This is a genomic window from Pseudomonas sp. G2-4, assembly GCF_030064125.1.
GTDB lineage: Bacteria > Pseudomonadota > Gammaproteobacteria > Pseudomonadales > Pseudomonadaceae > Aquipseudomonas.
In genome coordinates, this window is record NZ_CP125957.1 from 1,540,761 (window position 1) to 1,595,962 (window position 55,202).

Consider the following 55,202-nt stretch of genomic DNA (forward strand, 5'->3'; position numbering starts at 1 on the left):
AGTGACAGCGCCACCCCGGCCAGGCCTTGGCGGGCCATTGGGTAACCGTCGAGCGTGGTCATCACGGTGGAGGCTTCGCCCGGGATGTTGAGCAGGATCGAGCTGATCCGTCCACCGTACTCGCAACCCAGGTACACCGCCGCCAGCAGAATCAGCGCCGATTCCGGCGGCAGGCCCAGGGCGAACGCAATCGGGATCAACAGCGCCACGCCGTTGATCGGGCCGAGGCCAGGCAGCAGGCCGACGACGGTGCCGATCAGGGTGCCGGTCAGTGCGGTGACGAGGTTGTAGGGGGTCAGTGCAACGCCAAAACCCTGGCCGAGATAATTCAGGGTATCCATATCAATTCTCCAGGACGTCGAGCAGGCCCAGGGGCAGCGGCACGTCCATCAGCTTGTCGAACAACAGATAAAGACCAATGGCCATCAGGCTGATGATCACGGTGCTCGGCACCCAGCGCCCGCCATACAGACGCGCCATCGGCACGCCGATCAGGATGCTGGCGACAATGAAGCCCAGGGGTTCGAAGGTCCCGGCGAATACCAGCAGCAGCGCCACACAGATGCCGATCTTCTGCAGGGTTTCACGGTCCAGGTGCGGGTCCTCGTCGCTGTGCACGATCGGAGTCGGACGGAACACCATGTACAGCAGCGCCAGGCCCATCAGCCCCAGCATCAGCAAGGGAAAGGCGCGTGGGCCGACCGGTTCGTAGGAAAAGGCTGCCTGATACGGCCAGGCCATCAGCGCGAGGCCGATGCAGACCAGCAGCAGCAGCGCAGCAAAAATACGTTGGATAGTGAGCATGACTAACTCCTGGGCGACGCCGGCGTATGCCAGCGCCGCCGCGAGAACAGAGACGGTTACTGGATCAGGCCGAACTCTTTGGCCAACACCTTGTAATCAGCCACTTGCTTCTTCACATAGGTGTCCAATTCCGGGCCGGTCATGGCAAACGGGAACAGCTCGCGCTGGTCACGCAGCTTGGCGAACTCTTCGGAAGCCAGCAGCTTGTCGAACGCGTCTTTCCACCAGGCGTAGTCTTCGTCGCTCACTTTTGGCCCGAGGTAGAAGCCGCGAACCACCGGCCAGACGATGTCGTAGCCTTGCTCTTTGGCAGTTGGAATGTCTTTCATCTCCGGCTCGTCGAGGCGTTTCTCGGCAAACACGGCCAGCAGGCGCATGTCGCCGCTCTGGATGTGGGGCATGGAGTCGGAAATGTCGGTACTGCCGACCTGGATGTGGCCGCCGAGCAGCGCGGTGGCGATTTCACCACCACCTTCGAGGGCTACGTAGCGCAGGTCGCGCGGGTTGATGCCGGCGGCTTTGGCGATCAGGGCGGTCTGCATCCAGTCCTGGCTGCCGACGGTGCCGCCGGAACCGATGACCACCGAACCCGGGTCTTTCTTCAGGGCCTGTACCAGATCGTCGAGGTTCTTGTAGGGTGAATCGCTTTTTACGGCGATGGCGCCATAGCTGGTGCCGACGGCGGCCAGCCAGCGCACGGCGCTTTCATCGAAACGACCGAACTTGCCCTGGGCCAGGTTCAGCAACGAGCCGCTGGACCAGGCTACCAATGTGCCGCCGTCTGCTGGACGCTGAGCGACGACTGCGTTGTAGGCCACTGCGCCGACGCCGCCCGGCATGTAGGTGACGCGCATTGGTTTGCTCAGCAGCTTTTGATTGACTAGTGCGCTTTGTACCAGTTTGCAGGTCAAGTCAAAGCCGCCGCCAGGGGAGGCTGGGGCGATACATTCCGGGCGCTTCGGTTCAGCGAGCAGCTGTCCGGCGAACATCAGGCATCCGACGGCCAGGGCTACTTTACGCAGTGATAGGTTCATCATCGTCTCCACAGGAGTTGTTGTTGTGTGTGGTGCAAATTCGGTGTCGATGGGTTCCCGACCTGATCGTCGCCCATGGCGGGCGCAGGGTGTGGCGGGACGTCCCGGGATTGAAGGCAAGCGAAGGCGCTGGACCGAGGAGCGGCGGCATCGGCCACGGCGGTCTGATTGAGGCGGGAGGGGCGAGCAGGCGTTGGGGCCTGGAGCTGTAGGAACAGCATGGTGAATACTCCGCTTTTATTGTTCTTATTTGGCGAAAACGCTTCGAGGCGTTTTTCGTTCGCAATACAAGTCGCGATTGGCCAGTCGAAACTGTCCGTGTTGAGACTCTAACGGCCCAACCTTTCGCTAACCTTTCAGCAGGCTTTCATGATTCTTTTGCCTCCACAGCGGCGGACTCGGCTGTAAACTCCGCGCCAAAGAATGGCGCCGACCATCCCTGAATCGAGGAAAAATCCATGCGTGTTCTGCTCGTTGAAGACCATCTGCAGCTCGCTGAAAGTGTAGCCCAGGCACTCAAGAGCACCGGTTTGACCGTGGATGTGCTGCACGACGGGGTGGCGGCCGACCTGGCCTTGAGCAGCGAGGAATACGCCGTGGCGATCCTCGATGTGGGGCTGCCGCGCATGGATGGCTTCGAGGTGCTGGCGCGCCTGCGCTCGCGAGGCAAGACCCTGCCGGTGCTGATGCTGACCGCTCGCAGTGACGTCAAGGACCGGGTCCATGGCCTGAACCTGGGCGCCGACGATTACCTGGCCAAGCCCTTCGAGCTCACTGAGCTTGAAGCGCGCGTCAAGGCGTTGCTGCGTCGTAGCGTGTTGGGCGGTGAACGCCAGCAGCGCTGTGGCGGGCTGGTCTATGACCTGGACACTCGCCGCTTCACCCTCGACGACGAGCTGCTGACCCTGACGTCACGTGAGCAGGCCGTGCTGGAAGCGTTGATTGCCCGGCCCGGTCGGGTGATGAGCAAGGAGCAAGTGGCGGCCCAGGTATTCGGCCTGGACGAAGAGGCCAGCCCTGACGCCATCGAAATCTACATCCACCGCCTGCGCAAGAAGCTCGACGGCCATGCCGTGGCAATCGTGACATTCCGGGGCCTGGGTTACCTGCTGGAAAACCGCGATGCATAAGCCCGACAGCCTGCGGTGGCGGCTGCTGCGCAACCTCGCACTGCTGCTGGTGGTACTGATGCTCGCCAGCGGCCTGAGTGCCTACTGGAACGGCCGTGAGGCCGCCGATACCGCCTACGATCGCACCCTCCTGGCCTCGGCACGGACCATCGCCGCCGGTCTTTCGCAGCGTGATGGCAGCCTCAGCGCGGATGTGCCTTACGTGGCGCTGGATACCTTCGCCTACGACAGCGCCGGGCGCATTTATTACCAGGTCAATGACATCAATAAGAAGCTGATTTCCGGTTACGAAAACCTGCCCGGGCCGCCCCCCGGCACGTTGCGCACGGACGATTACCCGGCTCTGGCCCGCTTTTACAACGCTCGCTATCAGGGTCAGAACGTGCGGGTGGTCAGCCTGCTCAAGGCAGTGAGCGAGCCGGAAATGAACGGCATGGCGGAAATTCGCGTGGCGGAAACCGAAGAGGCGCGGGTCAGCATGGCCCGCAGCTTGGCGGCCGACACCTTGTTACGCCTGGGCATGCTGGCCATTGGGGCGCTGTTGTTGGTGTGGTTTGCGGTCAGTGCCGCGCTGCGCCCGCTGGAGCGCTTGCGCACGGCGGTGGAAGAGCGTCAGCCGGACGATCTGCGGCCATTGCCGCTGGTGGAAGTCCAGCATGAGCTTTGGCCCCTGGTGCGGGCCCTCAACCATTTCACTGAGCGTCTGCGTGGGCAGTTCGAACGCCAGGCGCAATTCATTGCCGATGCTGCCCATGAACTGCGCACGCCCCTGGCCGCACTCAAGGCGCGCCTTGAGCTGGGCCTGCGCGCCAGTGAGCCGGCGACCTGGCGTGAAACCCTGGAAACCGCGGCGCAGGGAACCGACCGGCTGACCCACCTGGCGAATCAGTTGCTGTCCCTGGCGCGCGTGGAGAACGGCGCCCGGGCCATTGCCGAGGGCGGTGCCCAGTTGCTTGATCTGAGCCAATTGGCCCGTGAATTAGGGATGGCCATGGCCCCGCTGGCCCATGCCCGAGGCGTAGCGTTGGCCCTGGAAGCCGACGAACCCGTGTGGCTGCGGGGCGAGCCGACGTTGTTGAACGAGCTGTTGAGCAATCTGGTGGACAACGCCCTGGCCCATACGCCGCAGGGCGGGAATGTGATCCTGCGGGTCACGGCGCCGGCGGTGCTGGAGGTAGAGGACGATGGCCCCGGCATTCCGCTGCATGAGCGGGACCGAGTGTTTGAGCGCTTCTATCGACGCAACCAGCAAGTGGCCGGTTCAGGCTTGGGATTGGCGATTGTCGGGGAAATCTGCCGGGCCCACTTGGCGCAGATTACCCTGCATGACGGGCAGGAAGGTGGATTGAAGGTGCGGGTGAGTTTTATCCCAGGTTCAGATTAATTATCGAACACATTGTGGCGAGGGAGCTTGCTCCCGCTCGACTGCGCAGCAGGCGCAAGGCTTATGGGACCGCTTCGCGGTCCAGCGGGAGCAAGCGCCCTCGCCACAGGGAAATAGGTTTACGCTTGGGCTTAATAAAACATCGACCGCGCTTCTTCGATATCCGCACACCGGGCCTTGTTGTCCGGGTCGATCCCCAGCTTCTTGAACGCCGGAACCGCAAACACATCAACCTCGCTGAGGGGATGGTCGGTGTCCTTGTAGCAATACAGCGCAGCAATCTGCACCAGGTCGACATAATCGATTTGCTTCGAATCCCGGGTGAAATCCAGATACAACCCTGGCAGCTTCACCAGCCTCTCCGGAAACTCCCAGACGCTGAGCAACTTGTCCCCCAGTACCGGGTGAATCGTTTCGATGACATGGTTAAGGCTGACCGGATCCGACAGCAATTCGTTGTTGTCCTGCGCATAGGTCAGGATCGGCAGTACGCCAATCTGATGCACCAGTCCGCCCAACGCCGCCTGATCAGGCTTGAGCTGCGTATAACCGCGACACAACGCATAGCTGACGCCGGCAATCTCCAGGCTTTTGAGCCAGACTTCGCGCATTTTCTGCTCCACCACCTCGGAGCGGGCATGGAATATCTGCTCCATGACCAGGCCGATGGCCAGGTTGCTGCTGTAGTTGACCCCCAGCCGGGTGATGGCCGTGTGCAGGTCCGTGACCTCTTGCGTAGCGCGCAGCAGCGGGCTGTTGACCACTTTTATCAGGCGTGCGGAGAGAGCCGTGTCACGGCCGATCACTTTGCTCAGGTTGCTCACGCTGATTTCCGGGTCTTCGGCGGCCCGGCGAATCTGCAGGGCCACTTCCGGTAATGTTGGCAGAACCAAGTCATCGTTATCGATGGCCTGTACCAAATCCCGTTGGACCTTATCCGCCAAATCGCTCATTTCGGTTCTCTAGGGTGTTGCGACAAATGCTGCTATCAGCGCTGGATCTCGCGGTCACGGTCCAGCTCGTAAGGCAGGTCCAACAACTGCAGGGCCGGGCCGTCCAAAACACCGAGGTGAAGATTACCGCCGTCTGCTGCTTCGGCCTGTAACACCGCCAGCAGTTCAATGTTTCGTTCAGCGCGAGCGGCAATCACCACTTCACCGATGGAACTGCCGTGAGTCGGGGAAAACAGCGCGGTGCCGGGTTCCGGCAGTTCGCTGGCGTCCAGTCGCAGGCGATACAGGCGTCGTTTGAGCTTGCCCAGGTACTGCATGCGGGCGACGATTTCCTGGCCGGTGTAGCAACCTTTTTTGAAACTCACACCGCCTACGGCTTGCAGGTTGAGCATCTGCGGGATGAACAGTTCGCGGGTGGCCGGCATGACCTGGCCTATCCCGGCGCGGACCTGGCCCAGCAGCCATTGGTTCAGGTCAGCCTCGGTCAATTCTGCGCTCAGCTTGGATTTCAGCGTATCGGCCTGCCCGGCGGGGGCCCACAGTTCGGCCCGGTCGGGAGAGACGCGGATGGCGATCAGGGATTCATGGCGAGCGACACTGTCGGTGTCGACCGGCAGTTCGAGGCCCAGGTCGGTCATCGCTTTGTCGGCGTTTTCCAGGCCGAAACGAACCCAGGCCGCACTTTCATCGGTGAGCTTGGATTTGGAGAACACGGCATATTTTTTTAGATCCGCCAGTTGCGGTTCGAGCAATGGGGTGGCCATGGCCATCAACACACCATCGCCTTCGAGCAGGATGCGGAAACTCGATTGCATCCGGCCTTTCTGGGTGCAGCGGGCACCGAGGCTGGCCCGGCTGTCGTTCAAGTAGTTGAGGTTGCAGGTCAATTGACCCTGCAGGAATTTGCTGGCATCCACGCCGCGGACCGCGAGAACGCCTTCGTGGGACAGGGTGCAGAAAAAAGCGGAATCAGCCATGGGTCATCGCAGGATAAATAGTCTGGTGGACATCATAAGGGGGCGCCCTTGAAATGGGTAGTTCACAAAGGATCGGTGGTGCCCGACCAAAGCTGTCTGTTCCGCGGCGGCGGGGCCTGTATACTTGCGCTCTATTTGAGGAGCGCTCCATGGTCGAAGATGTTGAACTGAATCGCCTCTACTGGCACAGCCGCCGCGGCATGCTTGAGCTGGACGTGTTGCTGGTGCCGTTCGTGAAAGAGGTTTATCCCCATCTTAATGAAGTGGACCGTGCGTGCTATGTCCGTCTGCTCGAGTGCGAGGATCAGGACATGTTTGGCTGGTTCATGGAGCGCAGCGAATCCGAAGATCCAGAGCTGCAACGCATGGTTCGGATGATTCTGGACCGTGTCCAGCCCAAGTAGTCGCTTCGAATGCCGCTGGCAGGCCTGCGGGCAATTGCTGGCGGCCTATCTCCTGGCCCAGGTGTTCGCCTTGGCTTCGTTGTTCCTGTTGTCTGTCCCGTTCTGGTTCACGGCGCTTGGCGTTGCGCTGTGCCTGGCCCATGGCGCCTGGACGATACCGCGAGATATCTTGCTGACCCATCGCCGGGCCTTTTGCGGCTTGCGTCGTGATGCCGGCGGTTGGCAGCTCTGGAGCAGAGCCGATGGCTGGCGGGCGGTGCAGTTGCGCCCTGATAGCCTGGCACTGCCGTTGATCGTCGTGCTGCGTTTTCGCCTGCAAGGGGAGCGGCGGATCCGGTCGCTGTGCGTGCCCCGCAACGCGCTGGCGCCGGATGAGCATCGGCGCCTGCGGGTGCGACTCAAGTTCAGTCGGCGTAGGTGGGCGGCACCAGGATAGTGTCCAGTGCCTCGGGCAGCAGGTTCGGATAGTCGAGGGTGTAATGCAGCCCTCGGCTTTCCTTGCGTTCCATGGCCGAGCGAATCATCAGTTCGGCCACCTGGGCCAGGTTGCGCAGCTCGATCAAGTCGCGGCTGACTTTGTAGTTGCTGTAGAACTCATCGATTTCATCCAGCAACAAGCGCACCCGATGCTGGGCCCTTTGCAGGCGCTTGTTGGTGCGCACGATGCCGACGTAGTCCCACATGAAACGCCGCAGTTCGTCCCAGTTGTGCGCAATGATCACATCCTCATCCGAGTCGGTGACCTGGCTGGCGTCCCAGGATGGCAAGGCGGCGGGAACGGCGATCTGTGGCAACTGTTGAAGAATGTCTGCTGCGGCCGAGCGCGCATAGACGAAACATTCCAGTAGCGAGTTGCTGGCCATGCGGTTGGCGCCATGTAAACCGGTGAAACTGGTTTCGCCAATGGCATACAGGCCTGGCACGTCGGTGCGACCCTGCTGGTCGACCATCACGCCTCCGCAGGTGTAGTGCGCCGCCGGTACCACCGGGATCGGTTGCTTGGTGATGTCGATGGAGAACTCCAGGCAACGCTCGTATACCGTCGGGAAATGGCTCTTGATGAATGCTTCGGGCTTGTGGCTGATGTCCAGGTAAACGCAGTCGATACCCAGGCGCTTCATTTCATGGTCGATCGCCCGGGCGACGATGTCCCGTGGCGCCAGTTCGGCGCGGGGATCGAAGCGCTGCATGAAGCGTTCTCCGTTGGGGAGTTTCAGGTGAGCCCCCTCGCCACGCAGGGCCTCGGTCACCAGAAAACTCTTGGCCAGCGGGTGGTAAAGGCAGGTGGGGTGGAACTGATTGAACTCCAGGTTCGCCACCCGGCAGCCTGAGCGCCAAGCCATGGCAATGCCGTCACCGCAGGCACCATCGGGGTTGCTGGTGTACAGGTAGACTTTTGCTGCGCCACCAGAGGCCAGGATCACGAAACGTGCGCCGTAGGTGTCGACTTCGCCGGTGCCGCGATTGAGCACGTAGGCGCCCAGGCAACGATCACCGTCCAGGCCCAGGCGTTTTTCGGTGATCAGGTCCACCGCGACGCGCTGTTCCAGCAGTTCGATGTTCGGCCGTTGCCGGGCCTTGGCCAGCAGGGTCTTGAAGATCGCAGCGCCGGTGGCATCGGCGGCGTGAATAATGCGCCGGTGGCTGTGGCCGCCTTCGCGAGTCAAATGAAACTCGAAACCGCCGTCCTCGGTGCCGGATTGCTCATCGCGGGTGAACGGCACGCCTTGGTCGATCAGCCACTGGATGGCTTCTTTGCTGTGTTCGACGGTGAAGCGCACCGCTTGCGGATTGCACAAGCCACCGCCGGCGTTGAGGGTGTCTTCGACGTGGGATTCAATGGTGTCGGTGTCATCCAGCACGGCTGCGACGCCGCCTTGGGCCCAGAATGTCGAGCCATTGGCCAGGTCGCCTTTGCTCAGCACTGCAATGCGCAGATGCTCCGGCAGGGTCAGTGCAAGGCTCAAGCCGGCGGCGCCGCTGCCGATTACGAGAACATCGTGTTGAAACTGTTGGCTCATTTGGAAGGTTTCCGCTCAAGGCGACCCGGGTTGGGGTTGGCGCAGGACATCCGCTTTAACGGGTCAGGCAGCCACGCAGCCCACTAGTATATAGAGGGGGGGATCGGCACAATAGCCGGGCATACATGGCAATGTGAAACCAGCGTGACAGAAAAGCGACACGCTTCGTCGGATCACGGTTTCGCCAAAACGGTGATAAGGCGGCCGTTTCGAGGACAGAACGCTGTTTATCTCGTCATGGTTGCCCAGGATTGAATGCACAACGCTATAAATAGTGGGAACTTTTGCCAATCGCCTACGTTCAATAGACGGTTGTCTGCAAAAGGGAGCAGCGTCGGGTGGATGCAAGATTTCGATTGGAGTCTCTGCGACAGGCCCGGCGACAGATTATTCGCGCAGCCGGGGCATCTCGTGCTGCGTTTTTCGTGCGTGCCGAGATCAGAGCGCGCCGGAAACTTGCTTGGAAGGGGGAGAACTTTTGCGAAAAGCCCGAGTCTATGTTTGCAAGCCCGGTCAATTAGTAATGCAAGCCTCCTTCGAGCTTATCGAGGAGTGTTCATGCTAACCCAGGAAGAGGATCAGCAGCTGGTCGAGCGCGTCCAACGCGGCGACAAGCGAGCTTTCGATCTGCTAGTGCTGAAATACCAGCACAAAATTCTCGGGTTGATCGTGCGTTTTGTGCACGACACCCATGAAGCCCAGGATGTCGCTCAGGAAGCCTTTATCAAGGCTTACCGTGCACTTGGTAATTTTCGCGGGGACAGCGCGTTTTACACGTGGCTTTACCGCATCGCCATTAACACGGCGAAGAACTATCTGGTTTCACGCGGCCGCCGGCCGCCGGATAGCGATGTGAGTTCCGAAGATGCAGAGTTCTATGACGGCGATCATGGCCTCAAGGATCTCGAATCACCGGAACGAGCGTTGCTGCGGGATGAGATCGAAGGCACCGTCCATCGAACTATCCAGCAATTGCCCGAAGATTTGCGTACGGCTTTAACTTTACGTGAATTCGACGGTCTGAGTTACGAGGACATTGCCAGCGTCATGCAATGTCCAGTGGGCACCGTGCGCTCCCGGATTTTCCGCGCTCGGGAGGCCATTGATAAAGCCCTGCAACCGTTGTTGCAGGAAAACTGAGACAGCGGCGACAGCCAAGAGAGGAACGCCATGAGTCGTGAAGCCCTGCAGGAATCGCTGTCCGCAGTGATGGATAACGAAGCGGACGAATTGGAATTGCGTCGGGTACTCAATGCCTTCGACGATGTTGAAACCCGTGAGACCTGGGCTCGTTACCAGATCGCCCGGGCTGTCATGCACAAGGACTTGCTGCTTCCGCGTCTGGACATCGCTGCGGCCGTTTCTGCTGCATTGGCTGACGAAACCGTACCGGCAAAAGCTTCCCGAGGACCATGGCGTAGCCTGGGTCGCCTGGCAGTTGCCGCTTCGGTTACCGTAGCCGTTTTGGCCGGTGTACGTCTGTACAACCAGGATGAGATTGCTGGTGTGCAGATGGCACAGCAGTCCACTCAGCCAGGCCTGGCCGCTCCACAGGTCAAGGGCCCAGCGGTACTGGCTGGTTACAGCGAAGGTTCGGAAGCTGCAGGTCCCATGGTCAACGGTGTTCTGCAAGGCCAGCCCGGCTGGCATGATCAGCGTCTGCCCAACTACCTGCGCCAGCATGCCCAACAGGCTGCCTTGAAGGGTACTGAAAGCGCACTGCCTTACGCCCGTGCAGCCAGCCTGGAAAACCGGTAAGGAGGACTATTGCGCGCCATACCTCTATTCACGCTTCTGCTTGGGGGCTGGTGTGCTGTTCCAGCCTATGCCGGTGAGGCTCAAGACTGGTTGAATCGTCTGAGTCAAGCCGAGCAACAGCAAAGCTTCCAGGGCACTTTCGTCTACGAGCGCAACGGTAGCTTTTCTACCCATAACATCTGGCATCGTGTCCAGGATGGCAAAGTCCGCGAGCGGTTACTCCAGCTCGACGGCTCGGCACAGGAAGTCCTACGCATTGATGGACATACTCAATGCGTCAGCGGCTCCTTGATTGCAGGGCTGGGCAATACGCCCGATGGCAGCGCACGTACACTCGATCCGCAAAAACTCAAGAACTGGTACGACCTTGCCGTCATTGGAAAGTCGCGCGTGGCTGGGCGTCAAGCGGTCATCGTGGCTGTGACGCCCAAGGATCAACATCGCTATGGTTTTGAGCTGCATCTGGACAAGGAGACTGGCTTGCCGCTCAAGTCGTTGTTGCTCAACGACAAGGGTCAATTGCTCGAGCGTTTCCAGTTCACTCGTTTGAGCATTGCCCAGCCCTCAGATGGCGAACTGCAACCCAGTGCCGACTGTAAGGCTGTCACGCAGGAGCAAGATAAAGCCGCCTCAGTGAAAGCCGCCTGGCACTCCGACTGGCTTCCGCCTGGTTTTGAATTGACCAGCAGTACAGCCCGCAAGGATCCGGACACTAAGATCCAGGTCAATAGCTTGATGTACGACGACGGCCTGGCTCGCTTCTCGGTGTTCCTGGAGCCATTGAACGGCGCTAACGCCACCGATACCCGTACGCAACTCGGCCCAACGGCGGCCGTCTCTCGTCGACTTACGACGCCTCAGGGCGAAATGATGGTCACGGTAGTCGGCGAGATTCCGATCGGGACAGCGGAGCGGATCGCGCTCTCCATGCGATCCGACGTCACGGCGACTCAATAGCATGGCGCTTGGGTGGTTCGATTGCGCAAGAGGCTGATAACGCCAGGGCTTGATCGAGATGCCGAAACTTTCTGTCAGCATTTTCATTTGCAAAACTTCTTGTTTTTTTCTATAGGTCAGAGCCGCTCGGCTCTGGCCTTGTCTGTTTCCGGAACAAAAATACCGGCGTATCTCGCCTTGGTGTTTCTTGCTCCATATCGCTTAACCCTGCTCGTCGTAACGGGAGCCGTATGTCGATACCACGCTTGAAAACCTATCTTTCCATTTTTGCCACCGTGCTGGTGCTTGGTCAGGCCGTTCCTGCGGTGGCGGTCGAATTGCCAGATTTCACCCAGTTGGTCGAACAGGCTTCGCCCGCGGTGGTGAATATCAGTACCACCCAGAAGCTGCCGGATCGCCGGATGTCGGACCAACAGATGCCTGATCTGGAAGGATTGCCGCCGGCGCTGCGCGAATTCTTCGAGCGCGGCATGCCGCAGCCGCGTTCGCCGGGTGGCGGTGGCCGTCAGCGCGAAGCACAATCCTTGGGTTCGGGTTTCATTATCTCGCCCGACGGCTACATCCTGACCAATAACCATGTGATCGCCGATGCCGACGAAATCCTGGTGCGTCTGGCTGATCGCAGCGAGCTCAAGGCCAAGCTGGTCGGCACCGACCCACGTTCCGATGTGGCGCTGCTGAAAATCGAGGGCAAGGATCTGCCGGTACTCAAGTTGGGTAAATCCCAAGACTTGAAAGCCGGCCAATGGGTCGTGGCCATCGGTTCGCCGTTCGGCTTCGACCACACCGTGACCCAAGGCATTGTCAGCGCCATCGGTCGTAGCCTGCCAAACGAAAACTACGTGCCCTTCATCCAGACCGACGTGCCGATCAACCCGGGTAACTCCGGTGGTCCGCTGTTCAACCTCGCCGGTGAAGTGGTGGGCATCAACTCCCAGATCTACACCCGTTCGGGCGGTTTCATGGGCGTGTCCTTTGCCATTCCGATCGACGTCGCCATGGACGTCTCCAACCAGCTGAAAAGCGAAGGCAAGGTCAGCCGTGGCTGGCTGGGCGTGGTCATCCAGGAAGTGAACAAGGACTTGGCCGAATCGTTCGGGTTGGAGAAGCCGGCCGGCGCGCTGGTGGCGCAGATCCAGGAAGGTGGTCCGGCTGCCAAGGGGGGCCTGCAAGTGGGTGACGTGATTCTGAGCATGAATGGTCAACCCATCGTCATGTCGGCAGACCTGCCGCACTTGGTGGGTGCCCTCAAGGCGGGTGCCAAGGCCAACCTGGAAGTGATTCGCGAAGGCAAGCGCAAGAACGTCGAGTTGACCGTCGGCGCCATTCCTGAAGAAGGCAAGGAGTTGGATTCGCAGGCTAAGTCTGGCGTCGAGCGCAGCAGCAACCGCCTGGGCGTGGCGGTGGCCGAGCTTACCGAAGAGCAGAAGCGGACCCTGGAACTGCAAGGCGGCGTAGTGATCAAGGAAGTGCAGGAGGGTCCTGCTGCGCTGATCGGCCTGCAGCCGGGCGACATCATCACGCACCTGAACAACCAGGCAATCGGCTCCGCCAAGGAGTTCACCGACATTGCCAAGGCGCTGCCGAAGAATCGCTCGGTGTCGATGCGGGTTCTGCGTCAGGGGCGTGCAAGCTTTATTACCTTCAAGCTGGCCGAATGACCGGTTAGCGGCTCAATAAAAAACCGCCTCGAAAGAGGCGGTTTTTTTGTGCGCGATGAATACTCAGCCCATCATGTCCTTGACCAGGCGCTCCTGCTCCATGAGTTCACGTTGCCGGGCGTCGATGCGTGACGACAGCGGGAAGTTGGTGCCAGCGCGCCGTTTGGCGAAGTCCAGTTGCTGGATGGCCTGGCGGTAGTCACCCACCAGAGCGAAGTACTCGGCCCGCGCTTGGTGCAAACCGATGATATTTCCCGACAGCCCACGAGTCTCAGCCACCATGTACCAGATATCCGGATCGTACGGGCGGGTCTTGAGCAAGTTCTCCAAGGCCTTCTCGGCATCGGCGGGGCGGTTCTGCTTGAGCAACAGGTCGACGTGCACTTGGTTGAGCGGATAGTTGCCGGGGTATTGGCTCAGCATCCGGTCGACGCGGGATTGAGCGTCGGCCAGCTTGTTGCTGGTGATGTCCAGATCCACCTGGGCCAGGTTGTAGATGATCTCGTTGGGCGATTTGGCCAGCAACGGCTTGAGGTTCTCCCGGGCTTCATTCAACTGGCCACCCTTGATCTGCGCAATCGCCAGGCCGTAGCGGGCTACGTCGTTCTTCGGGTTCTCATCCAGTTGTGCCCGGAAGCGCTTGGCGCCCAGGCCTGGGGTTTCTTCATAGGTCAACTGGACCCGTGCGCGAATCAGTTGGTAACGCACACTGTCCTCGATGCCCCCCGGCTTGGCCTGTTCAGCGCGGTTACGGGTGTCGGCGATCCGGGACTCGGTCACCGGGTGAGTCAACAGGAATTCGGGTGGCTTGGCGTCAAAGCGATACTGGCGCATCAGGCGTTCAAACATGGTCGGCATGGACCGCGGATCGTAGCCAGCCTTTTCCAGGTTCTGGATGCCGATGCGGTCGGCTTCCTGTTCGTTCTGGCGGGAGAAGCGCCGCTGTTCCTGGATGGCTGCGGCCTGGGTCCCGGCGATGGCCGCGATCCCGGCGTCACCGCCACCGGCCGCGGCAATCACGATACCGGCCAGCAGCGCCGCCATCATGGGAACCTGCATGCGCTGCTGGGCTTCGACGCCGCGGGCAAAGTGGCGTTGCGACAAATGCGCCAGTTCGTGGGCCATGACCGAGGCGTATTCACCTTCGGTCTGCGCATTGAGGAACAGGCCGCCGTTGACCCCGACGATCCCGCCGGGTGCGGCAAAAGCGTTGAGCTGCGGACTGTTGATCAGGATGAACTCCAGCCGTCGGTCATTGACCTGGCTGGTCTCCACCAGTTTGTAGACGCTGGACTCGACGTAGTCCTTGAGCTGTGGATCGTTGAGCTGTGAAACCTGGCTGCGCAGCAGGGCCAGCCAGGCGCGACCCAACTGGTGTTCCTGTTCCGGCGAGACGATGGCAGAACTGGCGTCGCCAAGTGACGGCAGGTCGTCGGCGAAGCCCGGTGAGGCAAGCAGGCAGGCGAGCGTCAGCAGGGTGGGGCGCAGAAATGTCATGCACGAAGCCTTAGTTGACAAAGACCCTACTGTAGCCGGACACCGGGCCCGGGACCAGATATTCTAGGTCGCTCAATCACCTGCCGCGGAGTGAACCGATGACCGATGCTGTAGCCCACGATGCCGAATTGGACGCCAGCGGCCTGAATTGCCCGTTGCCGTTGCTCAAGGCCAAGTTGGAACTCAATCGCCTGGCCAGCGGCGCCGTGCTCAAGGTGACCGCGACGGATGCGGGCTCCCAGCGGGATTTCCGCACCTTCGCTCGGTTGGCCGGTCATACGCTGCTGCGTGAGGAAGACGAAAACGGCGTCTACCGTTACTGGTTGAAGAAAGCCTGAACAATCGACAGCGTCTCTTAAGGATTTTTAATGTTCAAGGTGTTACGCGACTGGATTCAGCGCTACTTCTCCGACGAGGAGGCAGTGGTGCTGGCCGTGCTGCTGTTCCTGGCCTTCACGGCGGTCCTCACCCTGGGTGGCATGTTGGCGCCGGTGCTGGCGGGGATGGTGCTGGCGTACCTGATGCAAGGGTTGGTCACGACGCTTGAGCGCCTGCGGTTACCGGGTGCCGTTGCGGTGGGTTTGGTGTTCGCCCTGTTCATGGGCTTGTTGTTGGTGTTCATCGTGGTGATCGTGCCGCTGCTCTGGCACCAGTTGGTGACGTTGTTCAACGAGCTGCCGGGGATGCTTGCCAAGTGGCAGTCGGTGCTGTTGCTGCTGCCCGAGCGCTATCCGCACCTGGTGTCCGACGAGCAGGTGTTACAGGCCATCGAAGTGGTGCGCGGCCAGATCGGCAAGTTCGGCCAGCGGGCGCTGACGTTTTCGCTGTCCAGTTTGCCTCTCCTGGTGAACATCATGATCTACCTGGTGCTGGTGCCGATCCTGGTGTTTTTCTTTCTCAAGGATCGGGAAATGATCGGCCGTTGGGTCCGTGGCTACCTTCCCCGTGAGCGGGCGTTGATTACCCGGGTGGCCCAGGAAATGAATCGCCAGATTGCCAATTACATTCGCGGAAAAGTCATCGAGATTTTCATCTGCGGCGGCGTGACCTATGTCGGCTTCGTGGCCCTGGGGCTCAATTACGCTGCACTGCTGGCGCTGTTGGTGGGGATTTCGGTGGTGGTGCCCTACGTCGGCACGGTGGTGGTAACCGTTCCCGTGGCGCTGATTGCGCTGTTCCAGTGGGGCTGGGGCGATCAGTTCATTTATCTGATGGCGGTCTACGGGATCATCCAGACGCTGGACGGCAACGTGTTGGTGCCGCTGCTGTTCTCCGAGGCGGTGAACCTGCATCCGGTGGCGATTATCTGCGCGGTGTTGTTGTTCGGTGGGCTGTGGGGATTTTGGGGCGTGTTCTTTGCGATTCCCCTGGCGACGCTGTTCAAGGCGGTGCTGGATGCGTGGCCGAGCAAGGAACCGATAGTGGCGCCGTTGCTGTAGCTGACTCATCGGTTGGGGCTGATGGCCTCATCGCGAGCAAGCTCGCTCCCACAGGGGTTGATTAACACCACCAATCCAGTGTGGGAGCGAGCTTGCTCGCGATAGCGCCAGTACAGGCAGCGAAAGTTTCAGCCCTTGTTAAGCGCCTGAGCCGCCGCCAACACCGCATCCACATGCCCTGGAACCTTCACGCCACGCCATTCCTGGCGCAGCACACCGTCCTTGTCGATCAGAAAGGTGCTGCGATCAACGCCTAGGTATTCCTTGCCATAAAGCTTTTTCAGCTTGATCACGTCGAACAGCTGGCAGACGGCTTCGTCCTTGTCACTGATCAGCTCGAACGGAAACTCCTGTTTGCACTTGAAGTTCTCGTGGGACTTGAGGCTGTCGCGGGAGACGCCAAACACTTCGGTGTTGGCGGCCTTGAACTGCGCATACTGGTCACGAAAACCCTGGCCTTCGGTGGTGCAGCCAGGGGTGCTGTCCTTGGGGTAGAAATAAATCACCACCTGCTGGCCTTTTAGGGCCGCGAGGCTGACGGTCTGTCCGCTGGTGGCGGACGCCTGGAAATCGGTAACCGGCTGGTCGACGGCAACGGCCATGAACGTTTCCTTACATTGGGTTTTGTGGGCGCCACGGTTCGATCAGGGCGTCCAGGTTCATCGCATCGGCGAAGTCCAGGAACTGATCGCGCAGCCAACTGATCTGGGTGCCGGCCGGCAGGGTCACGGTGAACGTGGCGTTGAGCATGGTGCCGCCGGTCTGCGGAGCCTGGTAGGTATCGCATGTCAGGTTTTCCAGCTCGACCTGGTGGTCCATGAAAAACTGGCACAGTTCGTTGATGATGTCCGGCCGATAAGCCGAGCTCACATAGGCCACGTAGGGCAGGGCCTGGGGACGGTTCTCCAGGGCGGCGCTGCGTACCACGTTGACGGTGAAGGCATGCTTCTTGGCCAGCACGGGCAGGCTGCCTTCCAGGCGTGCCAGGGCGTCCCAGCTACCGGAGATTTCGAGCACGAGCGCACTGCATTCGCCATGACGGGTCAGGCGTGAGGTCACGACGGCGCAGCGATTTTCATGGCTGGCGCGGCACAGGACGTTAGTCAGCTCCATGGGGTTGGCGCCAAGGGCACTGATAACAAGGAATTGTTCGCGGACTGTGGGGGTGGACATGCAGCATTCCTAAAGCGATGAGCGGTCGGTACTTCATGCAGCTCGACACGGCGTCAGGCCTGGGTAAACGAGCGGTTCAAGCCCTGTGCCTGGGGTTGCGCTGCATTCCGGAACGGCGGGAATGCACCAGGACAAACGCAGGATCGGGGCTTGTGGCGACGAAAACGGAGGCTGGGAACCGGCGAATGAGCTTATCGGTACCGATCAAAGCCTGAAGGGTAGCGAAAACCATCGCCAAGGGGAATGGTAGTTCGCTTGTACAAGCATCTTGGCGCCAGTACCATTACCGCTCTCTTTTTCCGGCAGGAGCGGTTTCATGATTGCGGGCAGTATGGTGGCACTGGTCACACCCATGGATGCACAAGGGCGTCTTGACTGGGTCAGCCTCAGCAAACTCGTGGACTTCCACCTTAACAACGGCACCCACGCCATTGTCGCCGTCGGTACCACCGGCGAGTCGGCAACCCTCGATGTCAACGAGCACATCGAAGTCATCCGGGCCGTGGTCAAGCAGGTCGCCGGCAAGATTCCCGTTATCGCCGGTACCGGCGCCAACTCGACCCGCGAAGCCGTCGAGCTGACCCGCAACGCCAAGGAAGCCGGCGCCGACGCCTGCCTGCTGGTCGTTCCGTACTACAACAAGCCGACCCAGGAAGGCCTGTACCAGCACTTCAAGCATATTGCCGAAGCGGTCGACATCCCGCAGATCCTCTATAACGTGCCCGGCCGCACCTCCTGCGACATGCAGGCCGAGACCGTGATTCGCCTTTCCACTATCCCGAACATCATCGGCATCAAGGAAGCCACCGGCGACATGACCCGCGCCAAAGCCATCCTCGATGGTGTGAGCAAGGACTTCATCGTTCTTTCCGGCGATGATCCGACCGCGGTCGAGCTGATCCTGATGGGTGGCAAGGGTAATATTTCCGTCACTGCCAACGTCGCTCCGCGCGAAATGGCCGACCTGTGCGAGGTGGCGCTCAAGGGCGATGCCGATACCGCACGGGCACTTAACGAAAAACTGATGCCGCTGCACAAAGACCTGTTCCTCGAAGCCAACCCGATTCCGGTGAAGTGGGCTTTGGTCGAAATGGGTCTGATGCATCCAGGCATCCGTCTGCCGCTCACCTGGCTCAGCGAAGCCTGTCACGAACCGCTGCGGCAGGCCATGCGCCAGTCCGGCGTCCTGGTTTAATTGAGGAAGTACAACGCATGAAGCGAATGGCCGGACTTTCCGCACTTGCCTTGATTATCTCCAGCACCAGCGGCTGCGGATGGGTCTGGGGCCCGGAAGGTTACTTCCGCGACCGTGGTAGCGATTACCTGGAAGCGCAACAGACTGCACCGATGCAACTGCCACCCGATGTCAGCGTCGCCAAACGCCTGGATCCGCTGCTGCCGATCCCGCGCAACGTGGCCGACGACAGCGTCAAGGGCGAATACATCGTTCCACGTCCGCAGCCGCTGTCGGCCATGGCCGATGCCAGCGACTACACCCTGCAGAAGAGTGGCGACTCAAGCTGGGTCATGGCCCAGCATCCGCCGGCCGAAGTCTGGCCCGTGGCAATCCAGTTCTTCCAGGACAACGGTTTCCGCCTGGACGAACAGCGCCCGCAGACCGGCGAATTCACCACCACTTGGCAACGTTCCGATGAACTGTCCGCTGCCATGGCCAAGCGCCTGAGCGCCGCGGGCATCGCCGCCGATAGCGAAAGCCGTGTGCGGGTGCGTATCGAGCCAGGTGTGCAGCGCAATACCAGTGAAGTCTACGTGGTCAGCGCCGAGCGTCCTGCCGGCAGCACGGCCGACGTGGCGTTCACCAACCGTTCGGTCAATACCGGGCTCGACGCTGCGCTGGTGGACGACATGCTCGCCAGCATGAGCCGTAACGCGGAGCAGGGTGGTTCGGTCTCGATGCTGGCGTCCAAGGAGTTCGATGCACCGAGCCGCGTCAGCTTGAGCGAAGACGGCAGCGGCAATCCGGTGCTCAACGTCGGCTCCGACCTGGACCGTGCCTGGTCGAGTGTTGGCCGTGCGCTGGAGCAGGGCGAATGGCGGGTTGAAGACATCAACCGTAGCCTGGGCCTGTACTACATCAACCTCGCCGAAAAGGCCGAGAAGAAAGACGAGAAGCCTGGCTTCTTCAGTGGCCTGTTCGGCAGCAAGCCGGACAAGGAAGAGGTTGAAGCCCGTGCCGAGCGTTATCAGGTTCGCCTGAGCAAGGTGGGCGACAACGTCCAGGTGACCGTCGAGAAGAACATCAATACCGTGGCGCCGGCCGATGTGGCGCGCAAAGTGTTGGGCGTGATTCAGGATAACCTGGGCTGATCCGATGCGTTTTGCTGTTCTCGGCAGCGGTAGCCAGGGGAACGGCACGCTGATAGCCAGCGCCGACACGTACGTGCTGGTCGATTGTGGTTTCTCCCTGCGGGAAACCGAGAAGCGCCTGTTGCGCCTGGGTGTGCACCCGGCGCAGTTGAGCGCGATACTGGTGACCCACGAACATGCCGATCACGTGCATGGCGTGGGTTTGCTGTCTCGGCGCTACAATTTGCCGGTCTACCTGAGCCGCGGAACGTTGGGTGGCCTGCGCAAGCCTATCGAGCCTGCCGGTTTCGTGGCCGGGGGCGAACAACTGCGCATTGGCGCCCTGGATATCAGCGTGGTCAGCGTGGCGCACGATGCGCGGGAGCCGACGCAGTATGTGTTCAGCGACGGCGAACGGCGCTTTGGACTGCTTACAGACCTGGGTTCGTATTGTGACAGGGTAATGGACAGCTACCGGGACCTCGATGCGTTGATGATCGAGTCCAACCACTGCCGCGACATGCTGGCGCGCGGGTACTATCCGTACTTTCTCAAGCAGCGGGTAGGCGGAGAGCACGGACATTTGAATAACCACCAGGCGGCGTTCCTGGTGGCCGAGTTGGGCTGGCAAGGCCTGCAACACCTGGTCCTGGCCCATCTGAGCAGCAAGAACAACCTGCCGCAGCTGGCCCGGCAATGTTTTGTCGACACCCTCGGGTGCGACCCGGACTGGCTGCAATTGGCCGATCAAGATTCAGGGCTCGACTGGCGACATATCGCCTAGCCCACTACTTAGCAAGCGGAGCCCATCATGGAAAAACGTGAAGAACTCTACCGCGGCAAAGCCAAATCGGTTTACAAGACCGACGACGCTGACCGCTTGATCCTGTTGTTTCGCAACGACACCTCGGCGTTCGACGGCAAGCGCATCGAACAGCTGGACCGCAAGGGCATGGTGAACAACAAGTTCAACGCCTTCATCATGCAGAAACTCGAAGCCGCCGGCGTGCCGACCCAGTTCGACAAGCTGCTGGGCGACAACGAATGCCTGGTCAAGAAGCTGGACATGATCCCGGTCGAATGCGTCGTGCGTAACTACGCCGCCGGCAGCCTGGTCAAGCGCCTGGGCGTGGAAGAGGGCATGAAGCTCAACCCCTACACCTTCGAGCTGTTCCTGAAGGACGACGCCAAGGGCGACCCGTTCATCAACGAATCCCACGTCGTGGCCTTCGGTTGGGGTACCGCTGAGCAACTGGCCCGCATGAAGGAGTTGTCCCTCAAGGTCAACGAAGTGCTGACCAAGCTGTTCGACGACGCTGGCCTGCTGTTGGTGGACTTCAAGCTTGAATTCGGCGTGTTCAGCGATGGCTCCATCGTCCTGGGTGACGAATTCAGCCCGGACGGCTGCCGCCTCTGGGACAAGGACACCAAGAAGAAAATGGACAAGGACCGCTTCCGCCAAGGCCTCGGTGATGTCATCGAAGCTTACGAAGAAGTCGCCAAGCGTCTGGGTGTGCCGCTGTAATCGACGCAAGCATCTGATAGCACGGAAAAAATTTCGCCCGGGGGTTCGCTTCCGGCGAATGTGCTGGTATGATGCGCGCCACTGGAGAGATGCCGGAGTGGCCGAACGGGACGGATTCGAAATCCGTTGTACTGGCGACAGTACCTAGGGTTCAAATCCCTATCTCTCCGCCATAATTGAATACGACTAAGCCCCTGAAATGTTTGAACATTTCAGGGGCTTTTTCGTTTCTGGCACTGCGCAGTTGATCGATGAAGACTCTCGCCCTTGGCTGGCGATGTACTGCTCAGCATCGAGTCGCAAGTCAATAGCGGCATCGGCCCGCACCCGCCCTCGACACTGATCATCAAGACCTACTTCGAAATAGGAAGCTTGCCAGTGGTTACAAATTTCTCGAACGCTTTCTGACTGTCACGTGCGGCTTGCCGAACATCATGAAATGTCAGTTCATTGTGAACGAGCTTTTTCTGGGGTTTGTCGACTTTTTTTGTGATGGCCATCGGGGCCTCCGTGGCGTTCGTATTCAGCTTCGATGCCATAGACTCGACGCCAATCTATGACGAAGTGGGCCTGGTTGGAGGCCCTTGGCAGGGCTAGGCAGGCTCGGCATCCAGTCGTCTGGCCAAGACATCGAGTAAGTCACAGCCATCCCTTAACGGAATGCAGCACAGTTGTGCGAAATCCTGAAGGACCACTGAGTCGGTGGGAATCTCTCCGCGCATCGCGAGGTTTTCTAAAAACTGGGTAACAGCGCGAATTCTATAGCCTGCTGTATCAAGCAGTATGTGCAGCGGGGCGGTGGTATCGACGAAGAGGGGTTGGTCGTCGGCATTACTGGTAAGAGCCATATATTTATTCATTTCAATGATGTCCAGTTGATTGAGGTGTTCCTCAAATTTGCGGAAACTTCTGAACATTTGTTTTCGAGTCGCCAAACCCGCGTCGCCCTTATGAACGACGCCTGAACTATAGGGCTCCCCTCAGAGTTTCAGCAACGGGCTGATGTGTAGGAGGATTCTTTGAATTATGTAGGTGGGGAATGTCGGAAATTACTCCTAAGCAGCGAGCGCTTTCCCTTAGCGTTTTTAACCCGTTATCTGCTTCCAGCAAGGGCTTTGTCCACCTAAGAAAGCCGCTCAAATGAGCCTCCTCACAAGCTCATTTCGTTGTGACAACCAGACTAATGGTCTATAGCTCAAGGCATGCCTGCCGATAGGTAAGCTAACCCCCCATAGAAGGAGTGCCCCCCATGATGCGGTTCTTTGCCGATTTAGGCTTCCGCTGGAAAATCACCCTTCCCATCGCTTTCCTTGCCGTGTTGCTTGTGCTGATGGGGTGGTCGGGCATGCGTGGCATTGATCAGGTGACGCAGTCCAGCACACAGCTGACTAAGCGTTACTTGCCGGCCATCAGCCTGCTGCTCAATGCCGATCGCGATCTCTACCAGGCTTTTGTTGCCGAGCGCAGCCTGCTTGATGGTCATGCGGACGAGCATCTGAAGGCGTTGAGCGCCAGTCATGAGGAGAATACGAAGCAGGCTTATGATCGCGTGCAGCAATATGCCGTGATGCAGCCGGGGGCTGAGGCACTGGCGTTGGTCAGTCAGTTCAACGACGCTTTTGCCAAGTGGAAGCAGGTTTCGCGGCGGGTCATGGAGCTGTCCGTGGGGAATATGGAGGCAGCCAGCACGCTGAGTTTTGGTGACAGCGAACGTCTGTTCGAGACCATGCGCGATTCCATCGACAAGCTTGGCGAGTTGGAAGACCAGGCGTCGCACCGGGAGGGGGACGCGGCGATCGACAACGGCAAGGAAGTGGGGATGCATCAAGGGGCCATTCTGTTGATCGGGCTGCTTGGCTGTATCTTGGTCGTCGTTGCCCTGCCGCTGGTCGTACTGAGTCCTATGCGCCGCTTACTCAGTCGCGTCGAGCAGATTGCCGAAGGCGGTGGTGATTTGAAGGGGCGCCTTGAGGTGCGTTCGGCTGACGAGTTGGGCCAGCTTGGCAGTGCCTTCAACCGCTTTCTCGACAAACTGCAGCCGCTGATTGCCGAGGTGGGTCGGGTGACCGGGGAGGTCGATGCCGCGGCACGTAACATGGCCAACATGGCGGCGACCAACGACAAACTGATCAGCAGCGAGCATGCGGCGCTGGATCAGGTCAGTACGGCCGCAACCCAGATGAGCGCCGCCGTGCATGAAGTGGCGAGTAGCGCACAGAACGCCTCGGACGCCGCGCAGCAAGCCACCAGCCAGTCCCGTGATGGTGCTGAGGTGGTCAGCAGCACCATCGATTCAATCCGCCAACTGGCCCAGGAGGTGGAAAGCGCTTCGGGCACCATCGAGGCATTGGCCCAGGAGACCTCCAGCATCGGCGCCGTCCTCGAGGTGATTCGTGGCATTGCCGAGCAGACCAATCTGCTGGCACTGAACGCAGCCATCGAGGCCGCGCGGGCGGGCGAGCAAGGGCGCGGTTTTGCCGTGGTGGCCGACGAAGTCAGGGCGCTGGCGGCGCGCACCCAGGATTCGACCAAGGACATCCAGGTTCGTATCGAGCGCCTGCAGTCCGGTGTCGCCAAGGCTGTGCAAGCCATGCATGTCGGTAGCACCAAGGCCCGCGACAGCGTCGAGCGCGCCGCGAGTGTGGATCAGGTGCTCAGCGGCACCGGCGGTTCAATACAGCGGATCAACGACATGGCCGCACAGATTGCCAGCGCCTGTGAAGAGCAGAGCAGTGTCACCGAGGAAATCGCCCGTAATATCTCTGACATCCGTGACTTGTCCAACGAAGCGGCGGAGAACTCTGCCCAGAGCATGCATGCCAGTCAGCAGCTCTCCAACTTGTCGAGGACCTTAGCGGAACTGACCGGCCGCTTCCGCGTCTGAGCCAGGCGTATAAGGGCCGTGTCTCCCCGAACCTCTGGCGGCGCTTACCAGCGTCCGCCTGAGCGCTTTGCATCAGGACGGTTTCCTGCGGCTGCCGGTGGTATTGGACGTTGCGCAGATCACTGACCATGGACCATTAACCCTTTCGTCCTGGCTGCCGTGACACCTCGTCAGCGACGGTTGCCTGGCTCGATTGACTCCCCTCAGGGGGCCTTCACTCAAATCCAGACATCATTGTCCGCCGTGCGCTCATTGGCTTCGCCGGTGTTGATGACCCCGCGTGGCTCGATCAACAGCACTTTCACCTCCTTTGCGGCGTAGGGCTTGTGCTCGACGCCTTTTTTGACGACGTACATCTCTCCCGCGCCAATCGTCACCGCGCTGTCGCGAAAATCGATACGAAGTTCGCCTTCCAGCACGATGAAGGTTTCATCAGTATCGGCGTGGGCGTGCCAGATGAATTCGCCTTCGAGGCGGGCCACCTTGAACTGGTAGTCGTTCATTTCGGCCACCACTTTCGGTGCCCACTGGTCCTGGAACAAGGCGTACTTCTGGGAGAAATTGATCGGGGAGTGATTGGCAGTCATCAGGAAATACTCGCTCTTGGGGGCTTGGAATGATGCCGCAGAAAGCTGCTCACCCGGAGCAGCTCATGGTCGCACAGCGCAACGCTGTTCAGATCTCCTTCACAGGTGTCTCGCCCTGGGCATTTTTGATCAGCCTGATGACGTGAAGGCAGTCAGCTTTGTTGACATAGGATTCGCCGCTGGCGATCGTTTCGTGGTTGCCCGCTCTCAAACGCCAGCGCCACTGACCTTTTCCGGTGTTTTGGGTACCTCGGGTCTGCCTGTAGATTTCAAAATACATCGGTCCGCTCCATGCGATTGACTCATTAAGACATGCTTTGCACATGTCGTTGCAAGCCTAGCCAAGCTGATAGTTTTGGCTATCGCCAATACGTTTCCAATGGTGATGGGATGTTGCCAAAAATTGCAGTGGTTTTGCTCAAGCTGACTCGGACCGGGCGCCATGGATGAACCGCAACGAATTGCGCAAGGCCGGCACGCGACGAAACAAATCCTGCATAAATGAAGAAAGTCGAGGTATGGTTTGCCACGGTTGAACCCTTGGTCATATTTTCGAATTGGAGTCGAACACATGCCTCACCTGCACATGGAATACACCGCCAACCTGCCCAACCTGAAAGCCGACGTAGCGCTGTTGCGCCTGAACAACGCACTGGTGGCGTCCGGTCAGTTTGCCGCCGAGTCAGACATCAAGAGCCGGGCAGTGAAAGTCGAGACTTACCGGGTGGGCACCGGGTTGGGAGAGCGTGGTTTCGTGCATGTGAAGCTGGCCCTGCTGAGTGGCCGCTCACCGGAAATCAAGAAGCAACTGGCCGACAGCCTGTTGGCCGTGATCCAGGAGCTGGACGAATGGCCGACGGACGTTTCCGTGCAGCTGTGCGTGGAAATCCTCGATATCGATCGTGGTCCTTACGCCAAGGCCTTGATCGGTCGGTGACGCTCAGGCGTCTCGCTCGGCGCAGGCCTTGATGATCTGCTCGCGCAGCCAGGTATTGGCGCTGTCCTGATCGGCGGCCAGGCTCCACTGCATGTCCAGGGTAAATCCCGGCAGGCCCTGGGGCGCCTCGTGGTGATTGAAAATCGCCTCATTGGCCAGCAGTTTTTGGATACGGCGGGGCAGAGTGAGGATGAAGTCGGTGCCGGTGATCATCTTCAGTGCCGCACTGTAGCTGTTGGCCCGGGCGGCAAGCTGGCGTTGATGGGCCTGCCGTGACAGCCAACCATCCACCATGTTGCTGGGGGAATTCCAAGGCGTCGGAAAAACGTGCCGGCGCTCCAGGAAAGCCTGAAGGCTCAATTGCGCTTCCAATGGTGTCGCCCGTTTATCCACGACACAGACCAAGTCCTCCTCCAGCAACTGCCGGGATTTTAGATCGTCATGGTTGCTGTGGAAGTTCGGGCCGAAGCAGATCACCAGGTCCAGGCTGCCGTCCCGCAGTTCGTCGGCAGGAATATCAGCTTCGAGTTTATGCACGTTCACCACCACCGGCAGGTTGGCGTAATCGAAGCTTTGCAGCAGTTGCGGCAGGATCAGGTGTTCGAAGTACTCCGGTGCGCAAATGTTGAAGGTCACGGCTTGCCGGGTTGGATCAAAGGTCGGCGCCCCGGCATGGCACAGGTTGATGCTTTGCAAAATGGCACGCACATGACGGTACATGCCCTCGGCCTTATAGGTGGGGCGCATGCCGGTGCGGGTGTTGATAAACAGCTCGTCTTCGAAGCAGGTCCGCAGTTTCTTGAGGCAGTAACTGACCGTTGACTGACTGACGCACAATGCTTCGGAGACGCTGGTCACGTTGCTTTGCTCGTACACGGCGCTAAACACCATGAGATCCTGCATATCGAGCTTTCTGAGAGAGTTACTGTTCAGCATCCGTTCTGTCTCGCTGTGCTCCTTGCGCGGATCTTGCGCAAATCAGACTCGCGATCCTAACGGAACGATGGTCCCAAGAGAATGCCATTCAAACTGTTTCACGGTCGGGAGTGGGACAGAAAATGTAGCGAAGACGACGCGACGATCAATCCTTGAGTCGTTTGCCATTGTTTAGCCTGATCCGATCCAAGCTTCATCAAATCAGTGTGTAACGGCCCATTGTGTCGTGGGACGCTTTGAGAATCTGTTTCCTGTGATGCGCTTATGGACGGTTGGCCCGCGACATTTCGATACTCGTCATTTACCGTGGCCGGCCCGGTCGGTCGACTCATGGCTGCTGTTACCCCCTCTCTCTGCGCGCTGCCCTCTGAACTGGCCTTTTGGGCACTCTGGCATTGCCGCCATGCGCGTCCTCCAGATCCCCGTATTCCCTGTTGAACATCCACGTGTTCGCTGATGGCGAACGCAGATTGGCGGCGCCTTGGCGCCCGTCCGACACGTTAATACGAGCCTTTTCATGAGCCTTTCCAAAATCCCTTTCGCACCTGTGCAACACGCCCAGGCGTTCCTGGCGCAGCACCCGGATATCGAGCTGTTCGAGCTGTTTATTCTCGACAACAATGGTGTGCCTCGGGGCAAGTTGTTGCATCGGGATGAGTTGCTGGCGGTCTACGAAAGTGGTCGACCGTTGCCCAGCACGATTCTCGGCCTGACCCTCAATGGCGATGATGTGGAAAATTCCGGGCTGGTGTGGGACGTCGGTGACATCGATTGCCGAGCCTATCCTCTCAGTGGCAGCTTGCAGCGCATGCCGTGGCGGCTGATTCCTACGGCAGCCGTGCAGGTCAGCATGCATCCTCAAGAAGGCATGCCGGCGACCATTGCCGATCCGCGTTATGTGCTCAGCCAGGTGATCGAGGCCCTGCAGGCGGACGGTTATTACCCGGTAATGGCTGCGGAGCTGGAGTTTTATCTGTTGGACGCGCAGCGCGATAGCCAGGGCCGGCCGCAACCGGCGCGCGACGCTGACGGCGGCCGGCCACGCGCCACCCAGGTCTACGGCTTGCGCGAACTGGAGCAGATCGAGCCGTTCCTCGCGGACCTCTATGCGGCGTGCAAGCTGCAGGGCATTCCTGCCCGGACAGCCATTTCCGAATATGCACCGGGACAGGTGGAGATCACCCTCGAACACCGTACCGATGCCCTGCAAGCCATGGATGAAGCGGTGCGCTACAAGCGGCTGGTCAAGGGTGTGGCGCATAGACACGGCATGCAGGCGTGTTTCATGGCCAAGCCATTCGATCATCTGGCCGGCTCCGGCATGCACATGCACGTCAGCCTGGCGGACAGGGATGGCCACAACCTGTTTGCCAGTGAAGCGGCCGACGGCACGCCGCTGCTGCGCAATGCGGTGGGCGGGATGCTCGAGACCTTGCTCGATTCGCTGTTGCTGTTCTGTCCCAACGCCAATTCCTACCGCCGATTCCAAAGCAACAGCTATGCGCCGCTGGCGGCAACCTGGGGCGTGGACAACCGCACCGTGAGCCTGCGGGTGCCGGGCGGTCCGGCTTTCTCGCGGCACATCGAACACCGCATTTGCGGCGCCGATGCCAACCCGTACCTGGCCGCCGCCGCGATACTGGCCGGCATCCATCACGGCATCCGTGAACAGTGCGATCCCGGGGAGCCTGTTGAAGGCAACGGCTACGCCCAGGCGACTGAGTTATTACCCACTGATTGGCTCACCACCCTGCGTACTCTTGAGGCCTCGACTTGGGCGCGGGGCGCCTTCGGCGACGAATTCCTCGGCGTCTACCTCGCGGTCAAGCGCGCCGAGTACCGGCAGTTCATGGGTGAAGTGGGGGAGCAGGATTGGCGCTGGTATCTGAATCAAGCCTGACGGCCGCTTAAAAAACGGGTGCTTAAAAAATTATTTAGTAGCAACTTTTTCACGAAAAATTGATGGTGGACTTCCTAAAGTTTGTGGTGTCGTAGGGGGAATGGTTTTTTACATTCTTTCCGGCACTTCTTTTTCAAAGAGTAACTTTCAGGAAGCCGTCTACCATCATGCTGACCATTAAAGCCGTGCGCCCCGAGTGGGTGACGCTGGCCGCCAGTGCTTTTTTATTAGTGGGTTTCAACGTCATTCTCTGGCAACACCTACTCACGATCACGGCGGCTGACGGTCGGGGCATGCTGTTGTGCGTGGCGTTTGGCGTGATGGTTTTCGGCGCGTTCAATCTGGTGCTGACGTTGCTGGCGTTCCGTCCGGTGCTCAAGCCCTTGTTGATGTTGCTGTTCTTGATCAGCGCTGGCGTGGCGTATTTCATGGCGCAATATGGCGTACTGATCGATGCTGGCATGTTGCGAAACTTCGCTGAAACCAATGCCACGGAAGTACGCGATCTATTGTCGCTGAAGTTATTTGCCTACCTCGGGTTATTAGGCGTATTACCGTCCTGGCTGTTGTACAAGACACCAATCAACTATCGTCGTTGGCCCAAAGCGTTATTTAGCAAGTTGATTTTTAGTGTGGCGTCGGCCGCCGTCATTGGCGCGGTCGCCCTGGCCAATTACCAGGGATTGTCTTCGCTGTTTCGCAATCACCACGAATTACACTTGATGGTCGTGCCGAGCAACTACCTCGGTGCCTCGATCGGTTACTTGCGCGAGCAGCTCGCGTCGGCCAAGCAACCGTTCATCCCGTTGGGCGAGGATGCGGTTCGCAACCCCGTCTGGCAAAACCACGCCCGCAAATCCCTGACCGTGCTGGTGGTGGGGGAGAGCGCTCGTGCCGAGAACTTCGGCATCCTCGGCTATAACCGCGATACCACCCCGACATTGGACAAAGAGGCCGGCCTGATCGCCTTCACCGATGTGCACTCCTGCGGTACTGAAACGGCCGTGTCGGTACCCTGCATGTTTTCCAACATGGGGCGCAAGAATTACGACGCCAGCAAGGCCAAGAATGAGGAAGGCTTGCTGGATGTGCTCCAGCGTGCCGGGCTGGAGGTGATCTGGCGTGACAACCAATCTGGCTGCAAAGGGACCTGCGATCGCGTCACTCTGCAGGATGTCAGTAATCTCAAGGATCCAGCCCTGTGCGCCAACAGTGAGTGCCGTGACGAGATCCTGCTCCAGGGGCTGCAGCATTTCATCGACACCCTGGACAAGGACACGGTGCTGGTATTGCACCAGATGGGCAGCCACGGGCCGGAATATTTCAAGCGCTATCCCAAGGAATACGAGCATTTCACCCCGGTGTGCGAAAGCAACGCACTGAACAATTGTAGCCGCGAGAGCATCGTCAATGGCTACGACAACACGCTGGTGTACACCGATCATGTGCTGTCGACCCTGATCGACTTGCTGCGGGCCAATCAGGACAAGGTCGACACCGCCATGCTGTACCTGTCGGACCACGGCGAATCCTTGGGTGAATACAACCTCTTCCTCCATGGCACGCCCTACATGCTCGCTCCGGAACAACAGAAACACGTGGCGATGCTGGCCTGGTTTTCCGACAGCTATCAGAAGTCGTTCTCGGTCGATACCCATTGCCTGCAACTGAGCCGGGAAAAGCCTTTGAGCCAGGACAACCTGTTTCATTCGATGCTCGGGCTGCTGGAAGTCAACAGCAAGGTCTACAACCCGGACCTGGACTTGTTCGCCAATTGTCGCGGAGCGGTCATCGACGGTGTGCTGGCCCGGGAATGATCGCCTACACCTTTTTTTCACGCAGGGTCGTTTAACCTGTCACCCAACCATTTTTCCAAGAGCCGTTCGTATGTCCGGGCTACCCCCTTCCACCGTCGAACTTGAGTTCGCCAGGCATCACGACCAGGAGCATGCGCAGGTTTGCTGCCAGCCGGCGCCTCGACGTTTGCGCCTGGCGTTCTGGCGGGACGAGCAGATGGTGCGCAATGCCCTGAAAGTGGCCGGTGAACCGGGGCTGGTGCTGGATGTGGCGTGTGGGGCGGGGCGATTCTGGCCGGTGCTGGCCGAGCATGCCAATCGGGTGATCCTGGCCGCGGACCCTTCGCCGGACATGCTTGAGCACGCGCTCACTCACCATGGCGGCGCGTGGCTTGAGCGGGTCAAGACCTTCCCGAGTTCGGCATTCACCATTGGGCTGTCGGCCAACGCGGTGGATTGTATTTTTTGTCTGCAACTGTTTCGGCACATCAGCGCCAGTGAACATCGCCTGGCGCTATTGCGTGAATTTCATCGAGTCAGTCGCGACACCGTGATCGTGTCGGTTCAGATCGAAGGGCGCCTTAAAATCGGCCAGGCGCCGCAACGCAGCCTGGCCGGCAAGGCTGACGTTGAAGCCGAGTTCCGCGAGGCCGGTTTTACCGTGCTGCGGTATCAGGATTTCCTGCCCGGCTTTGCCCTGACACGGGTTTATGTACTGCGTAAGACCAGTTGAGTCCTGATGTAGGATTATTCTTGCCTTTACGCAGGCAATTTCTCAGGCTCCTGCTCTATGGATGCTCGCAATCGCCGGCGGCGATATATACTGCGCGCCATTCTTCAAGGGAGAGCCGTGTGGCCATCGATATTCACTGGATTCGCGACAACGATAGCCTCGGTCTGTTTTGCGCCGAATGGCAGCAGTTGCCATTCGTCGCCCTCGACACCGAATTCATGCGGGTCGACACCTTTTACCCGATTGCCGGTTTACTGCAGATCGGCGACGGCAAGCGTGCCTACCTGATCGACCCCTTGACCATCGACAACTGGCAGCCCCTGGCTGCACTGCTGGAAAATCCGGCGGTGCTCAAGGTGCTGCACGCCTGCAGCGAAGACCTTGAAGTGCTGCTGCGCCTGACGGGCAGCCTGCCTGCGCCCTTGTTCGATACTCAACTGGCCGCTGCCTACCTGAACCTGGGTTTCTCCATGGGTTATTCGCGGCTGGTGCAGTCAGTGCTGGGGATCGAATTGCCCAAGGGCGAGACCCGTTCCGACTGGTTGCAACGGCCGCTGTCCGAGACGCAGATCAGCTACGCGGCTGAAGACGCGGTGCATCTGGCGGAAGTGTTCGTGCAACTGCGCCCGAAACTGTCCGATGAAAGATTCACTTGGGTTCTGGAGGATGGCGCCGAACTGGTGGCCAACCTGCGTCGCGAAGTCGACCCTTATGAGGTGTACCGCGAGGCCAAGCTGGCCTGGAAGCTGTCCCGTGCCCAACTGGCTGTGCTGCGCGAGCTGTGCGCCTGGCGCGAGCGAGAGGCGCGCGCCCGTGACCTGCCGCGCAACCGCGTCATCCGCGAGCATTCGCTATGGCCCCTGGCCCGCACGCAGCCGGATAACCTCGGCGCGCTGGCGAAAATCGAAGACATGCACCCGCGTACCGTGCGCCAGGACGGCGAGTTTCTGCTGGACCTGATTCAGCGCGCCGCCAGCGTGCCGCCCGAACAATGGCCGCCAGCGGTGGCGGAGCCGTTGCCCATCGAGGCCTCGGCGCTGGTCAAGCGTCTCAAGGCGCTGGGGCAGGCTGAAGCCGAGCGCCTGGGGCTTGCCCCGGAGTTGATGCTACGCAAGAAAACCCTCGAAGCGCTGATCAAAAGTGGCTTCCCCGAGGGCCCTTACCAATTGCCTGATTCGCTGCGTGGCTGGCGCCGCGAGTTGATGGGCCAGGCGCTGCTCGACAGCCTGGCCACTGCCGGAGAACAGCCTTGAAACGTATCTGCTCCATCTACCGAAGCTCGAAGAAAAGCGAGATGTACTTGTATGTGCTCAAGAGCGATGCCTTGAAGCGTGTGCCTGAACCTCTGATGGCTGCCTTCGGCAAGGCGATCCATGCCTTTGACCTGGTCCTGAGCCCCGAGCGCGAGCTGTCCCGGGAAGACATCAACAAAGTGCTGGAGAACCTCGACATCCAGGGTTATCACCTGCAGATGCCTCCGGCCGAAGACGAGTACATCGAACATTTGCCCGAAGAACTGCTGCGGCGCAATGACCCGGTCTGACGATCCCCTGGGCCCCCGTCCTGGGGGCTCTTGAAACACTGGAATGATTTATTGGCGATGACCACGGGATGGAGCGACACTCTGTCGGCGGTTGTCTGCATCGTTTTTGAAAGGTTTGATTCATGCGCGTTCTGATTGCCGAACACGACCACGTGGTATATGCCCAGCTTCTGCGCCAGGCTGCCCCCGATCTCGAAGTCCTGACCAGCGGCGACTCCGCTGAATTGTCGCGACTGGCCGCCGACTGTCCGGTCTGGCTCGGCCAGCCCGATCTGCTGGCCACCCTGTTGCGCCAAGACCATCATCCCCGCTGGCTGCAATCGACCTGGGCGGGCATCACGCCGCTGCTGGCCGAGGGCTTGACCCGTAATTACCGCCTGACCCGTGCGGTGGGTATTTTCGGCCAGGTCATGGCCGAGTACGTGCTCACTTACATGCTGGGCCATGAGCGCGAGGTGCTGGCGCGACTGGTCAGCCAGGTGGAGCGCAAGTGGGACAACCGCCAGGGGCAAAGCCTGGCCGGGCGCAAGGCACTGATCGTCGGGACCGGCGATATCGGCCAGCGCGTGGCGCAGTTCCTGGTGCCGTTTGGCGTGCAGTTGTATGGCATTGCCAGCGAAGCCCGGGAGTTGGCGCCTTTCATCGAGGTCGGGGGGCTGGAGGATCTGCCGCGTCTGGTCGGCGAAGTGGATTACGTCATCAACCTGCTGCCCAACACGCCCAACACTCATGACGTATACGACGCGGCGCTGTTCAAGCAATTCAAGCCCACCGGATTGTTCATCAATGTCGGACGCGGCGTGGCCGTGGTGGATGCGGATCTGGTGCAAGCCTTGAAGGAAGGGCACCTGGCGGGTGCGGTGATCGACGTTTGCCGTCAGGAGCCGCTGCCGCAGCGTCACCCTTTCTGGACCGCCTGGGGCCTGCTGTTGACCGGCCATAGCTCGGCGCCGACGTCGCCGACGATGATGGTGCAATTGTTCCTGGAGAACCTGCGGGCCTATCAGACCGGCGAAGCGCTACGTGGGGAAGTGGATTTCAACCGGGGCTACTGACTGACCTCCCACTCCGGGTTACGCCGTTCACTTGAGGTTTGTGCGAACCCCTGTGGCGAGGGAGCTTGCTCCCGCTGGGCTGCGCAGCAGCCCCAAAACCCTCTAGCAGGATGCTTCAGGAAACGGCTGACAGTTTTTACGACTGCTGCGCAGCCGAGCGGGAGCAAGCTCCCTCGCCACAGGAAGTGCCTGGCAAGCCTCGCTATACCGACAGTCGCCAATGCTTGGCCTGGCGAGGTCCCGGCACTAGACTGTCGGCCTTTTCACCACCTTGATGTTGATGCTTGAGCCATGGCCGCCAAAGTCGAACCATTCTGGATACGCAAAACCCTCGATCAGCTCGATCCGCAGGAATGGGAATCGCTGTGCGACGGTTGTGGTCTGTGTTGCCTGCAAAAACTCGAAGATGAAGACGACAACAGCGTCTACTACACGCGCATCGCCTGCAAACTGCTGGACTTGAAAACCTGCCAGTGCACCGATTACCCCAACCGGCGTGATTTCGTTCCCGATTGCATCCAGCTCACGGCGGGCAAGGCCGATGAGTTCAAATGGCTGCCGCCGACCTGCGGTTATCGGCTGGTCAGCGAGGGCAAGGACTTGCCGTTGTGGCATCACCTGGTCTGCGGCGACCGCGATGCCGTGCACCACGAACGTATTTCCCAGTCCGGGCGGATGCTGGCCGAAGGCAGCGTGCCGGAAGAGGATTGGGAAGATCATCTGATTTTCCGCGCCGGCTGAGCCGCCGGGCATCGCGCTACCAGGGAGAACCCATGGCTGCAGGATTGAGACGGATGCTGGCGGCCGGGCTGCTGACGGTGTGCGGGCCGCTGTGGGCGGCGCAAAAAGTCGATCTGGATTATCACGTGCACCTGTTGCCGCAGAGCGACCAGGCTGAGGTGCGCCTGACCCTGGCACGGGGGTCGGCGGTACGCAGCCTGGATTTCGACCTCGGCGACGGCAGCCGCTACAGCGACTTCAAGGCTGACGGTCAATGGCAACTTAAGCCGGGCAAAGCCGCGCGGGGTGTATGGCGCCCAGCCTCCGACAAGGCGAGCCTGAGCTACCGCGTGCGCATCAGCCATGCCCGCAAGACGGGTACGTTCGAAACCCGCATGACCCCGGGCTGGGCGTTACTGCGCGGCGACGATCTGGTGCCGTCCGCCAAACTCGATCAGCAGGACGGCGTCGAACTGGTTGCCCGGCTGGAAGTTGAATTGCCGGATGGCTGGAAAAGCATCGAAACACCCTGGCCGCGCATCGGCAAACGACGCTTTCGCATCGACAACCCCTCGCGCCTGTTCGACCGTCCCACGGGCTGGATGCTCGCCGGCAAGCTTGGCAGTCGCCGTACGCGCCTGGGAGAAACCGAGGTGACGGTGGCTTCGCCTCTGGGCCAAGGCATGCGCCGGATGGATGTGCTGACGTTGCTGACGTTCGTCTGGCCGCAGGTACAAGCGGTGGTGCCGCGCCATCCTGCCAAGTTGCTGATTGTCGGTGCCGGTGATCCGCTATGGCGCGGCGCTCAGGCCAGCCATGACTCGATTTACCTGCACAGCCGTCCGCCTCTGGTCAGCGAGCGGGGCAGTAGCCCGTTGTTGCGCGAGTTGGTGCAGGCACTGGCCCGCGTCAATGATCATGATCGCAGCGACTGGATCAGCGAGGGGCTCACCGAGTACTACGCCGTCGAGTTGCTGCGGCGCGCCGGTGGCATGAGCGATGAGCGCTATCAGGTCCTCAATGACCGGCTCGCCCGGGACAGCAAGGGCGTCACGACCTTGCGCGGCGAGCAGGTCAGCCCCGCGACGGTGGCCAGGGCAGTGTTGCTGCTGCAGGAACTGGACCGCGAGATTCGCCTGAAAACCCGCAACAAGCGCTCGCTGGACGATGTGTTACAGGCGGCGATGCGCTTGGAAACGGTCGACACCCAGGAGTTTGTGCAGCTCAGTGAAAGCATCCTGGGTGCAGGCTCTACGGTGCTGGATACCCGGTTACTCCAGTGACACCGCTATCGCGAGCAGGCTCGCTCCCACACTGGATCTTTGGCGAACACACTGTTTGTGTACGACATCGATCAATGTGGGAGCGAGCTTGCTCGCGATGAGGCCATCAGCGCCGCCGCCTCTATCCGATCAGAGCCCAGCCTTCGGCGAAACCAGCGAATCATTCCCGGTCACCGTGGCCGTGCCGGTCGCCGCTTCGGCATTGGCCTTCAGGCGGCTCAGTTCATCACCGGCCTGCTCGATGCGGGCGCGGGCGTTGTGCAGGTTCTGACGGTTTTTTTCCAGCAAACTCTTGGCCGAACAATGCCCGGTGATACCCCGCGCCAGGGCCATGCCGCCGATAGCCAATTGAGCCAGACCGATCACGCCGCCGCGACGCAAGCCCTTGCCCATCATCAGCACACCGCCGGCCAGTGAGCCAATGCGTTCCCAGCCATGCACGTTTTGCGGCGGATGGGATTGGAAAGGGGTGCTCTCAATCGGCTCGAACGGATTGTTATCGCTCATGATCTGTCTCCAGTGTGGGGTTGGTATAAAACTGACTGCCCGAGCGATTGCCTTGTTCAATCGAGTTTTGCACCAATCAGCGGAATTGTGGCCCCGAGCGGGTGTTGTTGCCTTTGGCCATGCGGTCGTACAGCACGACGTTGACCGTGGCGGCCAGATTCATGCAGCCGGTAGTGGGGATGTACACCACGTCTTCGCACCAGTCGCGAATGTCTTTATCCAGCGAGCCATCTTCGGGGCCGAAGATGTACAACGCCCGGTCCGGGTGAGTGTATTCGGGCAGCGGGCGGGCGCCTTCCACCAGTTCCACGGCCACCGGCACACAGCCCAGGGGCAGGATTTTCTTCAGGTCATCGATGCCGATCAGCGGGATGTCGTAGTGGACTTTCTTGGTGTCGGTGACGAAGTCGGCCGCGCGTTCATAGCGCTTGCCGGTGTAGAACACCGACGCCACGCCGTAGCAACCGGCGGCACGCATGACCGAGCCGACGTTTTCCGGTGACTTGGGGTTGAACAGACCGATGCAGCTGTAGCGTTTGTTGGCCACGGGCGGGGTGCCTTTGGGGAAAAGGCGCGATTATACGGGGAATGCGGGTGGGGGGGCAGTTTCACGATTGGTGGTGAAGGGGGGATCGCCATCGCGAGCAAGCTCGCTCCCACAAGGGTTTCGTGAACGCTGGAGATCCAATGTGGGAGCGAGCTTGCTCGCGATGGCGGCCTGACAGGCTGTGAGTTTCTTTGGTGGTACCGATTACTCGTCTTTCTTCATCAACCCAGCCAGCGCCGCAAACGGGTTGTGCGTCGCCTTGGCAATCTTCGGCGTGCTCAGCGAGCCCTCGCCGAAATACTGCTGGTCGGTGTAGCGCGAGTGTTCGTTGTCGTGACAGTACAGGCACAGCAGTTCCCAGTTGGAACCGTCCTGCGGGTTGTTGTCGTGGTTGTGGTCGCGGTGGTGAACGGTCAGTTCGCTCAGGCGCTTGCCGGAAAACTCACGGGCGCAGCGACCGCAGACATGGGGGTACATTTTCAGGGCTTTGTCGCGGTAGCCCATTTCCCGATCACGCTGGGCGTCGGCAAGGATGCGGTCCAGCTTGGCGGTGTTGGACGGTGGTGTTGACGAACTCATGGGTTCACCTTTGTAAAAAAGACTGATAACGGTTGAACGCAGTTTAGCTCAGCCCTTGAGCTTCTCGGCAATCCAGATGGTGTGGCGGGTGCCTTTGTTGCCATGGGCGAACACTTGCACCTCTTCGGCCTTGAAACCGGCCTTTTTCAGCTTGTCGGAAAACTGCCGGTCAGCGCTGGCCGACCACACCGCCAACACGCCCTTGGGCCGCAGGGCTTTGGCGCACGCCGCCAGGCCACCGGCCGAATACAGCCAGCTGTTGGCTTTCTGGGTCAGGCCTTCCGGGCCGTTGTCGACGTCCAGCATGATCGCGTCGAAACCCTGGGGCTCGGCTTGCAGCACCTTGGCCACATCTTCCATGCGGATCACGGTGCGCGGGTCCGACAGCGGCCGCCCGGCCTTTTCACCGAGGGGGCCGCGGTTCCACTCCACCACGCCCGGTACCAGTTCGGCCACTACCACTTCGGCGGTCTTGCCCAGGTGCTTGAGCGCCGAGGCGAGGGTAAAGCCCATGCCGAGACCGCCGATCAGCACGCGCGAACCTGGACGACCGGCGACCTTGCGGCAGGGAATCTCCGCCAGGGCGTCTTCGGAGCCGTGCATGCGGGTGTTCATCAACTGCCCGCCATCACCGCCCTGGATCTTGATGACGAAGTCTTCGCCGTACTCGAACAGGCACAGGGCACCGCCGTTGTCAGGGATGGGGGTGGTGTCGAGCAGAACGAAACGTTTCATGGAAATCTCGTGAGAGGGGGCAAACCGGCGCGGTAAGGACTAGCCTGAAGGTAGACAATAGCCACGGAGCCATTGATGAAGCGCATCATTCTAACGGTCATTGCCCTGGCGGTGTTCTCAATAAGTTGCGCGCAGGCCCAGCAGCCGACGATCCCGGTAAGCCCGGCGTCCGTTCCCGGCTCGCCCGGTACTGCCACACCCATGCCGTACCCGCCGCTCACGCCCAACGGCGTGCCCAAGGCTGGCCCCGGAAGTGGCGGGCCGCCGTTGTTGCCACCGATCGAAATGCCCAAGCCGCCCAAGGATCAGCCGATACCGGGCATGGAGCCGAAACCGCCGAAGGCCAAGTCGCCGGGGGGGTAAATCGACAAGACGACGCAATAACCTGTGGGAGCGAGCTTGCTCGCTATAGCGGTGTGTCAGTCGACTTCAATGCTGGCTGATCCGCCGCCATCGCGAGCAAGCTCGCTCCCACAGGTATTGGCTGTCAGACCTGCTGCGACAGCAACTGCCCATCGGCCATGCGCAGGCGCTTGGACAGCGAGACGGCGAGGGCGCGGATGATTTTGGCGGCGATCTTCGGGGCTTCGTTGAGCATTTTTTCCAGGGAGTCCTTGCCCAGGTTCAGCAATTGGCAATCACTGGCGGCGATGCAACTGGCCGAGCGCCGCTCGCCGTCGAGCACCGCCATCTCACCGAATGCCCGACCACTGCGCAGCGTCGCGATGGTCACGGGTTGGCCGTCGGGGCCGGTTTTCTGCACGGCCACTTGGCCGGTGTGGATGATGCACATGAAGCTACCGGCATCGCCCTCGCGGAAAATCGCTTCGCCCTGGGCGATGGCGCTGATGCTGAAATAGCCCGACGCCGCGGCGAAGTCCACAGGCAGCAGTTGGTCGAACAGACCGCAGTCCATTAGCCAGTCGCGGATTTCTTTGTTCAGTAAGGTCGGTTCTGACATGTCGTCACGGTCTTTTTCTTGTGTCTGTTGCGGTTTCGGATTGGCCTGGATGTAAGAACATCCCTTGTGGGAGCGAGCCTGCTCGCGATGACGGCGTGTCAGTCAACATTGAGCTGGCTGATCCGGAGCTATCGCGAGCAGGCTCGCTCCCACATTGGATTTGGGTTGTCTCAGAGCCTATGCATGGAGCTAAGACCCGAGCGCCCCCCAGAGTTCCTCAGCCCAACCCCAAAACCTTCAAAACAAATGCATATTCGAGCGCTACGTCACGCAACCCCTGGTAGCGCCCGCTCATTCCGCCGTGGCCGGCGCCCAGTTCGGTCTTGAGCAGCAAGGGATTGTCGTCGGTCTTCGTGGCCCGCAACTTTGCCACCCACTTGGCCGCTTCCCAGTACTGCACGCGGCTGTCGTTGTAGCCGGCGATGACCAACAGCGCCGGGTACGCCTGGGCGATGACGTTTTCGTACGGGGCGTAGGCCCGGATCCGATCATAAACGTCCGGCTCCTCGGGGTTGCCCCATTCGTCGTATTCGGTGACGGTCAGCGGCAAGTCCGGGTCGAGCATGGTGTTGAGCACATCGACGAACGGCACTTCAGCAATCGCGACCTTGAACAGCTCCGGGCGTTGATTGAGCACTGCACCGATCAGCAAGCCACCGGCACTGCCGCCGCTGATCGCCAGTTGCTCGGCGGAGGTAAACCCGTTGGCGATCAAATGCTCGGCACAGGCGATGAAGTCGCTGAACGTGTTGTGCTTGTGCTCCTGCTTGCCGGCGCGGTACCAGGCTTCCCCCAGCTCACCGCCACCGCGCACATGGGCGATGGCAAACGCCACGCCACGGTCGAGCAGGCTCAGGCGCGCATGGGAAAACCACGGGTCGAGGCTTTCGCCATAGGCGCCGTAGCCGTACAGGTACAACGGCACCGCTTGGCCGAGGGCCTCGCGCTTGACCACCAGGCTGATGGGCACCTGCGTGCCGTCCGGTGCCGTCGCCCACAGCCGCTGGCTGACGTAGGCATCGGCGTCGAACGGGCCCAGCACCGGGGTTTGCTTGAGGACGACCTGTTCGCCGCTGGCCAGGTCCAACTGACGGATCTGCGCCGGTCGGTTCAGGGCTTCGTAGCGCAGGCGAATGCGCTCGCTGACGAACTCCAGGCTGTTCTGCACATGCAGGCTGTAGGCCGCGTCCGGCAATTGCACCCGATACGCCGGCAAATCCTGGGGGTGAACCTCGATGATCGGCAAGCCACCTTCACGCAGGCTCAAGGTCATGGCCCCGGCGTTCAGGCTCAAGCCGTCGATCATCACGGTGTCGCTGTGGGGAATCAGGTTCTGCCAGTCGGCTTCGGTCGGCACCACGCCCGTGTCGGCGGTCTGGTACAAGGCGAAGTTGATCCCGTCGCGGTTACTGCGGATCAGCCACGTCCATTGACCGTCGAGCAGGCCGTGATCGACATCGTATTCGTGGTTCTCCAGCCGGGGCGCCAGGCAGGTGAAGGGCAGTTGCGGGTGCGCGGCGTCCAGCACCCAGACTTCACTGGTGGTCTTGCTGCCGAGGGACAGGATCAGTTGCCGCTCGGAGCTGGAACGGTAGCAATGCAGGAAGAAACGCCCGTCCGGCTCGTGGAACACTTCTTCAGCAGCGGTGCCATCGAGGCGATAGCGCCAGAGTTTGTGCGGGCGATGGGTCTCGTCCAGCTCGCCGAAAAACAGCGTCAGGCTGTCATTGGCCCAGGTCATGCTGCCGTCGCAATTCTCGAAGGACAGTTCACTGACCTTCTCATTGGACAATTCCTTCACGAACAGCGTGTAAATCTCGTCGCCCGTGGTGTCCAGGCTGTAGGCCAGGCGCTGGTGGTCGGGGCTGATGCTGAACGCGCCCAGGGAAAAGAAACCGCCGCCGGCCAACGCGTTCGGGTCCAGCAGCAGTTGTTCGTGGTGCTCGTCCACGGTCAGGCTGTCGTCGGTCGGGCGTGGGCAGCGGTAATGGCGTGGGTATTCGTCACCAGCGGTGGTGCGGGTGTAATACAGGTACGGGCCCCAGGGCGAGGGCAGGGACAGGTCGGTCTCGAGGATCCGGCCCTTGATCTCCTGGAACAAGGTTTCGCGCAGTTCGCCCTGGTCGGCAAGTTGGGCTTCCTGATAGCTGTTTTCAGCCTTGAGGTAGTCGAGCACGGCGTCGGTGTCGCGCTCCTGCAGCCAGGCGTACGGGTCAACACCGGCGTCCCTGCGGGCAATCGGGGCGGTGGAAACGTGGGCGGATAGGGACATGAAAGGCTCTCGAACAGTGTACGAAAAGGGACCAGTGGCCTGCCTGGTTAGTTCTAGTCAGGCAATCGAACTCGCCACACAGGCCACTCGACAGACGCCGGGGCAGCCTGACGAGCGAAAAGCCGTTACTATAAGCGCCTATTTGCCTGCCTTGCCATGGACACCATGACCGAGAACGACTATCTGATTGCCTGGGGCCTCTACGCCTTCGCCGCCCTGGGCTGCCTGCTGGTATGGATGCGCATGACCCGCTGGATGTGGCGCTGGTTGCGCGAGCCGCTGCGACTGTTGATGGCGGTGTTGCTGTTCAGCCCCACCATCGTTGATCCGGTGAAGGAAAAGATCGCCCCGGCCCTGGCCATTGTCGCCCTGGACGTGCTGTTCAAGGTCGGTAACAACGTCTGGCGGGCAGCGTCGGATCTGCTCATGTACGGCATGATCGCCTTCGGCCTCTACTTGATTTTCGTGTTGATCCGCTTCCCCATCGAGCGCGCCTCCATCGCTCGCAAGGAGCGGGCTGCCGCAGCAAAAGCCGCCGCTGCGGCCGATGATGAACTGCAGGACGAAGCACCGTTCGGTGTGGCCGGCGATGACCGTTATGGTCGCCCGCCGGTGCCGAGCAATCCCCAGCGTTCGCGTATCGAACCGCGCCTGTAAACCAGGCCTGCCCATTCAAGCGAGAGTTCGAGCATGTGTGAGTTACTGGGCATGAGTGCCAATGTGCCGACCGACATCGTGTTCAGCTTCACCGGGTTGATGCAGCGCGGCGGCAAGACCGGGCCGCACCGGGACGGCTGGGGCATCGCTTTTTATGAGGGCCGAGGCCTGCGCCTGTTCCAGGACCCGGCCGCCAGCAGCGAGTCTGAAGTGGCGAACCTGGTGCAGCGTTATCCGATCAAGAGCGAAGTGGTGATCGGGCACATCCGCCAGGCCAACGTCGGCAAGGTCTGCCTGTCCAACACGCACCCGTTCGTGCGTGAGTTGTGGGGTCGCAACTGGTGTTTTGCCCACAATGGCCAACTCGCCGATTTCCACCCTGAGGTCAGTTTCTATCGCCCGGTGGGCGACACCGACAGTGAAGCGGCGTTCTGCGATTTGCTCAACCGCGTGCGCCAGGATTTCCCGGAGCCGGTGGAGGTCGAGCAATTACTGCCGTCGTTGATCGAGGCCTGCGCCGAATACCGCAGCAAGGGCGTGTTCAATTGTTTGCTGAGCGATGGCGACTGGCTCTTCTGCTACTGCTCGACCAAACTGGCCCAGATCACCCGTCGCGCCCCGTTCGGCCCGGCGCGGCTCAAGGATGTGGACGTGATTGTCGATTTCCAGGCCGAAACCACGCCCAACGACGTGGTCACGGTCATCGCCACCGAACCCTTGACCGAAAACGAAACCTGGACCCGTTACGAACCGGGCCAATGGAGCCTGTGGCGGCGCGGCGAATGCGTCAGCCACGGCCAGACCGAATAAGGATGTCTCGCTATGTTGCTCAGTTATCTCCGGCTGGTGTTGTTCGCAGTGGGCCTGTTGGTGGGGGTCCAGGTGCCGGGCTTCATCAGCGATTACGCCAAGCGGGTCGAGGCGCACTTGATCGAAGCGCAAACTGGCCTGCAAGGTTTCCAGGGCACTGCCAACCAGTTCTTCAAGGGTGACATGCAGGCCCTGGTGGCCCATTACCGCGCCAGCGAAGACCCGATCTTTCGCAGCGATGCCGACAGCCTGAACACCTTGCTGGTTCGCCAGCAGGCCCTGGACAAGCAGTTCCAGGCGATGCAAGGCCCGTGGTACATCCGTTTGCTGCAAGTGGCGCTGGCCGCCGATCCGGACATTCGCAAGGAAACCTGGAACGGCTACAGCTACCAGATCCTGCTGACCCCCGAGGCGATGATCTGGGGCATCAGCGGTGCCCTCCTGCTGTCGTTTGGCCTGGAGTGCCTGTTCCGCCTGATCGACTGGGTGGTACTGGGTGGCAAGCGCCTGCGCCAGAGCCGGCCGATTGAAGAGCGGGATTTGCGGGGGCTGTAATAACCGCTCGGATCAAAGGTCTTGGTATGGACCAGGCATAGGGTGGGTTTGTTTGGTTCGGGGGACATGGCTCTGGTGGCGAGGGAGCTTGCTCCCGCTGGGCTGCGAAGCAGCCCCAAACCTGCTGGAGACCCTCTACCTGACACCGCGCGGCGCCTGGTTTTGGGGCCGCTTCGCGGCCCAGCGGGAGCAAGCGCCCTCGCCACAATGGTGTTCAGCCAGTTCCCGGCAATGTCCCCCTCTTGATCTCAGCTCAACCAATCAAGTTTTTCTTATGACCCAGCCAGGGTTTTATTCGTTGGACGCCACCGCGTGCGCGCTCAAGAATCGGGGCATCCGGTCTCCACGTTTGCAGCGTCGAGGCTTAGAACAATAAAACCGTGGAGAACCCCCATGAGTGCACCCGACACGCTCGGCGTCCCTAAACCCCAGGCCCGTTCCGGTCCGTTCGATTGGTATCGCAACATCAACCAGCAGGAACGCCGCACATTCTGGAGCTGCAAGATCGGCTACGCCCTGGACGGCATGGACACACAGATGCTCAGTTTCGTGGTGCCGACCCTGATCGCGATGTGGGGCATCACCACCGGGCAAGCGGGGCTGATTCACACCAGCACGCTGATCGCTTCGGCCATTGGCGGCTGGGTGGCGGGCATTCTCTCGGATCGCATCGGTCGGGTGCGCACCCTGCAACTGACGGTGCTGTGGTTCGCGTTCTTCACCTTCCTGTGCGGCTTCGCCCAGAACTACGAACAACTGTTGATTGCCCGCACGCTGATGGGCTTCGGCTTTGGCGGCGAATGGACCGCCGGTGCGGTGTTGATGGGTGAAGTGATTCGCGCCAAGGACCGCGGCAAAGCGGTGGGCATGGTGCAATCGGGTTGGGCGCTGGGCTGGGGCATGACGGCGATTCTGTATGCGCTGCTGTTTTCGGTGTTGCCGCCGGAAGATGCCTGGCGCGCCTTGTTCATCCTGGGCATTGTCCCGGCGGTCTTCGTGATCTTCGTCCGGCGGCTGGTCAAGGACCCGGAAGTCTATAACCAGGCCAAGGCCCGACAAACACCAAGCAATCCGGCAAAATTCTACGAGATCTTCGCCCCCGGCATACTCTCTACCACGATTCGTGCCTCGTTGCTGACCACCGGCGCCTTGGGCGGTTATTACGCCATCACTTCCTGGTTGCCGACGTTCCTGAAGAATGAACGTGGCTTGAGCGTTTTGAGCACGGGCGGATATCTGGCAATGGTGATCGTCGGCTCCTACGTGGGTTACGTCATCAGCGCGTACCTGTCGGACATCTTGGGTCGGAAAAAGAACTTCGTCCTGTACGCCGTTGGCTCCTTCACCATCGTGCTGCTGTATACCCAGCTGCACGTGAGCAATAACGTGATGCTCTGGCTGGGCTTTCCCTTGGGCTTCTTCGCGTCGGGAATGTTCAGTGGCATGGGCTCGTTCCTCACCGAGCTGTTCCCGACGCGCATTCGGGGATCGGGCCAGGGGTTCTGCTACAACATCGGTCGGGCGGTGGCGGCATTGTTCCCGCTGTTGATCGGTCTGTTGAGCCAGAAGGTGCCGCTGAGCGTGGGGATCGGTGCATTTGCGGCGGTGTCCTATGGCGTGGTGATCCTGGCGGCCCTGAGCCTGCCGGAAACCCAAGGCAAGCAGCTGGAAGCCGAGTAACTGATAACCTGCGGGGAACATGTCCTGCAGTTAAACGAAGAAAGAACCTACAGGAGCGTTCACCGTGAACCGCCTGCTATTGAACTGCGACATCGGCGAGAGCTTCGGCAGCTGGACCATGGGTCTGGATGCCGAGGTGATGCCCTTCATCGATTGCGCCAACATCGCCTGCGGCTTTCATGCCGGCGACCCGAGCATCATGCGCAAGACCGTCAGCCTGGCCCTGAGCCACGGCGTGCGGATCGGCGCGCACCCGGCCTATCAAGACCTGGCCGGCTTTGGCCGGCGGTCCATGGCCTATGGCGCCCAGGAACTGCAGGACTTGCTGCACTACCAGATCGGCGCCCTCGACGGCATTTGCCGGGCCCAGGGCGGGCGGGTCAGTTACGTCAAACCCCATGGGGCGATGTACAACGACATGATGGCCAATCCAGCACAACTGCGTGCCGTGATCCAGGCGGTTGCCGCCTATGATCGGCAGTTGCCGCTGATGCTCATGGCAACCCGGGACAACAGCGCCGCCCAGGCCCTGGGCGATGAATATGGCCTGACCTTGTGGTTCGAGGCCTTCGCCGACCGTGCCTATGACAGTGCCGGTCGCCTGGTTTCGCGGCAAACGCCGGGGGCCGTGCACCACGATCCCGAAGTCATCATTGAGCAGGCCCTGACCATTGCCCGCGGCGATGCGTTGACCGCCAGCGATGGCAGCGCCTTGAATCTGAAGGCCAACACCTTGTGCGTGCACGGTGACAACGCCAGCTCGGTGGCCGCCGTGCAACGTATTCGCGAAGCCCTGAATCGGCAGAGCGCGCCATGACGCCACGCTTGGAAGTGGTGGCGGTGGATTGCCTGATGGTCCGACTGTTCGATGAGATCGCCGAGACCAACATGCCGTGGATGCTCGCCGCCAGTGCGCGGCTCAAAGCGGTATTTGCCGAGCATCTGATCGATCTGGTGCCGTCCTACACCACGCTGATGGTGCACTACGATATGTTGGCGCTGACGCCGGTCCAGGCCCGGGAACTGATCCGCGAGGCGCTGATAAACCTTTCACCTGATGCCCGCTCGGTCGGCCAATGCCATGTGCTGCCGGTGTGGTACGACCCCAGTGTCGGCCCGGAGCTGGGCTTGTTGGCGAGCCGCGGAGGGTTGACGGTGGAGCAGGTGATTCGCTGCCACAGCGAACGCGAGTACCAGGTGTTTGCCTTGGGCTTTGCACCTGGATTCGCCTTCATGGGGCTGGTGGACGAGGTGCTGGCCGCGCCGCGCCTCGACACGCCGCGCAAACGCGTGGCGGCAGGCAGCGTTGGTATCGCCGAGCGCCAGACTGCGGCGTATCCAGTGGTATCGCCCGGTGGCTGGAACCTGATCGGCCGCACTGCGGCCAAACTGTTCGACCGCGAGCGTGACGGCTACAGCTTGATGCAGCCCGGCGACACGGTGCGCTTTGCCGCTGTGGATCACGCCGAGTTCATCGCCTTGGGCGGCGACGATACACCGCTGGAGGCCCAGGCATGAGCCGTCTACTGATCGAGGCCAGCACACCGCTGTGCCTGTTGCAGGACACTGGCCGTTTCGGCGTGAGGCATTTGGGCGTGACCCAGGGCGGCGCGGCGGATTGGCTGTCGATGGCCTGGGCCAACTGGATGTTGAACAACGCCCCAGACGCGGCGGTGGTGGAAATTACCCTCGGTGGTTTCACGGTGGTGGCCGAAGATGATTGTGTGCTGGCGCTGACAGGGGCAGACCTCGGCGCGCGGGTGGACGGTCAGCCGGTGGCGTCGTGGCGCTTTTTCAGCCTGCGCAAGGGGCAGACGCTGGCGCTCACCCAGCCTGTGCTCGGAGCGCGGGCGTACCTGGCGGCCCCCGGCGGGTTCAATGCGCCTAGAGTGCTGGGTAGCCGCTCGACGGTGGTGCGTGAAGAACTCGGAGGCCTGGATGGACGGGGACGGGCGCTGAGTCGCGGCGCCCACCTGAGCTATTCGGGCTTGGCGACGCCTCGGCCCATTCCTCGCGCGCTCATTCCGGATTTCCAGCAGGACTGCCCACTGGATTTGATCCTCGGTGCGCAAAATGGCGCGTTCAGCGGGCAAAGCCTGTACGACGCATTCAACACCGCCTGGACGCTGGACAGTCGCGCCGACCGCATGGGCATCCGGTTTCTGGGCACGGCGTTGGAATACCAGGGCCCGTCGATGATTTCCGAAGGCATTCCCCTGGGCGCCGTGCAGGTGCCGCCGGACGGCCAGCCGATTGTGTTGCTCAACGACCGGCAAACCATCGGCGGCTATCCACGCCTGGGCGCCTTGACGCCGTTGGCCCTGGCCCGACTGGCGCAATGCCTGCCGGGCGCGCAGGTGCGGTTGCGGCCGGTGGTGCAGGAGGTTGCACATCGGCAGCAGGTGGAGTGTTTGCAGGTGTTTTTGAAAGGCTAGAAGCATCGCGAGCAAGCTCGCTCCCACACTGATCTCCGTCGTACATAAGATCCCTGTGGGAGCGAGCTTGCTCGCGATGAGGCCCTTCCAGGCAATACACAACAACTATTTGGACAGAAACCGCATCCCTTCCTCCAACCCCCGCAAGGTCAACGGATACATCCGGTCTTCCACCAACTCGCGCACGATATTGGTCGAGGCGGTATAGCCCCAGGTGTCTTTCGGGTAAGGGTTGATCCAGATGAGCTTCTTGTACTTCTCCATGAAGCGCTGCATCCACACATAACCGGCTTCTTCGTTCCAGTGTTCGACGCTGCCGCCGGCCTGGGTGATTTCATAAGGGGCCATGGCTGCATCGCCGATGAAGATCACTTTGTAGTCGGCGCCGTACTTGTGCAGCAAGTCCTGGGTCGATGTGCGTTCCGAGGTGCGGCGCAGGTTGTTCTTCCACACCGATTCGTACACAAAGTTGTGGAAGTAGAAATACTCCAGGTGCTTGAACTCGGTCTTGCAGGCCGAGAACAGTTCTTCGCAGATTTTCACGTGGGCATCCATCGAGCCGCCGATGTCGAACAACAGCAACAACTTCACAGTGTTGCGTCGTTCCGGGCGCATCTGGATGTTCAGCAGGCCAGCGTCCCGGGCGGTGTGGTCGATGGTGCCGTCGATATCCAGCTCTTCGGCCGCACCCTGGCGGGCGAACTTGCGCAGGCGGCGCAGGGCGATCTTGATGTTGCGGGTGCCCAGTTCCACCTGATCGTCGAGGTTCTTGTACTCGCGCTGATCCCAGACCTTCACGGCCTTGCCCTGGCGCTTGCCAGCGTCGCCGACACGAATGCCTTCGGGGTTGAAGCCGCCGGAGCCGAACGGGCTGGTACCGCCGGTGCCGATCCACTTGTTGCCGCCGGCATGGCGTTCCTTCTGTTCTTCCAGGCGTTTCTTGAATTCTTCGATCAGTTTGTCCAGGCCACCCAGGGACTGGATCTGCGCCCGCTCTTCGTCAGTCAGCGAGCGCTCGAACTCCTTGCGCAGCCAGTCCTCGGGAATCAACGCCTGGAGATGATCGTCGAGTTTTTCCAGGCCGTTGAAGTACGCGGCGAAGGCTCGGTCGAATTTGTCGAAATGCCGTTCGTCCTTCACCAGGATCGCCCGGGACAGGTAATAGAACTCGTCCATGTCGGCGAAGATCACCCGCTGTTTCAGCGCGTTGATCAGGTCCAGCAGTTCACGCACCGATACGGGCACCTTCGCGGCGCGCATTTCATTGAACAGGTTAAGCAGCATGGCAATCGCCCTCGCTCTTGTTAAACGAAGAGGATCAGCGAGTGCCGCGGCGGCTCATGAACGCCAGGCGCTCGAGCAGTTGCACGTCCTGTTCGTTCTTGACCAGGGCCCCGGCCAGCGGCGGAATGGCTTTGGTCGGATCACGTTCGCGCAGCACCGCTTCGCCGATGTTGTCGGCCATCAGCAGCTTGAGCCAGTCCACCAGTTCGGAGGTGGAAGGTTTTTTCTTCAGGCCCGGCACCTTGCGCACATCGAAGAACACGTCCAGCGCTTCGCTGACCAGGTCTTTCTTGATGTCCGGGTAATGCACGTCGACGATTTTCTGCAGGGTGACGCGGTCGGGGAAGGCGATGTAGTGGAAGAAGCAGCGGCGCAGGAAAGCGTCCGGCAGCTCTTTTTCGTTGTTGGAGGTAATGATGATGATCGGCCGCTGCTTGGCCTTGATGGTTTCATCGGTCTCGTAGACGTAGAACTCCATTTTATCGAGTTCTTGCAGCAGGTCGTTGGGGAACTCGATGTCGGCCTTGTCGATTTCGTCGATCAGCAGGATCACCCGCTCTTCGGACTCGAACGCTTCCCAGAGCTTGCCCTTCTTCAGGTAGTTGCGCACGTCATGGACCTTGTCCACGCCCAACTGCGAGTCCCGCAGGCGGCTGACCGCGTCGTACTCGTACAGGCCCTGGTGGGCCTTGGTGGTGGACTTGATGTGCCAGGTGATCAGCCGCGCGCCGAAGGACTCAGCCAGTTGCTCGGCGAGCATGGTCTTGCCGGTGCCCGGTTCGCCCTTGACCAGCAGTGGCCGCTCCAGGGTGATGGCGGCGTTGACGGCCAGCTTCAAGTCATCGGTGGCCACGTAGGCGCGGGTGCCTTCGAACTTCATCTGTAATTCCTCGAACGGAGTCGCCGGCCTGATAAGGCAGGGCGCGCGAAATAAAAATCGTGCCCGACTATAACGCGCCGCCCCGGCGACTGTGAACGCAGACGCTGTATTCAGTCTCTGAATGGAGCGTCACATGTTGACTCAGTCTCGGCCGCTTGCCTGTGGGCAGTGGGCTGGAATGCATCGGTGGCCATGACCCGCTCTTATGGTCGTGACCCGCTTTTGTGGCGAGGGAGCTTGCTCCCGCTCGAGTGCGCAGCGCTCGCATTTTTTTGGGGCCGCTTCGCAGCCCAGCGGGAGCAAGCTCCCTCGCCACAGTTCACGGTTCACATGCCTAGTCGGTCGAAGGCGGTGGCTGCTCATAGCGGGCGTTGAACGCCTGGACGAACCCGTTGCGCAGGATCTGCAGGACGGCTTCGAAGGCGCTGATGTCCTGCTGGTGAACGTTGCCGCTGAGTTCCACCCGGGTGGCGAACTGGTTCTTGCGCTGGTTCTTGAGGGCTGTTTCACCCGCGCCGACCAGTGCTTCCCAGACTGACCGGAAGATGTTTTTGTTCTTGTTTTCCACGTCCTGTTGCCAGTCGAACACATCGACATCGCGCAGCAACGGCTTGATGTAGCCGCTGAGCTTGGCATTGTCGGCTTCAGCCTCGATCACCACATCGCCATGGCCGGCATTGAAGTCAAACTTGCCATAGGCCGCGGCGAAATCGTTCAGGCGCTTGAGTTCGATGTTCCTGGCCCGCAGGCGGAAGTCGAAATCCTCGAAGTTGCTCAACGGGTCGAAAGTGGCCTGCATCTCCAGAGGGGCGTGTTCGGCCACCAGGGCCTTGCCCTCGAAACGGGCATCGCGCTTGCCTTCGGTGTCGACCACGTTGGTCAGGTTATAGATGCTGGCATTGACGTCGGTGGCCCGCAGGTTGACCGGCGGCTTGGAGTTGAAATTGCGAAAGGTGACCTTGCCGTCCCTGATCCGCACTTCATTGAGGGTGATGGGCAGCAATTTGCCCAGTTGCTCGCGCCAGTTGGTGCCCTGGCCGGTCTGGGAGTTCTGCCGGTTGGCGCCACCGTCGACGAAGTTCACTTCAGGACGGGCGAACTCCACCTCGGCCACCACGGCATGGTCGTACCACAGCGAATGCCAGCTCACCGACAAGTCGATCAACGGCGCGTCGACAAATGGCACCGGGACCTTGCCGTCGACCTTGACGATTTTCAGGCCGTTGATCCGGTAGGCACCGCGCCAGAGCGCCAGGTCCACATCGATGACTTGGCCGCGATAGTCGCCCATGTCGGCCAGCTTGTCGTTCAGGTAGTTGCGTACCAGGTAAGGCAGGGTGAAGTGCAGGGCCACGAGCACCGCAACGATGGCGGCGAAAGTCCACAGTGGCCAGCTGTATCGGCGCTTCATGTCAGTCTCCAGCATTGTTAGAGGGACTAATGCCATTGACTGTTGTAACAACGGGAACGTTCGGTGCAACTGGACGCCCATGAGCAACAGGCATACCTTTAAACGCCTAAATTCCCGCTGCATTAAGGACCCAGCCATGAGCCGCATATTTGCTGACAACGCCCATTCCATCGGCAATACGCCACTGGTGCAGATCAACCGCATCGCCCCGCGTGGCGTGACCATCCTGGCCAAGATCGAAGGGCGTAACCCAGGGTATTCGGTCAAGTGCCGGATCGGCGCGAACATGATCTGGGACGCTGAAAGCTCGGGCCAGCTCAAGCCTGGCATGACCATCGTCGAGCCCACTTCGGGCAACACCGGGATCGGCCTGGCGTTTGTCGCCGCCGCCCGTGGCTACAAACTGATGCTGACCATGCCGGCGTCCATGAGTATCGAACGGCGCAAGGTGCTCAAGGCCCTGGGCGCGGAGCTGGTGCTCACTGAGCCGGCCAAGGGGATGAAAGGGGCTATCGAGAAAGCGGCCGAGATCCTGGCCAGCGACCCTTCCAAATACTTCATGCCGCAGCAGTTCGATAACCCGGCGAACCCGGCGATCCACGAAAAAACCACCGGCCCGGAAATCTGGAACGACACTGACGGTGCGGTCGACGTGCTGGTAGCGGGCGTGGGCACCGGGGGAACCATTACCGGGGTTTCGCGATACATCAAGAACACCTGCGGCAAACCGATCCTGTCGGTGGCGGTCGAGCCCGAGGTTTCACCGGTGATCACCCAGGCGATGGCGGGGCAGGAGATCAAGCCCAGTCCTCATAAGATCCAGGGGATCGGTGCGGGATTCGTGCCGAAGAACCTCGACCTGTCGATCGTCGATCAGGTTGAGCGGGTCACTGACGATGAGTCCAAGGCCATGGCCCTGCGCTTGATGCAAGAGGAGGGCATCCTCTGCGGGATTTCCTGTGGCGCGGCGATGGCCGTGGCCGTGCGCCTGGCGGAAAAACCGGAAATGCAGGGCAAGACCATCGTAGTGATCCTGCCCGATTCGGGTGAGCGGTATCTGTCGAGCATGTTGTTCAGCGATTTGTTTACCGAGCAGGAGACTCAGCAGTAACTGCACAGGATGTGGTGGGAGCTGTTGTGGCGAGGGAGCTTGCTCCCGCTCGACTGCGAAGCAGGCGCCTGCGACTTGATGCGTGCCGCCTGTTTGGGGGCGCTTCGCACCCCAGCGGGAGCAAGCTCCCTCGCCACAAAAAAACCTTAGTCACTTGGCGGGGTGGGCAGGATTGGGAAAATTGTTTGATCCGCGTCAGCCAAGGTTCAGCTGACGCCTGTTAAGAAGTGTTTATTACGTTTCACTCAACAATGAATATTGCGTCAGACGATTTTTAACCGGGTCATGAGTATTTAACATGGTTCGCGGCTACGTCGGGTTGTTGGCGTTGCGTTGTTTTTGGACATGGAGTTATAAAAATGACCGTCTCGTTTGTCGCCAAGGCTTCGGTGGTGCTGCTGTTCGTGGGCAGCACGCTTTACGTGCATTTGCGCGGTAAGGCGCGTTTGCCGGTATTGCGCCAGTTCGTTAACCACTCGGCTTTGTTCGCCCCCTACAATGCCTTGATGTACCTATTCTCCAGCGTGCCTTCCAAACCTTATCTGGACCGCAGCAAGTTTCCCGAGCTGGATGTGCTCAAGGACAACTGGCAGGTCATTCGCGATGAGGCCATGCACCTGTTCGACGAGGGGTATATCCGGGCCGCGGAAAAGAACAACGACGCTGGCTTTGGTTCGTTTTTCAAGAAAGGCTGGAAGCGCTTCTACCTCAAGTGGTACGACAAAGCGCTGCCGTCGGCCGAACTGCTGTGTCCCCGCACCGTCGAACTGGTCAACCAGATCCCGAATGTGCGCGGCGCGATGTTTGCCCTGCTGCCGGGCGGCAGCCACTTGAACCCCCACCGAGATCCATTTGCCGGTTCCTTGCGCTATCACCTGGGGCTGTCCACGCCCAACTCCGACCACTGCCGGATCTTCGTCGGTGGTCAGATTTATGCCTGGCACGACGGCGAAGACGTCATGTTCGATGAGACCTATGTGCACTGGGTCAAGAACGAAACGCCGCAGACCCGGGTGATCCTGTTCTGTGACGTCGAACGGCCCTTGAAAAGCCGGCTGATGACCCGCCTCAACCGCGCCATCAGTGCCTTTCTCGGGCGCGCCACCGCGCCGCAGAACCTCGACGATGAACACGTCGGTGGCATCAACCGGGCCTACGCTTGGAGCAAGTCGTTCAGTGACGGCGTGAGCGGCCAGGTCAAGCAATGGAAACGCAAGCATCCCAAGGCGTACCGGGTGCTGCGACCGGTGTTGGCCGTGGCGGTGCTGACGGCGCTTGGCTATTGGTTGTTCGGTTAAAGGCCGGCAAGCCGATGCTGTATGCGGCTATCACCGGGCTGGTGTTTGTATTTCGTAAAAGCCGTTAGCCGCTAGCGCTCTGGCAACTGTTGTATCGCTATCGCGAGCAAGCTCGCTCCCACAAGGACTGCACATGACCCTGTGGGAGCGAGCTTGCTCGCGATGGCGTTCTTTGCCGCGCCAATGAACTACCGGGCAGAAACCTCAACCGGTTTCGCCGCCCCAGGTTTCAACACCAGCCACAATGCCGCCGCAATCAACACCCCGCCATACAGATGCGCCATCCCCAGCGGCTCATCCAGCAGCAATGCGCCCCACAGCACGCCGAACGGCGGGATCAGGAAGGTCACGGTCATGGATTTGACCGGGCCGATGGAACTGAGCAGGCGGAAATAAAGAATGTACGCCAACGCGGTGCACACCAGGCCGAGCCCCAGCAGGGACAACCAGACGTTCCAGCCGCCCCAACTCGCGGGTGGCTGGCTGATGACGCTGTAGCCAAACAGCGGCAGCAAAAATACCGTGGCGCCAAACATACTGCCCAGGGCCGCAAGACGACTGTCCAGCCCGCCTTGGTGATCGAGCCAGCGGCGGGTGAGAAAACCGGCGAAGCCGTAGCAGGTGGTGGCGAGCAGGCAGGCGAGGGCGCCCATCAGCAATTGCAGGTCGAAGGCCACCGGGCCGGCACCGGTCAGGATGCCGACACCGAGCAATCCCAGGAACACGCCGCTGACCTTGGCGGTGGTGAGTTTTTCGCTGAAGAACAAGCCGCCGATCAACACCCCCATGAGCGGTGTAGTGGCGTTGAAGATCGCCGAGTAACCGGCCGGCAACACTTGGGCTGCCAGCGAATAAAACGTTGCCGGAATGCCCGAATTGATCAGGCCCAGCACCATCACGACCTTCAGCTTGCCGCGAAAATTCCAGTCGATGCGCATCAGCGCCAGGATCACCAGCAGTCCGACGAAGGCGATGGAGACACGGAAAAATGCGGTGGGGATCGTGCCAATGACGGGGGCGATAATGCGCATGAACAGGAAACTCGCCCCCCAGATGGCGGCCAGTGACAGCAAACGCAGGGTGTCGACGAGGCTCACGAGTCATTCCTTCCTTGATTGGGCGGCAAGTGTCGCCGCCCTGAATACCGATGGCAATGGTTGCGTTGCCGCGCGATTGGCCTCTAAGCTCAGTCGCCCATCACACGCACGACCCGCCGAGGTTTACCCTATGCCGCAGCCATGGCCCGCCACCGAGATCGCCCGTTCGATCCTCGACGGCTTCGACGATTATCGTGAGCATTTCCGGCAGATCACCGATGGTGCCCGTGCCCGGTTCGAGCAGGCCCGGTGGCTGGAGGCACAAGAGGCTTCGGCGGCACGGATCAATTTGTATGAAGAAAAAGTCTTCGAAACCGTGGCCCGATTGCGCACGGCCTTCGACGCCGAGTCATTGATGGATGTCAGCTGCTGGCCGCTGGTCAAAAGCGCCTACATCAGCCTGATCGATCTGCGTTTTGACGATGAACTGTCCGAGACCTGGTACAACTCGATCTTCTGCGGGCTGTTCAGTCATGACCTGATCAGCGACGGCACCATGTTCATCCACACCACCCGGCCCAGCCTGCGCCGGGCCCGCGCCGCCCAGACCCGCACCTACAAACCCCAGGGCCAATTGGACCGGATGCTGGCGAGCGTGTTTGCCGATTACCGCTTCAGCGAGGATTACGCTGACTTGCCAGGCGACCTGAAGCGCCTCGAAGCCCAACTGCGGGAAAACCTGCCGGACTGGGTCTGCAAGGACCCGGAGCTGACGGTGGAGTTGTTTTCTTCGGTGCTTTATCGCAACAAGGGCGCTTACCTGGTGGGCCGGATCTACACCCGCGATGAGCAATGGCCGCTGGTGATTCCGCTGCTGCACCGCGAAGGCCGGGGCATCCAGATCGACGCGCTGATCACCGACGAGGCGCAGGTGTCGATCATCTTCTCGTTCACCCGTTCGTACTTCATGGTGGACGTGCCGGTGCCGGCGGAATTCATCGGCTTTCTCAAGCGCATCCTGCCGGGCAAGCACATCGCCGAGCTG

General features: G+C 60.5%; 57 protein-coding genes, 1 tRNA gene and 2 pseudogenes (2 of these 60 cut by a window edge). 37 read left to right on the forward strand and 23 right to left on the reverse strand.

The genetic code is table 11. The annotated features are described in order from the left end of the window. The 3 genes in view from QNH97_RS06905 to QNH97_RS06915 are tightly spaced (at most 56 nt apart) and all read right to left on the reverse strand, a layout consistent with a single transcriptional unit that may run on beyond the window. Positions 1–341, reverse strand: partial view of a tripartite tricarboxylate transporter permease gene (locus tag QNH97_RS06905; RefSeq protein ID WP_283556176.1) — the start only. Its footprint begins 1,174 nt before the window's first position; the window shows 341 of its 1,515 coding nt (coding positions 1–341); the start codon lies at positions 339–341; the stop codon falls past the left edge of the window. Between the two features lies 1 nt (position 342). Beyond that, positions 343–804: a tripartite tricarboxylate transporter TctB family protein gene (locus QNH97_RS06910; protein ID WP_283556177.1), complete on the reverse strand. Its 462-nt coding sequence runs from the start codon at positions 802–804 to the stop codon at positions 343–345. Between the two features lie 56 nt (positions 805–860). After that, the gene (locus QNH97_RS06915; protein WP_283556178.1) at positions 861–1,838 is read right to left on the reverse strand and encodes a Bug family tripartite tricarboxylate transporter substrate binding protein; all 978 of its coding nucleotides are present in this window, start codon (positions 1,836–1,838) and stop codon (positions 861–863) included. A gap of 458 nt (positions 1,839–2,296) precedes the next feature. Here QNH97_RS06915 and tctD point away from each other — a divergent pair, with 458 nt between their 5' ends. Together tctD and tctE are read left to right on the forward strand one after the other, a co-directional pair. Then, positions 2,297–2,968, forward strand: coding sequence for a two-component system response regulator TctD (gene tctD, locus QNH97_RS06920; protein WP_025212358.1), 672 nt, complete (start codon positions 2,297–2,299; stop codon positions 2,966–2,968). Further along, positions 2,961–4,352 carry a two-component system sensor histidine kinase TctE gene (gene tctE, locus QNH97_RS06925; RefSeq protein ID WP_283556179.1) on the forward strand — a complete coding sequence of 464 codons (1,392 nt, stop codon included), beginning with the start codon at positions 2,961–2,963 and terminating at the stop codon, positions 4,350–4,352. Before tctD ends, tctE begins: the two co-directional genes overlap by 8 nt. A 131-nt stretch (positions 4,353–4,483) precedes the next feature. Here the strand turns inward: tctE and QNH97_RS06930 are convergent, their stop codons facing one another. Together QNH97_RS06930 and ygfZ are read right to left on the reverse strand one after the other, a co-directional pair. Next, the gene (locus tag QNH97_RS06930) at positions 4,484–5,305 is read right to left on the reverse strand and encodes an HDOD domain-containing protein (protein WP_283556180.1); all 822 of its coding nucleotides are present in this window, start codon (positions 5,303–5,305) and stop codon (positions 4,484–4,486) included. 35 nt (positions 5,306–5,340) lie between these two features. Beyond that, positions 5,341–6,282, reverse strand: coding sequence for a CAF17-like 4Fe-4S cluster assembly/insertion protein YgfZ (gene ygfZ / locus QNH97_RS06935; RefSeq protein ID WP_283556181.1), 942 nt, complete (start codon positions 6,280–6,282; stop codon positions 5,341–5,343). Positions 6,283–6,431: 149 nt separating this feature from the next. On the opposite strand from ygfZ, the gene QNH97_RS06940 reads away from it, so the two are divergent. Both QNH97_RS06940 and QNH97_RS06945 read left to right on the forward strand, forming a co-directional pair. Next, positions 6,432–6,686, forward strand: coding sequence for an FAD assembly factor SdhE (locus QNH97_RS06940; RefSeq protein ID WP_003184348.1), 255 nt, complete (start codon positions 6,432–6,434; stop codon positions 6,684–6,686). Further along, a complete protein-coding gene (locus QNH97_RS06945; RefSeq protein ID WP_283556182.1) occupies positions 6,670–7,122 on the forward strand; it encodes a protein YgfX in 453 nt (150 codons plus the stop codon). The genes QNH97_RS06940 and QNH97_RS06945 overlap by 17 nt, the downstream gene beginning before the upstream one ends. Here the strand turns inward: QNH97_RS06945 and nadB are convergent. Continuing rightward, positions 7,091–8,707, reverse strand: a complete 1,617-nt coding sequence (gene nadB, locus QNH97_RS06950; protein WP_283556183.1) for an L-aspartate oxidase — start codon at positions 8,705–8,707, stop codon at positions 7,091–7,093. The genes QNH97_RS06945 and nadB overlap by 32 nt on opposite strands. Before the next feature lie 558 nt (positions 8,708–9,265). On the opposite strand from nadB, the gene rpoE reads away from it, so the two are divergent. The 4 genes from rpoE (at position 9,266) to QNH97_RS06970 (ending at position 13,083) form a co-directional block, all read left to right on the forward strand. Then, a complete protein-coding gene (gene rpoE / locus QNH97_RS06955) occupies positions 9,266–9,847 on the forward strand; it encodes an RNA polymerase sigma factor RpoE/AlgU (protein WP_003172477.1) in 582 nt (193 codons plus the stop codon). Between the two features lie 30 nt (positions 9,848–9,877). Next, complete coding sequence (locus tag QNH97_RS06960) at positions 9,878–10,465, forward strand: sigma-E factor negative regulatory protein (protein ID WP_283556184.1); 588 nt, start codon at positions 9,878–9,880, stop codon at positions 10,463–10,465. A 9-nt stretch (positions 10,466–10,474) separates the two neighbouring features. Next, positions 10,475–11,422: a MucB/RseB C-terminal domain-containing protein gene (locus QNH97_RS06965; RefSeq protein ID WP_283556185.1), complete on the forward strand. Its 948-nt coding sequence runs from the start codon at positions 10,475–10,477 to the stop codon at positions 11,420–11,422. Positions 11,423–11,652: 230 nt separating this feature from the next. Beyond that, on the forward strand, positions 11,653–13,083 hold the full coding sequence (locus tag QNH97_RS06970) for a DegQ family serine endoprotease (RefSeq protein WP_283556186.1): 1,431 nt from the start codon (positions 11,653–11,655) through the stop codon (positions 13,081–13,083). 63 nt (positions 13,084–13,146) lie between these two features. On the opposite strand, the gene QNH97_RS06975 is transcribed toward QNH97_RS06970, so the two are convergent. After that, positions 13,147–14,580, reverse strand: coding sequence for a M48 family metalloprotease (locus QNH97_RS06975; RefSeq protein ID WP_283556187.1), 1,434 nt, complete (start codon positions 14,578–14,580; stop codon positions 13,147–13,149). Between the two features lie 98 nt (positions 14,581–14,678). Here QNH97_RS06975 and QNH97_RS06980 point away from each other — a divergent pair, with 98 nt between their 5' ends. Continuing rightward, positions 14,679–14,918 carry a sulfurtransferase TusA family protein gene (locus tag QNH97_RS06980; protein WP_186612232.1) on the forward strand — a complete coding sequence of 80 codons (240 nt, stop codon included), beginning with the start codon at positions 14,679–14,681 and terminating at the stop codon, positions 14,916–14,918. Between the two features lie 30 nt (positions 14,919–14,948). Beyond that, positions 14,949–16,019: an AI-2E family transporter gene (locus tag QNH97_RS06985; RefSeq protein ID WP_283556188.1), complete on the forward strand. Its 1,071-nt coding sequence runs from the start codon at positions 14,949–14,951 to the stop codon at positions 16,017–16,019. A gap of 128 nt (positions 16,020–16,147) precedes the next feature. On the opposite strand, the gene QNH97_RS06990 is transcribed toward QNH97_RS06985, so the two are convergent. Both QNH97_RS06990 and QNH97_RS06995 read right to left on the reverse strand, forming a co-directional pair. Then, positions 16,148–16,621 carry a peroxiredoxin gene (locus QNH97_RS06990; RefSeq protein WP_283556189.1) on the reverse strand — a complete coding sequence of 158 codons (474 nt, stop codon included), beginning with the start codon at positions 16,619–16,621 and terminating at the stop codon, positions 16,148–16,150. Between the two features lie 10 nt (positions 16,622–16,631). After that, positions 16,632–17,192, reverse strand: a complete 561-nt coding sequence (locus tag QNH97_RS06995) for a glycine cleavage system transcriptional repressor (protein WP_210643302.1) — start codon at positions 17,190–17,192, stop codon at positions 16,632–16,634. A 316-nt stretch (positions 17,193–17,508) separates the two neighbouring features. Between QNH97_RS06995 and dapA the strand changes: the two genes are divergently transcribed. The 5 genes from dapA to QNH97_RS07020 all read left to right on the forward strand — a co-directional run bounded on the left by dapA (position 17,509) and on the right by QNH97_RS07020 (position 21,197). Continuing rightward, positions 17,509–18,387, forward strand: coding sequence for a 4-hydroxy-tetrahydrodipicolinate synthase (gene dapA / locus QNH97_RS07000; protein ID WP_283556190.1), 879 nt, complete (start codon positions 17,509–17,511; stop codon positions 18,385–18,387). Positions 18,388–18,404: 17 nt separating this feature from the next. Next, positions 18,405–19,520, forward strand: coding sequence for an NlpB/DapX family lipoprotein (bamC, locus tag QNH97_RS07005; RefSeq protein WP_283556191.1), 1,116 nt, complete (start codon positions 18,405–18,407; stop codon positions 19,518–19,520). Positions 19,521–19,524: 4 nt separating this feature from the next. Next, positions 19,525–20,283, forward strand: coding sequence for an MBL fold metallo-hydrolase (locus QNH97_RS07010; RefSeq protein ID WP_283556192.1), 759 nt, complete (start codon positions 19,525–19,527; stop codon positions 20,281–20,283). Between the two features lie 27 nt (positions 20,284–20,310). After that, positions 20,311–21,024 carry a phosphoribosylaminoimidazolesuccinocarboxamide synthase gene (gene purC, locus QNH97_RS07015; RefSeq protein WP_058543840.1) on the forward strand — a complete coding sequence of 238 codons (714 nt, stop codon included), beginning with the start codon at positions 20,311–20,313 and terminating at the stop codon, positions 21,022–21,024. 83 nt (positions 21,025–21,107) lie between these two features. Beyond that, positions 21,108–21,197: transfer RNA gene (locus tag QNH97_RS07020), tRNA-Ser, on the forward strand. Between the two features lie 420 nt (positions 21,198–21,617). Here the strand turns inward: QNH97_RS07020 and QNH97_RS07025 are convergent. Next, positions 21,618–21,884, reverse strand: coding sequence for a short-chain dehydrogenase (locus tag QNH97_RS07025; protein ID WP_283557436.1), 267 nt, complete (start codon positions 21,882–21,884; stop codon positions 21,618–21,620). 470 nt (positions 21,885–22,354) lie between these two features. Between QNH97_RS07025 and QNH97_RS29435 the strand changes: the two are divergent. Beyond that, positions 22,355–23,002, forward strand: a pseudogene (locus QNH97_RS29435) (MCP four helix bundle domain-containing protein); the annotation flags it as partial. Positions 23,003–23,308: 306 nt separating this feature from the next. Continuing rightward, a pseudogene (locus QNH97_RS29440) lies at positions 23,309–23,908 on the forward strand (methyl-accepting chemotaxis protein); the annotation flags it as partial. A gap of 218 nt (positions 23,909–24,126) precedes the next feature. Here the strand turns inward: QNH97_RS29440 and QNH97_RS07035 are convergent. Further along, positions 24,127–24,495, reverse strand: a complete 369-nt coding sequence (locus QNH97_RS07035; RefSeq protein WP_283556194.1) for a cupin domain-containing protein — start codon at positions 24,493–24,495, stop codon at positions 24,127–24,129. 88 nt (positions 24,496–24,583) lie between these two features. Further along, the gene (locus QNH97_RS07040) at positions 24,584–24,775 is read right to left on the reverse strand and encodes a YegP family protein (RefSeq protein WP_283556195.1); all 192 of its coding nucleotides are present in this window, start codon (positions 24,773–24,775) and stop codon (positions 24,584–24,586) included. Positions 24,776–25,066: 291 nt separating this feature from the next. Between QNH97_RS07040 and QNH97_RS07045 the strand changes: the two genes are divergently transcribed. After that, the gene (locus QNH97_RS07045; protein ID WP_283556196.1) at positions 25,067–25,432 is read left to right on the forward strand and encodes a 5-carboxymethyl-2-hydroxymuconate Delta-isomerase; all 366 of its coding nucleotides are present in this window, start codon (positions 25,067–25,069) and stop codon (positions 25,430–25,432) included. A gap of 3 nt (positions 25,433–25,435) precedes the next feature. Here the strand turns inward: QNH97_RS07045 and QNH97_RS07050 are convergent, their stop codons facing one another. Then, positions 25,436–26,368 (reverse strand): LysR family transcriptional regulator, encoded by a 933-nt coding sequence (locus QNH97_RS07050; protein WP_283556197.1) that lies wholly within the window; start codon positions 26,366–26,368, stop codon positions 25,436–25,438. Positions 26,369–26,900: 532 nt separating this feature from the next. On the opposite strand from QNH97_RS07050, the gene QNH97_RS07055 reads away from it, so the two are divergent. From QNH97_RS07055 to QNH97_RS07090, 8 genes are all read left to right on the forward strand, one after another. Next, positions 26,901–28,268: a glutamine synthetase family protein gene (locus tag QNH97_RS07055; protein ID WP_283557437.1), complete on the forward strand. Its 1,368-nt coding sequence runs from the start codon at positions 26,901–26,903 to the stop codon at positions 28,266–28,268. A gap of 167 nt (positions 28,269–28,435) precedes the next feature. Then, on the forward strand, positions 28,436–30,085 hold the full coding sequence (locus QNH97_RS07060) for a phosphoethanolamine transferase (protein ID WP_283556198.1): 1,650 nt from the start codon (positions 28,436–28,438) through the stop codon (positions 30,083–30,085). Positions 30,086–30,155: 70 nt separating this feature from the next. Beyond that, positions 30,156–30,797, forward strand: a complete 642-nt coding sequence (locus tag QNH97_RS07065; protein WP_283556199.1) for a class I SAM-dependent methyltransferase — start codon at positions 30,156–30,158, stop codon at positions 30,795–30,797. A gap of 119 nt (positions 30,798–30,916) precedes the next feature. After that, on the forward strand, positions 30,917–32,050 hold the full coding sequence (gene rnd / locus QNH97_RS07070; RefSeq protein WP_283556200.1) for a ribonuclease D: 1,134 nt from the start codon (positions 30,917–30,919) through the stop codon (positions 32,048–32,050). Beyond that, a complete protein-coding gene (locus QNH97_RS07075) occupies positions 32,047–32,340 on the forward strand; it encodes a YcgL domain-containing protein (protein WP_283556201.1) in 294 nt (97 codons plus the stop codon). Before rnd ends, QNH97_RS07075 begins: the two co-directional genes overlap by 4 nt. A gap of 122 nt (positions 32,341–32,462) precedes the next feature. After that, positions 32,463–33,395 carry a D-2-hydroxyacid dehydrogenase gene (locus tag QNH97_RS07080; RefSeq protein WP_283556202.1) on the forward strand — a complete coding sequence of 311 codons (933 nt, stop codon included), beginning with the start codon at positions 32,463–32,465 and terminating at the stop codon, positions 33,393–33,395. A gap of 291 nt (positions 33,396–33,686) precedes the next feature. After that, on the forward strand, positions 33,687–34,136 hold the full coding sequence (locus tag QNH97_RS07085; RefSeq protein WP_025212390.1) for a YcgN family cysteine cluster protein: 450 nt from the start codon (positions 33,687–33,689) through the stop codon (positions 34,134–34,136). Between the two features lie 32 nt (positions 34,137–34,168). After that, a complete protein-coding gene (locus QNH97_RS07090; RefSeq protein WP_283556203.1) occupies positions 34,169–35,398 on the forward strand; it encodes a hypothetical protein in 1,230 nt (409 codons plus the stop codon). 129 nt (positions 35,399–35,527) lie between these two features. Here QNH97_RS07090 and QNH97_RS07095 read toward each other — a convergent pair whose 3' ends face one another. From QNH97_RS07095 to QNH97_RS07110, 4 genes are all read right to left on the reverse strand, one after another. Beyond that, complete coding sequence (locus QNH97_RS07095; RefSeq protein ID WP_123414728.1) at positions 35,528–35,905, reverse strand: YgaP family membrane protein; 378 nt, start codon at positions 35,903–35,905, stop codon at positions 35,528–35,530. Between the two features lie 76 nt (positions 35,906–35,981). Next, positions 35,982–36,452, reverse strand: a complete 471-nt coding sequence (locus QNH97_RS07100) for an RNA methyltransferase (protein WP_003198862.1) — start codon at positions 36,450–36,452, stop codon at positions 35,982–35,984. Between the two features lie 204 nt (positions 36,453–36,656). Then, positions 36,657–37,031, reverse strand: a complete 375-nt coding sequence (locus tag QNH97_RS07105; RefSeq protein ID WP_025212393.1) for a YajD family HNH nuclease — start codon at positions 37,029–37,031, stop codon at positions 36,657–36,659. Between the two features lie 48 nt (positions 37,032–37,079). Then, positions 37,080–37,766, reverse strand: coding sequence for a spermidine synthase (locus tag QNH97_RS07110; RefSeq protein ID WP_003184244.1), 687 nt, complete (start codon positions 37,764–37,766; stop codon positions 37,080–37,082). Between the two features lie 75 nt (positions 37,767–37,841). Between QNH97_RS07110 and QNH97_RS07115 the strand changes: the two genes are divergently transcribed. Beyond that, the gene (locus QNH97_RS07115) at positions 37,842–38,129 is read left to right on the forward strand and encodes a hypothetical protein (RefSeq protein WP_283556204.1); all 288 of its coding nucleotides are present in this window, start codon (positions 37,842–37,844) and stop codon (positions 38,127–38,129) included. A 124-nt stretch (positions 38,130–38,253) separates the two neighbouring features. Here QNH97_RS07115 and QNH97_RS07120 read toward each other — a convergent pair whose 3' ends face one another. Both QNH97_RS07120 and QNH97_RS07125 read right to left on the reverse strand, forming a co-directional pair. Next, positions 38,254–38,727: a cyclic nucleotide-binding domain-containing protein gene (locus tag QNH97_RS07120; RefSeq protein WP_283556205.1), complete on the reverse strand. Its 474-nt coding sequence runs from the start codon at positions 38,725–38,727 to the stop codon at positions 38,254–38,256. A gap of 217 nt (positions 38,728–38,944) precedes the next feature. Further along, on the reverse strand, positions 38,945–40,999 hold the full coding sequence (locus tag QNH97_RS07125) for a S9 family peptidase (RefSeq protein WP_283556206.1): 2,055 nt from the start codon (positions 40,997–40,999) through the stop codon (positions 38,945–38,947). 156 nt (positions 41,000–41,155) lie between these two features. Here QNH97_RS07125 and QNH97_RS07130 point away from each other — a divergent pair, with 156 nt between their 5' ends. The 7 genes from QNH97_RS07130 to QNH97_RS07160 all read left to right on the forward strand — a co-directional run bounded on the left by QNH97_RS07130 (position 41,156) and on the right by QNH97_RS07160 (position 47,136). Then, entirely contained in the window at positions 41,156–41,656 is a 501-nt protein-coding gene (locus QNH97_RS07130) for an MFS transporter (protein ID WP_283556207.1), read from the forward strand. Positions 41,657–41,689: 33 nt separating this feature from the next. Then, positions 41,690–42,466: a class II glutamine amidotransferase gene (locus QNH97_RS07135; RefSeq protein ID WP_283556208.1), complete on the forward strand. Its 777-nt coding sequence runs from the start codon at positions 41,690–41,692 to the stop codon at positions 42,464–42,466. Positions 42,467–42,478: 12 nt separating this feature from the next. Continuing rightward, positions 42,479–43,021, forward strand: a complete 543-nt coding sequence (locus QNH97_RS07140) for a DUF2937 family protein (protein WP_283556209.1) — start codon at positions 42,479–42,481, stop codon at positions 43,019–43,021. A gap of 393 nt (positions 43,022–43,414) precedes the next feature. After that, positions 43,415–44,701: an MFS transporter gene (locus QNH97_RS07145; RefSeq protein WP_283556210.1), complete on the forward strand. Its 1,287-nt coding sequence runs from the start codon at positions 43,415–43,417 to the stop codon at positions 44,699–44,701. A gap of 64 nt (positions 44,702–44,765) precedes the next feature. Further along, positions 44,766–45,518 carry a 5-oxoprolinase subunit PxpA gene (locus QNH97_RS07150; protein WP_283556211.1) on the forward strand — a complete coding sequence of 251 codons (753 nt, stop codon included), beginning with the start codon at positions 44,766–44,768 and terminating at the stop codon, positions 45,516–45,518. Then, positions 45,515–46,219 carry a 5-oxoprolinase subunit PxpB gene (gene pxpB, locus QNH97_RS07155; RefSeq protein ID WP_283556212.1) on the forward strand — a complete coding sequence of 235 codons (705 nt, stop codon included), beginning with the start codon at positions 45,515–45,517 and terminating at the stop codon, positions 46,217–46,219. Before QNH97_RS07150 ends, pxpB begins: the two co-directional genes overlap by 4 nt. Next, positions 46,216–47,136 (forward strand): 5-oxoprolinase subunit C family protein, encoded by a 921-nt coding sequence (locus QNH97_RS07160; protein WP_283556213.1) that lies wholly within the window; start codon positions 46,216–46,218, stop codon positions 47,134–47,136. Before pxpB ends, QNH97_RS07160 begins: the two co-directional genes overlap by 4 nt. Positions 47,137–47,241: 105 nt before the next feature. On the opposite strand, the gene QNH97_RS07165 is transcribed toward QNH97_RS07160, so the two are convergent. From QNH97_RS07165 to QNH97_RS07175, 3 genes are all read right to left on the reverse strand, one after another. Further along, positions 47,242–48,420, reverse strand: coding sequence for a vWA domain-containing protein (locus tag QNH97_RS07165; RefSeq protein ID WP_003198888.1), 1,179 nt, complete (start codon positions 48,418–48,420; stop codon positions 47,242–47,244). A gap of 34 nt (positions 48,421–48,454) precedes the next feature. Further along, positions 48,455–49,300 (reverse strand): AAA family ATPase, encoded by an 846-nt coding sequence (locus QNH97_RS07170; protein ID WP_025212404.1) that lies wholly within the window; start codon positions 49,298–49,300, stop codon positions 48,455–48,457. Between the two features lie 334 nt (positions 49,301–49,634). Beyond that, positions 49,635–50,711, reverse strand: a complete 1,077-nt coding sequence (locus tag QNH97_RS07175; RefSeq protein WP_283556214.1) for a DUF748 domain-containing protein — start codon at positions 50,709–50,711, stop codon at positions 49,635–49,637. Positions 50,712–50,847: 136 nt separating this feature from the next. On the opposite strand from QNH97_RS07175, the gene cysK reads away from it, so the two are divergent. Both cysK and QNH97_RS07185 read left to right on the forward strand, forming a co-directional pair. Continuing rightward, positions 50,848–51,822: a cysteine synthase A gene (gene cysK / locus QNH97_RS07180; protein WP_283556215.1), complete on the forward strand. Its 975-nt coding sequence runs from the start codon at positions 50,848–50,850 to the stop codon at positions 51,820–51,822. Between the two features lie 359 nt (positions 51,823–52,181). Further along, entirely contained in the window at positions 52,182–53,120 is a 939-nt protein-coding gene (locus tag QNH97_RS07185) for an aspartyl/asparaginyl beta-hydroxylase domain-containing protein (protein ID WP_283556216.1), read from the forward strand. Positions 53,121–53,308: 188 nt separating this feature from the next. On the opposite strand, the gene QNH97_RS07190 is transcribed toward QNH97_RS07185, so the two are convergent. After that, entirely contained in the window at positions 53,309–54,217 is a 909-nt protein-coding gene (locus tag QNH97_RS07190) for a DMT family transporter (protein WP_283556217.1), read from the reverse strand. 130 nt (positions 54,218–54,347) lie between these two features. On the opposite strand from QNH97_RS07190, the gene aceK reads away from it, so the two are divergent. Next, a protein-coding gene (gene aceK, locus QNH97_RS07195) for a bifunctional isocitrate dehydrogenase kinase/phosphatase (protein ID WP_283556218.1) crosses the window boundary here: on the forward strand, positions 54,348–55,202 show its start. Its footprint extends 867 nt past the window's final position; 855 of the gene's 1,722 nt are visible here — the first part of the coding sequence; it begins with the start codon at positions 54,348–54,350; its stop codon lies off the right edge, out of view.

What these genes read in the sequence shown, in the direction of transcription:
- QNH97_RS06910 (WP_283556177.1), bottom strand. Translation starts at nt 804, where the DNA reads ATGCTCACTATCCAACGTATTTTTGCTGCGCTGCTGCTGCTGGTCTGC.
- QNH97_RS06915 (WP_283556178.1), bottom strand. Translation starts at nt 1,838, where the DNA reads ATGAACCTATCACTGCGTAAAGTAGCCCTGGCCGTCGGATGCCTGATG.
- tctD (WP_025212358.1), top strand. Translation starts at nt 2,297, where the DNA reads ATGCGTGTTCTGCTCGTTGAAGACCATCTGCAGCTCGCTGAAAGTGTA.
- tctE (WP_283556179.1), top strand. Translation starts at nt 2,961, where the DNA reads ATGCATAAGCCCGACAGCCTGCGGTGGCGGCTGCTGCGCAACCTCGCA.
- QNH97_RS06930 (WP_283556180.1), bottom strand. Translation starts at nt 5,305, where the DNA reads ATGAGCGATTTGGCGGATAAGGTCCAACGGGATTTGGTACAGGCCATC.
- ygfZ (WP_283556181.1), bottom strand. Translation starts at nt 6,282, where the DNA reads ATGGCTGATTCCGCTTTTTTCTGCACCCTGTCCCACGAAGGCGTTCTC.
- QNH97_RS06940 (WP_003184348.1), top strand. Translation starts at nt 6,432, where the DNA reads ATGGTCGAAGATGTTGAACTGAATCGCCTCTACTGGCACAGCCGCCGC.
- nadB (WP_283556183.1), bottom strand. Translation starts at nt 8,707, where the DNA reads ATGAGCCAACAGTTTCAACACGATGTTCTCGTAATCGGCAGCGGCGCC.
- rpoE (WP_003172477.1), top strand. Translation starts at nt 9,266, where the DNA reads ATGCTAACCCAGGAAGAGGATCAGCAGCTGGTCGAGCGCGTCCAACGC.
- QNH97_RS06960 (WP_283556184.1), top strand. Translation starts at nt 9,878, where the DNA reads ATGAGTCGTGAAGCCCTGCAGGAATCGCTGTCCGCAGTGATGGATAAC.
- QNH97_RS06970 (WP_283556186.1), top strand. Translation starts at nt 11,653, where the DNA reads ATGTCGATACCACGCTTGAAAACCTATCTTTCCATTTTTGCCACCGTG.
- QNH97_RS06975 (WP_283556187.1), bottom strand. Translation starts at nt 14,580, where the DNA reads ATGACATTTCTGCGCCCCACCCTGCTGACGCTCGCCTGCCTGCTTGCC.
- QNH97_RS06980 (WP_186612232.1), top strand. Translation starts at nt 14,679, where the DNA reads ATGACCGATGCTGTAGCCCACGATGCCGAATTGGACGCCAGCGGCCTG.
- QNH97_RS06985 (WP_283556188.1), top strand. Translation starts at nt 14,949, where the DNA reads ATGTTCAAGGTGTTACGCGACTGGATTCAGCGCTACTTCTCCGACGAG.
- QNH97_RS06990 (WP_283556189.1), bottom strand. Translation starts at nt 16,621, where the DNA reads ATGGCCGTTGCCGTCGACCAGCCGGTTACCGATTTCCAGGCGTCCGCC.
- QNH97_RS06995 (WP_210643302.1), bottom strand. Translation starts at nt 17,192, where the DNA reads ATGTCCACCCCCACAGTCCGCGAACAATTCCTTGTTATCAGTGCCCTT.
- dapA (WP_283556190.1), top strand. Translation starts at nt 17,509, where the DNA reads ATGATTGCGGGCAGTATGGTGGCACTGGTCACACCCATGGATGCACAA.
- bamC (WP_283556191.1), top strand. Translation starts at nt 18,405, where the DNA reads ATGAAGCGAATGGCCGGACTTTCCGCACTTGCCTTGATTATCTCCAGC.
- QNH97_RS07010 (WP_283556192.1), top strand. Translation starts at nt 19,525, where the DNA reads ATGCGTTTTGCTGTTCTCGGCAGCGGTAGCCAGGGGAACGGCACGCTG.
- purC (WP_058543840.1), top strand. Translation starts at nt 20,311, where the DNA reads ATGGAAAAACGTGAAGAACTCTACCGCGGCAAAGCCAAATCGGTTTAC.
- QNH97_RS07025 (WP_283557436.1), bottom strand. Translation starts at nt 21,884, where the DNA reads ATGAATAAATATATGGCTCTTACCAGTAATGCCGACGACCAACCCCTC.
- QNH97_RS07035 (WP_283556194.1), bottom strand. Translation starts at nt 24,495, where the DNA reads ATGACTGCCAATCACTCCCCGATCAATTTCTCCCAGAAGTACGCCTTG.
- QNH97_RS07040 (WP_283556195.1), bottom strand. Translation starts at nt 24,775, where the DNA reads ATGTATTTTGAAATCTACAGGCAGACCCGAGGTACCCAAAACACCGGA.
- QNH97_RS07045 (WP_283556196.1), top strand. Translation starts at nt 25,067, where the DNA reads ATGCCTCACCTGCACATGGAATACACCGCCAACCTGCCCAACCTGAAA.
- QNH97_RS07050 (WP_283556197.1), bottom strand. Translation starts at nt 26,368, where the DNA reads ATGCTGAACAGTAACTCTCTCAGAAAGCTCGATATGCAGGATCTCATG.
- QNH97_RS07060 (WP_283556198.1), top strand. Translation starts at nt 28,436, where the DNA reads ATGCTGACCATTAAAGCCGTGCGCCCCGAGTGGGTGACGCTGGCCGCC.
- QNH97_RS07065 (WP_283556199.1), top strand. Translation starts at nt 30,156, where the DNA reads ATGTCCGGGCTACCCCCTTCCACCGTCGAACTTGAGTTCGCCAGGCAT.
- QNH97_RS07080 (WP_283556202.1), top strand. Translation starts at nt 32,463, where the DNA reads ATGCGCGTTCTGATTGCCGAACACGACCACGTGGTATATGCCCAGCTT.
- QNH97_RS07085 (WP_025212390.1), top strand. Translation starts at nt 33,687, where the DNA reads ATGGCCGCCAAAGTCGAACCATTCTGGATACGCAAAACCCTCGATCAG.
- QNH97_RS07090 (WP_283556203.1), top strand. Translation starts at nt 34,169, where the DNA reads ATGGCTGCAGGATTGAGACGGATGCTGGCGGCCGGGCTGCTGACGGTG.
- QNH97_RS07095 (WP_123414728.1), bottom strand. Translation starts at nt 35,905, where the DNA reads ATGAGCGATAACAATCCGTTCGAGCCGATTGAGAGCACCCCTTTCCAA.
- QNH97_RS07105 (WP_025212393.1), bottom strand. Translation starts at nt 37,031, where the DNA reads ATGAGTTCGTCAACACCACCGTCCAACACCGCCAAGCTGGACCGCATC.
- QNH97_RS07110 (WP_003184244.1), bottom strand. Translation starts at nt 37,766, where the DNA reads ATGAAACGTTTCGTTCTGCTCGACACCACCCCCATCCCTGACAACGGC.
- QNH97_RS07115 (WP_283556204.1), top strand. Translation starts at nt 37,842, where the DNA reads ATGAAGCGCATCATTCTAACGGTCATTGCCCTGGCGGTGTTCTCAATA.
- QNH97_RS07120 (WP_283556205.1), bottom strand. Translation starts at nt 38,727, where the DNA reads ATGTCAGAACCGACCTTACTGAACAAAGAAATCCGCGACTGGCTAATG.
- QNH97_RS07125 (WP_283556206.1), bottom strand. Translation starts at nt 40,999, where the DNA reads ATGTCCCTATCCGCCCACGTTTCCACCGCCCCGATTGCCCGCAGGGAC.
- QNH97_RS07130 (WP_283556207.1), top strand. Translation starts at nt 41,156, where the DNA reads ATGGACACCATGACCGAGAACGACTATCTGATTGCCTGGGGCCTCTAC.
- QNH97_RS07135 (WP_283556208.1), top strand. Translation starts at nt 41,690, where the DNA reads ATGTGTGAGTTACTGGGCATGAGTGCCAATGTGCCGACCGACATCGTG.
- QNH97_RS07140 (WP_283556209.1), top strand. Translation starts at nt 42,479, where the DNA reads ATGTTGCTCAGTTATCTCCGGCTGGTGTTGTTCGCAGTGGGCCTGTTG.
- QNH97_RS07145 (WP_283556210.1), top strand. Translation starts at nt 43,415, where the DNA reads ATGAGTGCACCCGACACGCTCGGCGTCCCTAAACCCCAGGCCCGTTCC.
- pxpB (WP_283556212.1), top strand. Translation starts at nt 45,515, where the DNA reads ATGACGCCACGCTTGGAAGTGGTGGCGGTGGATTGCCTGATGGTCCGA.
- QNH97_RS07160 (WP_283556213.1), top strand. Translation starts at nt 46,216, where the DNA reads ATGAGCCGTCTACTGATCGAGGCCAGCACACCGCTGTGCCTGTTGCAG.
- QNH97_RS07165 (WP_003198888.1), bottom strand. Translation starts at nt 48,420, where the DNA reads ATGCTGCTTAACCTGTTCAATGAAATGCGCGCCGCGAAGGTGCCCGTA.
- QNH97_RS07170 (WP_025212404.1), bottom strand. Translation starts at nt 49,300, where the DNA reads ATGAAGTTCGAAGGCACCCGCGCCTACGTGGCCACCGATGACTTGAAG.
- QNH97_RS07175 (WP_283556214.1), bottom strand. Translation starts at nt 50,711, where the DNA reads ATGAAGCGCCGATACAGCTGGCCACTGTGGACTTTCGCCGCCATCGTT.
- cysK (WP_283556215.1), top strand. Translation starts at nt 50,848, where the DNA reads ATGAGCCGCATATTTGCTGACAACGCCCATTCCATCGGCAATACGCCA.
- QNH97_RS07185 (WP_283556216.1), top strand. Translation starts at nt 52,182, where the DNA reads ATGACCGTCTCGTTTGTCGCCAAGGCTTCGGTGGTGCTGCTGTTCGTG.